This is a genomic window from Agathobaculum butyriciproducens (assembly GCA_003096535.1).
Taxonomy (GTDB): domain Bacteria; phylum Bacillota; class Clostridia; order Oscillospirales; family Butyricicoccaceae; genus Agathobaculum; species Agathobaculum butyriciproducens.
Genome location: QEKJ01000009.1, coordinates 1 through 56,860, shown reverse-complemented (window position 1 = coordinate 56,860; position 56,860 = coordinate 1). Strand labels below are relative to the sequence as shown.

General features: G+C 56.9%; 60 protein-coding genes, 1 tRNA gene, 1 riboswitch and 1 other annotated feature (1 of these 63 cut by a window edge). Of the genes, 14 read left to right on the top strand and 47 right to left on the bottom strand.

Going from position 1 to position 56,860, the window contains the following annotated elements; translation table 11 throughout:
* The 15 genes from C7386_RS08260 to C7386_RS08190 form a co-directional block, all read right to left on the bottom strand.
* On the bottom strand, positions 1-206 hold the 5' end (the start) of the coding sequence (locus tag C7386_RS08260; protein WP_207655862.1) for a hypothetical protein. It extends 379 nt beyond the left edge of the window; only the first 206 of its 585 coding nucleotides appear in the window; the start codon lies at positions 204-206; its stop codon lies beyond the left edge, outside the window.
* Between the two features lie 861 nt (positions 207-1,067).
* Positions 1,068-1,952, bottom strand: a complete 885-nt coding sequence (locus C7386_RS08255; RefSeq protein WP_110436707.1) for a polyprenyl synthetase family protein — start codon at positions 1,950-1,952, stop codon at positions 1,068-1,070.
* Positions 1,949-2,185, bottom strand: coding sequence for an exodeoxyribonuclease VII small subunit (gene xseB, locus C7386_RS08250; protein WP_110436706.1), 237 nt, complete (start codon positions 2,183-2,185; stop codon positions 1,949-1,951). Before xseB ends, C7386_RS08255 begins: the two co-directional genes overlap by 4 nt.
* A gap of 1 nt (position 2,186) precedes the next feature.
* On the bottom strand, positions 2,187-3,461 hold the full coding sequence (xseA, locus tag C7386_RS08245; RefSeq protein WP_110436705.1) for an exodeoxyribonuclease VII large subunit: 1,275 nt from the start codon (positions 3,459-3,461) through the stop codon (positions 2,187-2,189).
* 98 nt (positions 3,462-3,559) lie between these two features.
* Positions 3,560-4,489 carry a tRNA (adenosine(37)-N6)-threonylcarbamoyltransferase complex transferase subunit TsaD gene (locus C7386_RS08240; RefSeq protein WP_110436704.1) on the bottom strand — a complete coding sequence of 310 codons (930 nt, stop codon included), beginning with the start codon at positions 4,487-4,489 and terminating at the stop codon, positions 3,560-3,562.
* Positions 4,482-4,961, bottom strand: coding sequence for a transcription antitermination factor NusB (gene nusB, locus C7386_RS08235; RefSeq protein WP_110436703.1), 480 nt, complete (start codon positions 4,959-4,961; stop codon positions 4,482-4,484). Before nusB ends, C7386_RS08240 begins: the two co-directional genes overlap by 8 nt.
* Before the next feature lie 156 nt (positions 4,962-5,117).
* Entirely contained in the window at positions 5,118-5,564 is a 447-nt protein-coding gene (locus C7386_RS08230) for an Asp23/Gls24 family envelope stress response protein (RefSeq protein WP_110436702.1), read from the bottom strand.
* A gap of 103 nt (positions 5,565-5,667) precedes the next feature.
* Positions 5,668-6,198: a SpoIIIAH-like family protein gene (locus tag C7386_RS08225; RefSeq protein WP_116705263.1), complete on the bottom strand. Its 531-nt coding sequence runs from the start codon at positions 6,196-6,198 to the stop codon at positions 5,668-5,670.
* Positions 6,199-6,228: 30 nt separating this feature from the next.
* On the bottom strand, positions 6,229-6,774 hold the full coding sequence (locus C7386_RS08220) for a SpoIIIAG-related protein (RefSeq protein ID WP_116705262.1): 546 nt from the start codon (positions 6,772-6,774) through the stop codon (positions 6,229-6,231).
* On the bottom strand, positions 6,771-7,235 hold the full coding sequence (locus C7386_RS08215) for a ubiquitin family protein (protein ID WP_165815509.1): 465 nt from the start codon (positions 7,233-7,235) through the stop codon (positions 6,771-6,773). The genes C7386_RS08220 and C7386_RS08215 overlap by 4 nt, the downstream gene beginning before the upstream one ends.
* 8 nt (positions 7,236-7,243) lie before the next feature.
* Positions 7,244-8,356, bottom strand: a complete 1,113-nt coding sequence (locus C7386_RS08210; RefSeq protein WP_110436698.1) for a stage III sporulation protein AE — start codon at positions 8,354-8,356, stop codon at positions 7,244-7,246.
* A complete protein-coding gene (locus tag C7386_RS08205; protein ID WP_116705260.1) occupies positions 8,353-8,739 on the bottom strand; it encodes a SpoIIIAC/SpoIIIAD family protein in 387 nt (128 codons plus the stop codon). Before C7386_RS08205 ends, C7386_RS08210 begins: the two co-directional genes overlap by 4 nt.
* A gap of 2 nt (positions 8,740-8,741) precedes the next feature.
* Entirely contained in the window at positions 8,742-8,936 is a 195-nt protein-coding gene (gene spoIIIAC / locus C7386_RS08200; protein ID WP_110436696.1) for a stage III sporulation protein AC, read from the bottom strand.
* Positions 8,937-8,949: 13 nt separating this feature from the next.
* Positions 8,950-9,468: a stage III sporulation protein AB gene (locus C7386_RS08195; protein ID WP_165815507.1), complete on the bottom strand. Its 519-nt coding sequence runs from the start codon at positions 9,466-9,468 to the stop codon at positions 8,950-8,952.
* Complete coding sequence (locus C7386_RS08190) at positions 9,462-10,358, bottom strand: AAA ATPase domain-containing protein (RefSeq protein ID WP_116705258.1); 897 nt, start codon at positions 10,356-10,358, stop codon at positions 9,462-9,464. Before C7386_RS08190 ends, C7386_RS08195 begins: the two co-directional genes overlap by 7 nt.
* A gap of 430 nt (positions 10,359-10,788) precedes the next feature.
* Positions 10,789-11,039: a binding site (T-box leader), on the top strand.
* Between the two features lie 78 nt (positions 11,040-11,117).
* Here C7386_RS08190 and aroF point away from each other — a divergent pair.
* From aroF to C7386_RS08155, 7 genes are all read left to right on the top strand, one after another.
* Positions 11,118-12,134, top strand: a complete 1,017-nt coding sequence (gene aroF / locus C7386_RS08185; RefSeq protein ID WP_110436693.1) for a 3-deoxy-7-phosphoheptulonate synthase — start codon at positions 11,118-11,120, stop codon at positions 12,132-12,134.
* A gap of 139 nt (positions 12,135-12,273) precedes the next feature.
* Entirely contained in the window at positions 12,274-13,317 is a 1,044-nt protein-coding gene (gene aroB / locus C7386_RS08180; RefSeq protein ID WP_110436692.1) for a 3-dehydroquinate synthase, read from the top strand.
* Between the two features lie 12 nt (positions 13,318-13,329).
* Entirely contained in the window at positions 13,330-14,424 is a 1,095-nt protein-coding gene (aroC, locus tag C7386_RS08175) for a chorismate synthase (protein WP_110436691.1), read from the top strand.
* Positions 14,417-15,547 carry a prephenate dehydratase gene (gene pheA, locus C7386_RS08170; protein WP_110436690.1) on the top strand — a complete coding sequence of 377 codons (1,131 nt, stop codon included), beginning with the start codon at positions 14,417-14,419 and terminating at the stop codon, positions 15,545-15,547. The genes aroC and pheA overlap by 8 nt, the downstream gene beginning before the upstream one ends.
* Before the next feature lie 15 nt (positions 15,548-15,562).
* Entirely contained in the window at positions 15,563-16,834 is a 1,272-nt protein-coding gene (gene aroA, locus C7386_RS08165; RefSeq protein ID WP_110436689.1) for a 3-phosphoshikimate 1-carboxyvinyltransferase, read from the top strand.
* 3 nt (positions 16,835-16,837) lie between these two features.
* Positions 16,838-18,223 carry a shikimate kinase gene (locus C7386_RS08160; protein ID WP_110436688.1) on the top strand — a complete coding sequence of 462 codons (1,386 nt, stop codon included), beginning with the start codon at positions 16,838-16,840 and terminating at the stop codon, positions 18,221-18,223.
* A gap of 392 nt (positions 18,224-18,615) precedes the next feature.
* On the top strand, positions 18,616-21,618 hold the full coding sequence (locus tag C7386_RS08155) for a phosphodiester glycosidase family protein (RefSeq protein WP_165815506.1): 3,003 nt from the start codon (positions 18,616-18,618) through the stop codon (positions 21,616-21,618).
* Between the two features lie 316 nt (positions 21,619-21,934).
* On the opposite strand, the gene brnQ is transcribed toward C7386_RS08155, so the two are convergent.
* The 4 genes from brnQ to C7386_RS08135 form a co-directional block, all read right to left on the bottom strand.
* A complete protein-coding gene (gene brnQ / locus C7386_RS08150; protein WP_116705257.1) occupies positions 21,935-23,218 on the bottom strand; it encodes a branched-chain amino acid transport system II carrier protein in 1,284 nt (427 codons plus the stop codon).
* A gap of 75 nt (positions 23,219-23,293) precedes the next feature.
* Positions 23,294-24,436, bottom strand: coding sequence for a tRNA guanosine(34) transglycosylase Tgt (tgt, locus tag C7386_RS08145; protein ID WP_110436685.1), 1,143 nt, complete (start codon positions 24,434-24,436; stop codon positions 23,294-23,296).
* A gap of 22 nt (positions 24,437-24,458) precedes the next feature.
* Positions 24,459-25,484 carry a tRNA preQ1(34) S-adenosylmethionine ribosyltransferase-isomerase QueA gene (queA, locus tag C7386_RS08140; RefSeq protein WP_110436684.1) on the bottom strand — a complete coding sequence of 342 codons (1,026 nt, stop codon included), beginning with the start codon at positions 25,482-25,484 and terminating at the stop codon, positions 24,459-24,461.
* Between the two features lie 82 nt (positions 25,485-25,566).
* The gene (locus C7386_RS08135) at positions 25,567-27,273 is read right to left on the bottom strand and encodes a SpoIID/LytB domain-containing protein (protein ID WP_110436683.1); all 1,707 of its coding nucleotides are present in this window, start codon (positions 27,271-27,273) and stop codon (positions 25,567-25,569) included.
* Between the two features lie 94 nt (positions 27,274-27,367).
* Positions 27,368-27,550: riboswitch (Lysine riboswitch) on the top strand.
* Between the two features lie 221 nt (positions 27,551-27,771).
* Between C7386_RS08135 and asd the strand changes: the two genes are divergently transcribed.
* Genes asd through dapB form a run of 3 tightly spaced genes read left to right on the top strand, consistent with a single transcriptional unit; the run spans position 27,772 to position 30,543 of the window.
* The gene (gene asd, locus C7386_RS08130; RefSeq protein ID WP_110436682.1) at positions 27,772-28,854 is read left to right on the top strand and encodes an aspartate-semialdehyde dehydrogenase; all 1,083 of its coding nucleotides are present in this window, start codon (positions 27,772-27,774) and stop codon (positions 28,852-28,854) included.
* 18 nt (positions 28,855-28,872) lie between these two features.
* Positions 28,873-29,763 (top strand): 4-hydroxy-tetrahydrodipicolinate synthase, encoded by an 891-nt coding sequence (gene dapA / locus C7386_RS08125; protein ID WP_110436681.1) that lies wholly within the window; start codon positions 28,873-28,875, stop codon positions 29,761-29,763.
* A 15-nt stretch (positions 29,764-29,778) separates the two neighbouring features.
* Positions 29,779-30,543, top strand: coding sequence for a 4-hydroxy-tetrahydrodipicolinate reductase (gene dapB, locus C7386_RS08120; RefSeq protein ID WP_110436680.1), 765 nt, complete (start codon positions 29,779-29,781; stop codon positions 30,541-30,543).
* Between the two features lie 79 nt (positions 30,544-30,622).
* On the opposite strand, the gene C7386_RS08115 is transcribed toward dapB, so the two are convergent.
* From C7386_RS08115 to C7386_RS08090, 6 genes are all read right to left on the bottom strand, one after another.
* Complete coding sequence (locus tag C7386_RS08115) at positions 30,623-32,401, bottom strand: Rqc2 family fibronectin-binding protein (protein ID WP_110436679.1); 1,779 nt, start codon at positions 32,399-32,401, stop codon at positions 30,623-30,625.
* Positions 32,402-32,413: 12 nt separating this feature from the next.
* A complete protein-coding gene (locus tag C7386_RS08110) occupies positions 32,414-33,190 on the bottom strand; it encodes a Nif3-like dinuclear metal center hexameric protein (protein ID WP_116705256.1) in 777 nt (258 codons plus the stop codon).
* Positions 33,187-33,873, bottom strand: coding sequence for a tRNA (adenine(22)-N(1))-methyltransferase (locus C7386_RS08105; protein ID WP_110436677.1), 687 nt, complete (start codon positions 33,871-33,873; stop codon positions 33,187-33,189). The genes C7386_RS08110 and C7386_RS08105 overlap by 4 nt, the downstream gene beginning before the upstream one ends.
* 63 nt (positions 33,874-33,936) lie before the next feature.
* Positions 33,937-34,137: a DUF1858 domain-containing protein gene (locus tag C7386_RS08100; protein ID WP_110436676.1), complete on the bottom strand. Its 201-nt coding sequence runs from the start codon at positions 34,135-34,137 to the stop codon at positions 33,937-33,939.
* Between the two features lie 362 nt (positions 34,138-34,499).
* Entirely contained in the window at positions 34,500-36,059 is a 1,560-nt protein-coding gene (locus C7386_RS08095) for an oligosaccharide flippase family protein (RefSeq protein WP_165815505.1), read from the bottom strand.
* Between the two features lie 165 nt (positions 36,060-36,224).
* Positions 36,225-37,142, bottom strand: coding sequence for a helix-turn-helix transcriptional regulator (locus C7386_RS08090; protein WP_116705254.1), 918 nt, complete (start codon positions 37,140-37,142; stop codon positions 36,225-36,227).
* Positions 37,143-37,686: 544 nt separating this feature from the next.
* On the opposite strand from C7386_RS08090, the gene iolE reads away from it, so the two are divergent.
* The 3 genes from iolE to C7386_RS08075 all read left to right on the top strand — a co-directional run bounded on the left by iolE (position 37,687) and on the right by C7386_RS08075 (position 40,774).
* Complete coding sequence (gene iolE / locus C7386_RS08085) at positions 37,687-38,586, top strand: myo-inosose-2 dehydratase (protein ID WP_110436673.1); 900 nt, start codon at positions 37,687-37,689, stop codon at positions 38,584-38,586.
* Positions 38,587-38,711: 125 nt separating this feature from the next.
* On the top strand, positions 38,712-39,707 hold the full coding sequence (locus C7386_RS08080; RefSeq protein ID WP_116705253.1) for a sugar ABC transporter substrate-binding protein: 996 nt from the start codon (positions 38,712-38,714) through the stop codon (positions 39,705-39,707).
* Positions 39,708-39,757: 50 nt separating this feature from the next.
* On the top strand, positions 39,758-40,774 hold the full coding sequence (locus tag C7386_RS08075; protein WP_116705252.1) for a Gfo/Idh/MocA family oxidoreductase: 1,017 nt from the start codon (positions 39,758-39,760) through the stop codon (positions 40,772-40,774).
* 135 nt (positions 40,775-40,909) lie between these two features.
* Here the strand turns inward: C7386_RS08075 and C7386_RS08070 are convergent, their stop codons facing one another.
* The 14 genes from C7386_RS08070 to C7386_RS08005 form a co-directional block, all read right to left on the bottom strand.
* Positions 40,910-41,710: a Cof-type HAD-IIB family hydrolase gene (locus tag C7386_RS08070; protein WP_116705251.1), complete on the bottom strand. Its 801-nt coding sequence runs from the start codon at positions 41,708-41,710 to the stop codon at positions 40,910-40,912.
* Positions 41,711-41,713: 3 nt separating this feature from the next.
* Positions 41,714-42,424 carry a YoaK family protein gene (locus C7386_RS08065; RefSeq protein ID WP_116705250.1) on the bottom strand — a complete coding sequence of 237 codons (711 nt, stop codon included), beginning with the start codon at positions 42,422-42,424 and terminating at the stop codon, positions 41,714-41,716.
* 162 nt (positions 42,425-42,586) lie between these two features.
* A complete protein-coding gene (gene atpC / locus C7386_RS08060; RefSeq protein ID WP_110436669.1) occupies positions 42,587-42,988 on the bottom strand; it encodes an ATP synthase F1 subunit epsilon in 402 nt (133 codons plus the stop codon).
* A 1-nt stretch (position 42,989) separates the two neighbouring features.
* Positions 42,990-44,387, bottom strand: coding sequence for a F0F1 ATP synthase subunit beta (gene atpD / locus C7386_RS08055; RefSeq protein ID WP_110436668.1), 1,398 nt, complete (start codon positions 44,385-44,387; stop codon positions 42,990-42,992).
* 99 nt (positions 44,388-44,486) lie between these two features.
* Positions 44,487-45,350 carry an ATP synthase F1 subunit gamma gene (atpG, locus tag C7386_RS08050; protein ID WP_110436667.1) on the bottom strand — a complete coding sequence of 288 codons (864 nt, stop codon included), beginning with the start codon at positions 45,348-45,350 and terminating at the stop codon, positions 44,487-44,489.
* Between the two features lie 21 nt (positions 45,351-45,371).
* Entirely contained in the window at positions 45,372-46,877 is a 1,506-nt protein-coding gene (gene atpA, locus C7386_RS08045; RefSeq protein ID WP_110436666.1) for a F0F1 ATP synthase subunit alpha, read from the bottom strand.
* Positions 46,878-46,882: 5 nt separating this feature from the next.
* Positions 46,883-47,431: an ATP synthase F1 subunit delta gene (gene atpH / locus C7386_RS08040; protein ID WP_110436665.1), complete on the bottom strand. Its 549-nt coding sequence runs from the start codon at positions 47,429-47,431 to the stop codon at positions 46,883-46,885.
* A 6-nt stretch (positions 47,432-47,437) separates the two neighbouring features.
* Positions 47,438-47,941 carry a F0F1 ATP synthase subunit B gene (atpF, locus tag C7386_RS08035; protein WP_110436664.1) on the bottom strand — a complete coding sequence of 168 codons (504 nt, stop codon included), beginning with the start codon at positions 47,939-47,941 and terminating at the stop codon, positions 47,438-47,440.
* A 132-nt stretch (positions 47,942-48,073) separates the two neighbouring features.
* On the bottom strand, positions 48,074-48,331 hold the full coding sequence (gene atpE / locus C7386_RS08030; RefSeq protein ID WP_110436663.1) for an ATP synthase F0 subunit C: 258 nt from the start codon (positions 48,329-48,331) through the stop codon (positions 48,074-48,076).
* A 54-nt stretch (positions 48,332-48,385) separates the two neighbouring features.
* The gene (locus C7386_RS08025; protein WP_227599872.1) at positions 48,386-49,108 is read right to left on the bottom strand and encodes a F0F1 ATP synthase subunit A; all 723 of its coding nucleotides are present in this window, start codon (positions 49,106-49,108) and stop codon (positions 48,386-48,388) included.
* Positions 49,109-49,112: 4 nt separating this feature from the next.
* Entirely contained in the window at positions 49,113-49,487 is a 375-nt protein-coding gene (locus C7386_RS08020; RefSeq protein ID WP_110436662.1) for an ATP synthase subunit I, read from the bottom strand.
* Between the two features lie 5 nt (positions 49,488-49,492).
* Positions 49,493-49,750, bottom strand: a complete 258-nt coding sequence (locus tag C7386_RS08015; RefSeq protein WP_158557226.1) for an AtpZ/AtpI family protein — start codon at positions 49,748-49,750, stop codon at positions 49,493-49,495.
* 342 nt (positions 49,751-50,092) lie between these two features.
* Entirely contained in the window at positions 50,093-50,503 is a 411-nt protein-coding gene (locus tag C7386_RS08010; RefSeq protein ID WP_110436660.1) for a hypothetical protein, read from the bottom strand.
* A 147-nt stretch (positions 50,504-50,650) separates the two neighbouring features.
* Complete coding sequence (locus C7386_RS08005) at positions 50,651-51,796, bottom strand: D-alanyl-D-alanine carboxypeptidase family protein (RefSeq protein WP_133241588.1); 1,146 nt, start codon at positions 51,794-51,796, stop codon at positions 50,651-50,653.
* A 118-nt stretch (positions 51,797-51,914) separates the two neighbouring features.
* On the opposite strand from C7386_RS08005, the gene C7386_RS08000 reads away from it, so the two are divergent.
* Positions 51,915-52,151: a hypothetical protein gene (locus C7386_RS08000; protein ID WP_133241587.1), complete on the top strand. Its 237-nt coding sequence runs from the start codon at positions 51,915-51,917 to the stop codon at positions 52,149-52,151.
* 125 nt (positions 52,152-52,276) lie between these two features.
* Here C7386_RS08000 and C7386_RS07995 read toward each other — a convergent pair whose 3' ends face one another.
* The 8 genes from C7386_RS07995 to C7386_RS07960 all read right to left on the bottom strand — a co-directional run bounded on the left by C7386_RS07995 (position 52,277) and on the right by C7386_RS07960 (position 56,841).
* Positions 52,277-52,639 carry a CPCC family cysteine-rich protein gene (locus C7386_RS07995; RefSeq protein ID WP_110436657.1) on the bottom strand — a complete coding sequence of 121 codons (363 nt, stop codon included), beginning with the start codon at positions 52,637-52,639 and terminating at the stop codon, positions 52,277-52,279.
* Entirely contained in the window at positions 52,632-53,387 is a 756-nt protein-coding gene (locus tag C7386_RS07990) for an exodeoxyribonuclease III (protein ID WP_116705249.1), read from the bottom strand. The genes C7386_RS07995 and C7386_RS07990 overlap by 8 nt, the downstream gene beginning before the upstream one ends.
* A gap of 12 nt (positions 53,388-53,399) precedes the next feature.
* Positions 53,400-53,783, bottom strand: coding sequence for a VOC family protein (locus C7386_RS07985; RefSeq protein WP_110436655.1), 384 nt, complete (start codon positions 53,781-53,783; stop codon positions 53,400-53,402).
* A 9-nt stretch (positions 53,784-53,792) separates the two neighbouring features.
* Complete coding sequence (locus tag C7386_RS07980; RefSeq protein ID WP_116705248.1) at positions 53,793-54,959, bottom strand: aminotransferase class I/II-fold pyridoxal phosphate-dependent enzyme; 1,167 nt, start codon at positions 54,957-54,959, stop codon at positions 53,793-53,795.
* Positions 54,960-54,964: 5 nt separating this feature from the next.
* On the bottom strand, positions 54,965-55,687 hold the full coding sequence (locus tag C7386_RS07975) for an alpha/beta fold hydrolase (protein WP_158578100.1): 723 nt from the start codon (positions 55,685-55,687) through the stop codon (positions 54,965-54,967).
* A gap of 2 nt (positions 55,688-55,689) precedes the next feature.
* Complete coding sequence (locus C7386_RS07970; protein WP_116705275.1) at positions 55,690-56,160, bottom strand: VOC family protein; 471 nt, start codon at positions 56,158-56,160, stop codon at positions 55,690-55,692.
* Positions 56,161-56,317: 157 nt separating this feature from the next.
* Positions 56,318-56,563, bottom strand: a complete 246-nt coding sequence (locus C7386_RS07965) for a hypothetical protein (protein ID WP_116705247.1) — start codon at positions 56,561-56,563, stop codon at positions 56,318-56,320.
* 202 nt (positions 56,564-56,765) lie between these two features.
* A tRNA-Lys gene (locus tag C7386_RS07960) sits at positions 56,766-56,841 on the bottom strand.
* Positions 56,842-56,860: the final 19 nt, after the last annotated feature.

Below are 56,860 nucleotides of genomic sequence, written 5' to 3'. Positions count from 1 at the left end.
ATGTCAAACACAATGCCGAGTGCAATGAAGAGCAGCAGCACCGCAAAGGACAGAATCGTACCCGCACTGGCCAGCGCTTCGTTTGAAATGTAGGACATGACCACGCTCAGCGCAAAGCTGATGACGGTGATCAAGCTGACCCATGCGGTATTAACAGCCTTGGGCTTTTGCGGCGATTTTTTCTTTTGTTTGTCGGTCGTATCCACTGAAGATAACTCCTTCACCGATTTTTGCCCCGGATTTATTCCATAATAGCAGAAAATTGCGGCAAACCGCAAATTCCGCCGCCGAAGCGTATAGACAATACCACATAGCGGTGTTGCCTTTATAACCGCTTTCACAGTTTCTTTATTAAAGTAAGTGACGGCAGACCGAGTAAATCTTGCGGCTTGAGGTTCGGTTGGTTTTCCCCGCGGACTGCCTCGCGTCGCCGTCAAGGGGGTTTCCCATTAAAGTCCGTGCCGAGATGTTACCATGTTCGGGACCGAATTGCCACTGAGTCCGCACTGCAATCCACGGTCTGCCTCGTTTGAATAGCCTAGGTGATTTCCACTACAGTCAAAACGATTCTTAGCCTCTTTTGCAGACATGGTTTCAAAAGTCAATTCCCGCGGCATTCCTGGCCGGGAAACCGCAGGCGGATACCTTATTCACCATGGCCACTCAAGGCAGGCTACACTGCACACAGCACTTTGGTCCTTACGTCGGTGATCAATCCTTTGTAACTTCCGCTGCACCGCATTGCAGGTTTCATCCCGTGCCGTTGGACGTCCATCAATCTCTTGTGAAATGCTATAGGCATCCGACAGTCACGGGTCTCCACGGCAAGAGGGTCGGTACTTCATGCCATTGAAGCGCGCCCTCAAGCCTTAACCTCCAGCATCCACCCCAAACTGGGCGTAAGAAGCAAACACCAGAGACTTCATCGATATGCCCGTCTACGGATTTTTAGGCCCGTCTTGGGAATCGCATGAACTGACTAGGATACTACGTCACTTATCTGTTATATTAACACAGAACGCATAAATATTCAAGAAATGTGTGTAAATTTTATGTGAATGTGCGTCTTACTTGGTACGTCCGGTCAGGCTGCGCGCCAGTTCGACGAGGAACGCATGACCGTCCAGCGGTTTTACCGCGTCCACCGCTTCCTCGGTCAGCTTTGCCGCAAGCTCTCGGCATTCCTCCAGACCGAGCAGAGACGGAAACGTGGATTTCTCGCTTGCCGCATCCTTGCCGATGGATTTTCCGAGTGTTGCGGCATCTCCCTCGATATCGAGGATATCGTCCTCAATCTGGAACGCCAGACCCAGCTTTTCGCCGTAAGCGCGTGCCCGAGCGAGGGTGTCCTCGTCGGTCGCACCGGCCGCCGCACAGCCGAGTTCACACGCGGCGCGGAGCAGGCACCCGGTCTTCAGCTTCTGCAGCAGGCGCAGCTCGTCGAGCGAGATTTTGCGATGCTCGGCGCCCATATCGAGCACCTGACCGCCGATCATGCCGTTCATGCCCGCGTTTTCGCCCAGAATACGAATACAGCGCACGATGGTCTCCGCCGGAACATCCTTTGCCGCCGAAGCCGTCTCAAAAGCCGCCGTCAGCAGTCCGTCACCCGCGAGGACCGCCGTTGCTTCATCGAAAGCCTTGTGGCAGGTCGGTCTGCCGCGGCGCAAGTCGTCGTTATCCATGCACGGAAGGTCATCATGGATGAGCGAGTAGGTATGGATCATCTCAAGCGCACACGCGAACGGCAGCGTCTTCTCAATATCGCCGCCGCACAGGCGGCAGAATTCCAGCACGATTACCGGACGCAGGCGCTTGCCGCCTGCCATCGCGGAGTACTTTGCAGCCTCGAAAATGCGGTCGTAACCCTCGCCGGTCTCCCGCGAGAGGTATTTCTCCAGTGCAGGTTCAATGAGCGCAATATCTGCCTTTAACTGCTCGGAAAACGTCATTTTGCTTCCTCCTCTGCCACAAACGGCTGCTCTACGAGTTCACCCTGCATGTTCTCCTGCATGACGGTGACCTTCTGCTCGGCCTTGTCCAGCAGCTTGCCGAGGGACGCGGACAGCTTGGTGCCCTCCTCAAACAGCTTCATGCTTTCGTTCAGCGGCGCTTCACCGCGCTCGAGCATCCGCACGATCTCTTCCAGACGTGCCATCTGGCTTTCAAATGTTCTTTCCGCCATGTTACTTGTCCTCCTCGATATCGGTCACGCGGCAGTCAGCCGCACCTTTTGCGAATTGAATATGCAGAGTGTCTCCCTGCTTGAGCGCCGCTGCATCGGTTACGACCGTGTGCTTGACACCCTTGGTCGCTACCGCGTAGCCGCGTCCCAGAACGCGCAGCGGGCTCATTGCGTCGAGTGTCGCTACGGTCTGTGCAAACCGCAGTTTACGGCGATGCAGGCCGCTTTGTCCTGCCGCGAGCAGGCGCTGCTGCAGTCCGTTCAGTCGGTTGCGCTCGGTCTCCAGTCGTACCGGAACCGCCGAAAACAGGCGTTCCTCGGTCTGGGTCAGCAGCAGGCGTTTTTCCTCGATGTATTTCATCGGTGTGCGGTTCGACAGCCGCTCCTGCAGACCGTCCAGCAGCTTTCTCTGCTGCTCTGCCCTGCGGCGCGCCGCCGTGTGCAGACGTGCATCCAGTGTGCGTAAGTTCAGCGCGTACTCGGCTCTGTCAGGCACGGCAAGCTCCGCCGCACCGGACGGCGTAGGCGCACGAAGATCGGCAACAAAGTCCGCAATCGTGAAATCCGGCTCGTGACCGACCGCGGAAATCACCGGAAGCTCGGAGGCAAAAATCGCCCGGGCAGTCACTTCCTCATTGAACGCCCACAAATCCTCCATCGAGCCGCCGCCTCGGCCGCACAGAATGACATCTGCTTCGCCGATGGCGTTCGCCAGAGCGATCGCGCGTGCAATGCTCTCCGCCGCGCCCTGTCCCTGCACCTGCGCCGGATAGAGCACAACCTTGGCCAGTGGCCAACGCCTGCCGAGAATGCGGATCATGTCGCGCACCGCCGCGCCGGTCGGCGAGGTCACGAGCGCGATACTGTCCGGACAGGACGGAATGGGCTTCTTGTACCGCTCGGAGAACAGGCCTTCCGCCTGCAATTTAGCCTTGAGCTGCTCAAACGCAAGGTTGAGCGCACCTGCACCGTCCGGAATGATTTCAGACACATAAAGCTGCACCGCGCCTGTGCGCGGGAACGAGCTGACACGCGCCTTGACGATGACCTTCATGCCGTTCTGCAGACGGAATTTCAGCCGCATCGCATCTGAACGGAACATGACCGCATTGATGGCCGCGTTTTCGTCCTTGAGCGTCATGTAGTGGTGCCCGGACGAATGCGCCTTGTAGTTCGAGATTTCGCCCTGCACCATTAATCCGCGGTAGCCGGGAACCGCATCGAGCAAGTCCTTTATTTCATTGTTTAATTGAGATACTGTGTAGATCGTTGCCATTCCAACAAGTTAGGAGTGAGGAGGAAGGAGTGAGGAGTTTGGTTCATTTTCCATCCTCCATTTTCAATTTTCCATTCCTGCCTCCTAACTCCTACCTCCTATCTGTTACAGAGTTTTGCCGCCAGCACTGCCACGCCCACTGCGTTATCTCCAGAGAGCGTTGGCTCCGCAAAGGAGACCTCCCCGCCGAACCGCTTATTCATGCGGGCACGGATGATTTGGCTGGCCATGACGCCGCCGGCGCATAAAATCGGACAATGATACTGCTCGCGCGCCTGCTCGGTCGCCTTGATGACGGCATTTGCCACGGTCTCGAGTGCAAAACGCGCCATCTGCTTTGGCTCGGCGGTCTTGAATTTATTCTCTACCTGATTCTGCATACCGGAGAGCGAGAATTTACACTCGTTTACCTTGGGTTTGAAACCCTTTTCCGGCTCGGCGGTAAGCGCCAGCGCGTCCAGTGCGCCGCCGGACGGGAACGGCAGACCGAGCAGATTTCCCGCGCGATCGAGCAGCTGACCGGCTGCAAGGTCGGTCGTGCCGCCGATGCAGGTGCAATCCGGCAGGCCGTCCGCGCCGCACTTCACATGCAGCAGCTCACTCGTGCCGCCGGACAGGTGCCACGCCAGAAATTCGCCGTCAAGCAAATCCAGCTTGCCAGCCGACAGCGCTGCCGCCGCGATATGTCCCTGCTGATGAGACACGGTAAAAAGCGGCACGGAAAGCAAATGCGCCGCGCTCCGCGCGACGCTCTCTCCTGCCAGAAAACACGGCATATACGAGCCTTCCACCGCGCGGGGACGGGTGCTGACGCCGATGGCGCGCACCTCTCCCTGCGGCAGAGCCTCGATTTTTTCATGCAGACGCACGGTATGCTGGAACAGCGCATCCGACTGGCGCAGACCGATCGCGCCTTCCGGCACGGTCAGCAGTCCGCCGCGGTTGACCCACTCACCGGTCTCGGCGTTGTAAATCGCCGCTGACGTGCGATAGTTGGACGTATCAATTCCCAAAAAGCGCTCAGGCATTGCTGCTCTCCTGCTTTCCCTGTGGGAACTCTGCACGGGCGGCAGAGCCGAGCACGCCGTTGATGAAGGAAGCGGCATCCTCGGTGTCGTACTTCTTCGCCAGCTCAACGGCCTCGTTGATGGCTACGCCGACCGGAACGTCGTCTACATCGCGCATCTCAAAGAGCGCCAGACGCAATACCGCGATCGTCATGTGGGACAGACGGTTGAGCGACCAGCCCTTGGAATTGGCCTCGATAATGGTATCGAGCACCGGCAGGTCGTTTGCCACGCCCTTTACCACTGCGCGGATATACGCGGTCTGTTCCTCACTCAGCTTGCCCGCATACAGTGCGATATCTCCGCTGATGGACTTCATGATTTCCTCATCCAGTCGCTCGTTCAGGTTTTCTTCTTCAAACTGCTGGAACCCCATCTCAAAGATCAGGTGCAGCGCAATTTCTCTTGCTTTTGTTCTGCTCATCACACTCATGCAGCAGGACCTCCTATATTTACGCAAATTTCGCCTATTATTCAGTATAACTATTTTATCCTATTTTCGGGCAAAACGCAAGGCGGTATTCCATATTTCATAAAACCGGGCAACAGAAAAACAGGCACAGCCGCAGCCATGCCTGTTTTGCTCATGTTACTCAGCGTCTGCCGTCTCCGCCGGAGTTTCGGTCTCGGACGGTGCCGGCTCGGCCTTTTCCTCAGCCGAAGCGGACGGCTTGAAGGTCACGCCGCCGACATGCACGTTGATCTCGACAACGCGCAGACCGGTCATGGACTCGATCGAGGACTTGACGTTCTCCTGCACTTCCTTTGCCACATCACAAATGTTGTAGCCGAACAGTGCGAGGAAGCCGATCTCTACCTTAACGGTATCATCGTCGCCGAGTTCGATACGGACGCCCTTGGACAAATTCTTTTTACTGATAAAGCCGACAATGTCGCTCGTCAGGCTGGAATACAAACCGCTGACACCCTTGGTTTCCGAGGCCGACAGTGCTGCGATAGACGCAACAACGTCCTCAGAGATACGGATAGAGCCTTGATCGCTTTCGGTGGACCAGTACTCCTTGTGATCTGCCATAGTGCTCACTCTCCTTTTTTGAGACAATCCCATCATCCGGCATTGTCTAAGAGCATTATAGCACAGTTTGTGTAAAAAGCAAAGTAAAAATACACGCTGTCTATTAAGACGCTTCCACAATTTTGATCTGCCCTGCCGTCATGCCGGTCTCCGAGATAACGATATCGCGGATAACAGCTACGTCCTCGGCCTGCAGACCGCCGTCCGGCGGCGCTACTACGATATTCGCGCTGCTGTCACCGAGCATCACAACTGCGTCCTCATAGCCTTTGGCGCGAATCAGGCTCTCGATATTGGCTTCGGCCACCGTGTCGTCTGCCAGTGCGGAAATCTGTGCCGCCGCATCGTCTTTCGCACTCTGGTCTGCGGTGTCGCTCTCACTGAGCTCCTTGAGCGTGCTCACCGCTTCGTCTCTCGCCTGCGTGCGCGTCAGCCGTGAGGATGCAAAATAATCGCCCTCACCGGCGGTGCTGTCCGCCGAGGCATCGGTCTGCGTATCCGCCTGCGTGTCGGTCTGCTGCGCCGCAAGAAGGTCCTCCGGCGTGTCAACGTAGCTCCAGTTCAGATAAGCCGCTGCGCACAGCAGCAGCGCGATCACACCGTAGACCGCTCCGCGTTTTTTGATCTTCTTCATCTGCCTGCCCTCCTAACGAATTGCTATACCTTATGTATCGGATTGCATTTTCAGAACCGTAACTTTGTCTGCGCCGATGCCGCACACCGTGCTCACCGCCTGTGTGACGGACAGCCGAACGGATGCGTCATCCGCGCCATCGCACAGCACGACCGCACCGCGGAATACCGGCAGAACGCGCTTGACCGTCACGGGCGTTTCGCCGCAGCTGCCGTTCGAGACCACGCTCACATCGCTTTCCCGGCTGCGGCTGTCACTCCCGCTTGTCTGGCGGGTGTTGACCGCGTAGACCGATTCCTCGGTCTGGTCGAGCGACAGCATGAGCTCCACACGTCCGGCGCCGGAAATTGCGGCAAGCCGCGCCTGCAGTTCCTGTTGGAAGTCGTTCAGATCGAATGACTGTGAAACCGTTGTGTCCGCACTTGCGGTCTGCACCTGCTCCGTGTTTCCGCTGTGCCCCGAGCTGAGCAGCAGCACGCCCGCGAGCAATACCGCCAGCACGGCCCGGTATTTCTTCAAAACCGGCAGGATTTTCTCCCTGACGGCAGTTAAGTTTTCGTTATCCGGCAGTTTCATCTTGCGATCAGCTCCTGTCGTTCTGCGGGTACGCCGCATTCCTTGGTCAGCAGACTTTGCAGCTCGGACAGGCGATTCGCCGCTGTACTGTCGTAGTACACGGTCACTTTATCGACCTGCAGCAGTCCGTCCGCATCATTCGCCATCTCCACATTCACCGTGCACGGAATACCGGCTTCCTCCGCACGCTGCTGCACCGCCTTCGCAATGCTCGCCGCGACCGTGCTCATTGTGGTCTGCATGTTGCGCGCCTGCATTTCGTCTATGTCGCTCTGCGAGACGCTCCCCTGCCAGTTCCACGACAGCACATGCAGTCCGGCCAGCGGCTGCAGGAGCGCCAGCAGCATGAGCAGACCGGCGGCTGTCCGCACAACCTCTTTTAAGGCCCCGCCGCCCGCCAGTTTGAGCGCCATCGCGGACACGGCTCCCGCGATCGTCACGCGCAGTAATATCGTTTGCATTAATTCAGTCATATTGGTTTCACCATCGCCACCATATACACGAGTTCGAGGAATAAAATCATACAGCAGGTGCTCAGCATGCCGAGCAGCAGACCAAAGCCGGTGCCTACGTTTTCGAGGAACCGCTTCATGCCGTCCGAGCACAGCGGCGAGAGTACGGCAGCCCCCGCCTTGTAGCACAAATAGCTTGCTCCCGCTCGAACAAACGGCACAAAGCAGATAGCCGCTACACACAGCATCCCGAAAATGCCGATCGAGCCGCGCAGCAGAGCTGCACCGGACAGCATGGTTTCGGTCGCGTCCGAAATCACACCGCCGACCACCGGAACCGCACCGGACACGGCAAGTTTCGCAGTCTTTAGCGTCATGCGGTCCACGTTGCCGGAAACACCGCCCGCTATCGCAAGATATGCGGTGAACAGCGTTAAAATGAGTTTAAGTACACCCGAGGTCAGGGATTTTATGCCGTCTGCGATGCCGCGCAGCATGCCGTTGCCTGCCGCGGCATCCACCGCCGTGATGGCAAGATAGGCGCACGCCGCCGGAACAAGCAGGGCGTTCACCAGCCGTATCACCAGGTCGAACACTACCATGGTTGCCGCCTGCAGAACGGTTGCGGTCGCCGTGTTGCCGCCGGTCGCAAGTACGGTGGCGAGCACCGGCTGAAGTGTGCCCGAAAACACGCTGATCTGGTCGAGCGTGTCGCGGCAGAGCGACAGCACACCCGTGAAATCCCGCAGGAGCACTGCCGCACAGCCAAGTGCCGCCGCCATGTCGATCCAGTCGTTGGCCTCGCCGCCCGCCGCCGCAGAAAAGCCGCGCGCCGCCGAGGCCAGCAGCACAATCACGGCTACGCGCAATAGTCCGCCCAGTGCAGTCCGAATCGCACTTTGGCTGTCCGAGGTCATGTTTTCCAGCACGCGGGAGACCGAATCCGACAGCGTGTCCGCGTTTTCCGGCGATACACCGTCAAGGTATTGCCGCGCACTGTTCGGCATAGCGTCAGTCAGACTGCTGCCGCCGACTGACTGCACCTGTTCCTCACTCACAGCCGCATGCGCGAACGGCAGGAACAGCAGGAGCACGAGAATGGCATTCAGCGCCAGTTTGCATTTGCTCATACTGCCCACTCCGTAATAAGGTCGAGCACCTGCTCGAAAAGCGGTAGGCACACAGAAAGCGTCAGGACAGCGCCTGCAATCTCCACCTTGGCGGCAAGCGCGGACTGACCGGCATCCCGGCAAAGCGCAGCTGTAATCCGCACCACGACCGCCACACCGACTGCCTTGCACACCGGCAGATACAGCGCGGAATCCAAGCCGCACTGCGAGAGCAGACCAGAAAAACGCTGCGCCGCACTTCCGGCCGCGCTGAACACCCGCAAAAGTAAAATCACCCCTGCCGTCAGCACCAGCAGAAACGCGATAGCGGGCGCGTCCTTTTTCAGCACCAGCGACAGCGTGAGCGCCGCAAGGACAATGCCGCAAATCAAGCCTAATTCCATCGTCAAAACCCGAATACATTTTTCATCATGGTGAACAGGCGGTCGATTTCCTGAACAATCAGCATCAAAACGACAATTAAACCCGCGAGTGTCGTCATCAGCGCCTGCTCCTCCCTGCCCGAGCGGGAGAGCAGCTGTCCGAGCACCGCCACTAAAATTCCTACCGCCGCAATGCGGAAAATCAGATCAACATCCATCGTTTTCCTCCGCTTAGATCAGCACCAGAATCACCAGCAGACCGAGCGCGATGCCGCAGGTACGGTACAGATTTCCCCGATTTGCCAAATCCTCCTGCGCCGCCTCCCGCGAGGCCGCCAGCCGCCGCTCCACCTGCGACAGTCCGGTCAGCTGCTCGTCCGCGTCGTAGCGGCCTAAGTAGTTTGCGGCGTCGCACAGAATGTCGCATTCCTGCGTGCCCAGTCCGACCTGTGCACGGCAGTCCCGCAAGGTGCTGCGCCACAGGTAGCCGAGCGACAGACCGTTCTGCTCCCGCAGGCGGCGCTGCAGCGTGCGAAAGATTTTGCGGACGATCGGCTGCTCGTTTTCCGTCAGCAGGCCGACAATTTCCGGCATGGGTGTCCGTCTTCCGGAAATCTCGCTGCGGATAAGACCGAGCGCAAGCAGCATGGCGTCTGCCGCCGCCACTCTGCGCCGCAGATTTTGCCGCGCGGACAGTCCGAGCGCCGCACATGAGCCGAACACCATCACCGAACCGATCAGCTTTAACATTTCGTCTCCTCCCATCGTTCCATGCGGTAGACCCGCTGTCCGTCCTGTTTTTCGATAATAACCGCCTGATGAAATGCGCCGAGCGCGAGCAGCTCACGGTAGATCGGCCGCTGCCGCAGATCATCCAGTCCGGCCGCGTGTGCACACGCAATCACTGCCGTTCCGCAGTGCGTGCAGAGCGATACCGCCTTTGCGTCCTCAGGCGCAGTAATTTCATCAAGAGCGAGCAGGGCAGGCGACATGGTTTTGAGCAGCATGACCGCCGCCTGCCATTTTGAGCAGCCTTCCATCACATCCGTGCAGCGTCCAACTGCAAGCTGCGGTACGCCGTCCGCGAGAGCGGCAATCTCGCTGCGCTCGTCCGCAATCGCAGCAGTGAAACCGCGGTCGGAGAAGTAGCGCACCCACTCTCTCAGCAAAGTTGTCTTGCCATATCCCGGCGGTGACAGGAGCAAGGCAGACTGTGGCTCGTCCGTTCCTATCCAGCGGGCGATCTGCGCCTGTAAATCCTCAGCTTGATGTGCAATACGCAGGTTGATTGAACTCAGGCCGCGCACACCCAGAACGCGGCCGTCCTCTTCGGCGGCTGTGCCGCAGATGCCCAGTCGATGCCCGCCGGATAACGTCAGGAAGCCGTGCCGCAGACTGTCTGTATAACTATGCACGGAATACTGCGCGGCGCGGCTGAGCATCTCGCGCAGCTCCGCCGATGTGACCGCCTCAAGCGGGAGCGGCCGCTCTCCGACGGCGGTTCTCGCCGCAGGCGGCTGTCCCGCGCGAAAGCGTAATTCCTCGATGTCCTCCGGCCTGTCCAGCTGCTCCAGCTGTGCCCGCCGTATCGGCGGCAGGCACGAAATCGCCTGCCGGAAGGCCGCTTTTCGTTTGTCCATTTTCATCACCACTATAACCTATGCAGGAGCAGAACGGAGTAGAAGGAGTAATTGAAAATTGAGAATGGATGTTGTGATTGACCATTATTCTTCATTTCCAATCTATATTGCAGGGCGGGATGACCTCATCCCGCTGTTTCCCAAACAAACCACCGGATTATAGATAAAATTTACATGGTATCAAAAATTGCAATCACCGGCATATTGCATAACCGTAGGGGCGCACAGTGTGCGCCCAATACACATTAAACTTAGCGTTGTGCGGGAGCACACTGTGCTCCCCTACGAGATAAGATTACACATCCGCTTGACGTGCGGAAGGCCAGGGACTTGTCAGAATATATGAAAATTTATGCATTTTTCCATCGAACCATGTCAAATTAGTCATTGACAACTCGCCCGTCCAGCGATATAATAAACACAAATATTGCACAAAGCGATGACAGAGGAAAGTAATCGTTCCAAGTGCGGCTTTCAGGGAGTGTCCGGCATGACTGGAAACGGACGCAGACGCCGGTACGATGAAGTTCCCTCCTGAGCTGCGGCGCTGAACCCTATCGAATTAGGCGCTGACGGATTTCCTCCGTTACAGGGATAGGATATATTTGTATCCGAAAAAGTGCGGCATTATGATGCCGAATGTGGGTGGTACCGCGGAACCGTTTGTCTTTCGTCCCTCTTTGTGGATGAAGGGCTTTTTTTATACCCATTCCGCCGTGACAAACAGCAAATACCACCTATATAAAGGAGATACACAACATGATCATCATTATGAAGCAGGGCACGACCCATGAGCACGTTGAGGAGCTGTCCCAGCACATCGAGCGCTGGAACGTAAAGGCAAACCCGATCTACGGCGAGGACACCATCGTTATCGGTCTGGTCGGCGACACCGGCGCTGTTGACAAGGACGCACTCATGCTTGACCCGCAGGTCGAGAACATCATCAAGGTGCAGGAGCCGTTCAAGCTGGCAAACCGCAAGTTCCATCCGGACAACTCTGTCGTTGAGATTGCACCGGGCGTTGTTGTCGGCGGCAAGAAGCTGGTTGTAATGGCAGGTCCGTGCTCGGTCGAGAGCGAGGAGCAGATCATCGACGTTGCTAAGCACGTTCAGGCGGACGGCGCGACCGTTCTCCGCGGCGGCGCGTGGAAGCCGCGCTCTTCCCCGTACTCTTTCCAGGGCCTGAAGGCCGAGGGTCTGGAGCTGCTGCACAAGGCACACGAAGCAACCGCTCTGCCGGTCGTTACCGAGATCACCAATCCGGCGCATATCGACATCTTCATGGACAAGTGCGACTGCTTCCAGGTCGGCGCACGCAATATGCAGAACTTCGAGCTGCTGAAGGAGCTCGGCCAGACCCGCAAGCCCATCCTGCTCAAGCGCGGCTTCGCGAACACCATGGAGGAGTTTCTGATGAGCGCCGAGTATATCATGGCGGGCGGCAACGAGAACGTTATCCTCTGCGAGCGCGGCATCCGCACCTACGAGAAGTACACCCGCAACACACTCGATATTTCCGCTGTTCCGGTACTCAAGCGCATGAGCCATCTGCCGGTCGTCGTTGACCCGTCCCATGCAGGCGGCATTTACTGGATGGTCGAGCCGCTGGCAAAGGCTGCTGTTGCAGCCGGTGCGGACGGTCTGATGATCGAGGTTCACAACGATCCTGCACACGCTCTGTCTGACGGTGCACAGTCGCTGACCTACGATTCGTTCCACCACACCATGAACGCACTGCGCGCAGTTGCAGCGGCAGTTGACAGAGAAATCTGATACATATTATAATGTAACATAGCCGGAGGTCGGTGTTCCACCGACCTCTTTCGCAAATATACGGGAATCAGTAATCCGGTTTCGCACCGACTAATTACGAATTCCTCATTACTAATTCAACCAAAAGGGTGTTGTAAAAATGGCAGAAACGCTGAGTCTGACGGGCGCGAACGGCGTGTCCGAAATTCATATCGAAACCGGATTGCTGGACCGTGCAGGCGCGGTAATCCTCGAAACCTTTTCGCCTAGCCGCGTGCATATCGTATCGGATTCAACGGTAGCGCCGCTGTATCTCGAAAAGCTGGAAAAGCAGTTCTCCCTGCCGGTGACGCACACGGTCATTCCCGCCGGTGAGGAGCACAAGCAGCTTTCCACGGTCGAAGGTATTTACCATGATCTGCTGGCCGCCGGCATGACCCGCAAGGATTTGATCATCGCGCTCGGCGGCGGTGTTGTCGGCGACATCACCGGCTTTGCCGCGGCGACCTTCCTACGCGGCGTGTCGCTGTGTCAGATCCCGACCACGCTGCTCGCGCAAGTAGATTCCTCGGTTGGCGGCAAGACCGGCGTGGATCTGCCCGAGGGCAAAAACCTCGTTGGCGCGTTCTATCAGCCGCGGCTCGTGCTCATCGACCCGAATGTGCTCGCTTCCCTGCCGGACAGCACCTTTGCGGACGGCATGGCCGAGGTCGTTAAGTACGGCTACATTTCCAACCGGGAAATCCTGACGATGGTTTCTCAGCCGGACTACAAGTCCAACATTGAGAATATTATTTACGAGTGCGTTAAGATCAAACGCGATGTAGTTGCCATCGACGAGCACGACACCGGACTTCGCATGATCCTGAACTTCGGCCACACCATCGGCCATGCAGCAGAGAAGCTCGGAAACTACACCGACCTCACCCACGGTCAGGCCGTCGCCATCGGCATGGTGGCCGCGATGCGCCTCTCTGCCCTGCTGGGCAACGAGGATTTGACCGCGCCGCTCATCGACATTCTGAAGCACATCGGTCTGCCGACCGAGCTGAACTACGACCGCGAAGCCATCTTTAATGCTCTGCTGTCGGACAAAAAGAAATTCGGCGCAACGGTCAACTTTATTCTCGTGCGCGAAGCCGGTCGGGCAGAAATTACCCCGATTGATGCAGAAAAGCTGCACGAATACGTTCTGAAGCTGTAAGGAGGGAGAAGCATGGGTTCTACCTGGGGCAATACAATCAAAATTTCCATTTTCGGTGAATCGCACGGCACAGGCATCGGCGTTGTGATCGACGGATTCCCGTCCGGTGTTATGTATGACGAGGCGTTTGTCCTGCGCGAGATGGAGCGCCGTGCACCGGGCCGCAACAAGCAGTCCACCGCGCGCAAGGAGCCGGACAGGCCGGAAATTCAGTCCGGCATCTACAACGGCAAAACGACCGGCACGCCTATCTGTGCCGTCATCCGCAACACCAATCAGCGCTCGAACGACTACGCCGAGCTGGCGGCGCAGCCGCGTCCCGGCCACGCAGACTACACGGGTATGCTGCGCTACGATTCCTGCAACGACCCGCGCGGCGGCGGCCATTTCTCCGGCCGACTGACAGCTCCGCTGGTGTTTGCCGGTGCGCTGTGCAAGCTGTGGCTCAAGGAGCAGGGTGTGACGGTCGGTTCGCACATCCAGTCCATCGCCCAGATTCAGGATATGCCGTTTGATGATGTAGAAGTCACCGCCGAGCAGCTGGATGCGCTGCGGAACGCCGAATACCCGGTGAACAATCCGCGTGCGCTCGAGGCCATGCTGGCCGCTATCGAGGAAGCGCGTGAGGAGCAGGATTCGGTCGGCGGTGTCATCGAGTGCGCCGCTGTCGGCCTGCCGGCCGGTATCGGCAGCCCGATGCTCGACAGCGTGGAAAGCCGCCTGTCCTCCATCCTGTTCGGCGTGCCCGCTGTCAAGGGCGTGGAGTTCGGCGCAGGCTTTGCCTTCGCTGCTCTGCGCGGCTCGCACGCAAACGACCCGTTTTATGAGGAAAACGGGGTTATCAAGACCGAAACCAACAACAACGGCGGCATCCTCGGCGGCATCACGAGCGGTATGCCGCTCATCGTGCGCGCGTGTATCAAGCCCACGCCATCCATCGGCATGGTGCAGGATACGCTCAACATCCGCACCGGCAAGGTCGAGCCGCTGTCCATCCACGGCCGCCACGACCCGTGCATCGTCACCCGCGCCGCGCCGGTGGTCGAGGCCGCCTGTGCCGTTGCATTGGCAGATCTTCTGAGGGAGGCGAAGGGTTATCATGCGTGAACTTCCCGAAATCCGTCAGGATATCAACCGCGTTGACTCCGCTATCCGAGAGCTGTTCCTGCTGCGTATGTCGCTGGCGCTCGAGGTCGCAAAGACCAAGGCCCAGTCGGACGATAAAATCTACAAGCCGGACCGCGAAGCGGAAATCGTTGAGAAGCGCTCCGCCGGTATGGAGGAGGAGCTGCAGCTCAAGTACGTTTCCCTTCTGCAGAGCATGATCCGCGCGAGCCGCGAGTACCAGTACAGCGAAATCCTCCGTCAGACGCCGGAAAAGTTCCCGTTCTATCCCGCAGAAACGCTTGCAAAGCCGAAAACCGTGTTCTATCAGGGGGTCCCGGGTGCGTATCAGGAGCTGGCCGCGCGTGCGCTGTTCCCGAGCTGCGAACCGCAGAACGTACCCACCTGGGAGCAGGTTTTCCAGTCCGTCCGCGACGGCAAGGCCGATATCGGCGTTGTGCCGGTCGAGAACACAACCGCAGGCACGGTCAGCGAAGTCTATGACCTCCTGCTCGACTACGACCTGTACATCAACCGCTCGTACATCAAGAAAATCTCGCACTGTCTGGCGGCGGTGCCCGGCACAAAGCTCGAGGATGTCAAGCGCGTCTGCTCGCATCCGCATGCGCTGCCGCAGTGCCACAGCTTCATTTCCGCGCACGATCTGGAGGCCATCGAGGTGGCGAACACCGCCATCGCGGCCCAGAACGTGCAGAAAAAGGGCGACAAGAGCCTTGCTGCCATCTGCTCGCAGGAGGCGGCTGTGCGCTACGGTCTCGATATTCTCGCCGAGGGCATCAACGACATGCAGCACAACGAAACACGCTTTATCGCCGTCAGCAGAACGCTGACCTGCCAGCCCGAGGATAACCGCATCGAGATCGCATTCCACATCCCCAATGCGTCCGGTACGCTCATCACCGTGCTGGACACCATCGCGCACTACGGCATCGACATGACCGAAATCCACTCGCGTCCGCTTAAGGACAGCCCGTGGTGCTATGTGTTCTATGTGGATTTCACCGGCAATATGCGCGACCATGCGGTGCAGTCCCTGCTGTATCAGCTTCATGAGGAGCTTCCCTATATCAAAGTAATCGGCAGCTATTGCGTGCCTAACGAATAAAAGGAGTACAAACCCATGCAAATTCAACCCTGCGGCCCTTTGCGCGGTGAAATTACCGTGCCGGGCGACAAATCCATCTCGCACCGTGCCGTTATGCTCGGCGCACTTGCCAACGGCACCACCCATATCACCGGCTTTCTGATGGGCGAGGACTGCCTGTCCACCATTGACTGCTTCCGCAAGATGGGTGTCGAGATCAACATCACCGACGACGAGGTTATCGTGGAAGGCGTTGGTCTGCACGGTCTCGAAGCGCCGTCAGAAGCGCTGTACACCGGCAACTCCGGCACGACCACCCGCCTGCTGTGCGGCATTCTGGCCGGTCAGCCGTTCACCGTTACCATGAGCGGCGACCCGTCCATCCAGAAGCGCCCGATGGGCCGCGTGATGAAGCCGCTGCGTGAAATGGGCGCGTCCATTGAGGGCAAGAACGACAATTTCTGCCCGCTGACCCTGTTCCCGAGTGAGCTGCACGGTATTGAATACCGTCTGCCGGTAGCATCCGCTCAGCTGAAAAGCGCCATCCTGCTGGCAGGTCTGTACGCCGAGGGTCAGACAACCGTTATCGAGCCGGCTCCCTCCCGCGACCACACCGAGCGCATGTTCCGCGCACTCGGCGTTGAGATTGAGACCAACGGCAGCACCATTACGCTCGACCCGCCGGAGGATCTCCATGCGGTCGATATTGCGGTTCCGGGCGATATCTCGTCCGCGGCGTTCTTCCTCGTTGCGGGCGCTATCGTACCGGGCAGCGAGCTGACGATTAAAAACGTGGGCGTCAATCCGACCCGCACGGGCGTTCTGGACGTTCTGCGCGACATGGGTGTGGACATCACCGAGTCGAACTTCCGCGATGAGGCCGAGCCGATGTGCGACCTGACCGTCAAGTACAGCAAGCTGCACGGCGTGGAAATCGGCGGCGCTATCATCCCGCGCCTGATCGACGAGCTGCCGGTTATCGCGGTAGCCGCTGCATTCGCTGAGGGCGAAACCGTTATCCGCGACGCGCAGGAGCTCAAGGTCAAGGAGTCCAACCGCATTGCCGCTATGGTCGCAGAGCTGACCAAGGCCGGCGTAGATGTCGAGGAGACCGACGACGGCATGATCGTGCACGGCGGTGCAAAGCCGCACGGCGCATCGTTCGAGACCTATAAGGACCACCGCATTGCGATGAGCCTTGCCGTACTCGGTCTGGCAGCCGAGGGCGCAAGCCGCATTGACGAGCCGGAGGTCGTTGCCATCTCCTACCCCGATTTCTTCAACACCCTCGAACGTCTGGGGGACTGAGTTATGCTGCTTTCCATGGACGAATTTCGCGCTTTCGAGCCGAAAAAGACCACCTATGCCCTGTTTGGCTGGCCGCTCGGTCATACCATGAGCCCGGAGCTGCACGCGCAGCTGTTCGAGGCCTCCGGTCAGGATGCGGACTACATCGGCGTTGCCGTTCCGCCGGAGGATTTACCCGAAGCGTTCGAGCTGGCCAAGCGCAAGCTCGGCGGCATCAACTGCACGATTCCGCACAAAAAGGCTGTCATCCCCCTGCTCGATGAGATTGATACTGCTGCCCGCGATCTGCACTCGGTCAACACGGTCCGCTTTGCGGACGGCAAGGCGACCGGCTTCAACACGGACATCCTCGGCTTTGCGGAGTCGCTGAACCGTGACGGCGTATCGCTTCAGGGTAAAAAGGTGCTGCTACTCGGCTATGGCGGCGCGGCTTCCGTGATGGCATACCACTGCGTGACGCAGGGCGCGTACCTGACCATCACGGGACGCAATCTCGAGAAGGCGGAGGCACTGCAGAAGCAGCTGACCGATGCCGTTCCGGGCGCACGCATTTCCGTGTTCAGCCGCCGGCACATTCCGCGCGATATTCATATCGTGCTCAATTCCACGCCGGTGGGCATGTACCCGAAGGAAAACGCGGCTCCGCTGCATTATCTGCCGCACAAGACCGAGTATGTGTTCGATGCGATCTACAATCCGCCGGTGACCTCGACCATGAAGCTCGCCAATCCGCGCAAGACCAAAACACGCGACGGACTGTTCATGCTGGTCATGCAGGCGGCGCACGCGCAGACCATCTGGACCGGCGTGACCTTTGAGCCGCAAGCGTGCGAAACCATTCTGCGCCGCACCTACGGCAAAATGGCGGTCAAGCGTCTGCACGAGAAGCATGGCAAGAAAAATCTGGTGCTGTGCGGCTTTATGGGCAGCGGCAAGACCACCATCGGCCGTAAGCTGGCGCGTCTGACCGGACTGGAATTTATTGATGCGGACATCTACCTTGAGGCGAAAGAAGGCAAGAAAATCTCCGAGATTTTCGCTGAAAAGGGCGAAACCTACTTCCGTGACCGCGAGACCGCGTATATTAAAGAACTGGCGCAGAAAGACGGCATCGTGCTTGCGCTCGGCGGCGGTTCTGTCCTCCGTCCGGAGAATGTGGCGGCTGTCAAGGAGACCGGTCTGCTCATCTTGCTCGACACGCCGTTCTACCGCATTATGAAGAACCTTTCCTACTCCACGAATCGCCCGTTGCTCGATAAGCCGGACAAGCAGGCAGAAACACGCCGCCTGTACAATGCACGCAAGGTGCTCTACCATCGAGTGGCCGATATCGCGGTGCGCAGTCCCAGGCTGTCCGAGGTTCTGGAAAAAGTAGTAAAGAGCGTGTAAGGCACTGGACAAATCCACCAAATGCGTTTACAATTAGGGACATACTGAAAAGTATGTCCCTTAGCTTGTCGAAAAAGCAATATTTGATTTTTATGCTTCGTGCGGCAGCACGCATTCAATCGAATTTGCTTTGCAAATTCATAAATTCCGGGAGCATGGCCCAGGCCACCCTCTCTTGCCGCTATGCGGCAATTCACCTTGTGTATCTCGGAATTTATACAAGGGAAGAAAAAATGTGTCCGCAGGACGCGGTTTTTCTTCGAGATTCGCTCGAAAGCATGGTTTCGAGCGAGAGGCTGTTCGGAAAACGAAGTTTTTCGACAGCCTCAGGGACATACCGAAAAGTATGTCCCTTTTTCACACCCGCAATAAAAGGAGGAACTCAAAGGATTATGAGAACATCAGTCAAACGTCCCTGCCGCCTGATTGCAGCCGCGCTTGCCGCTCTGCAGCTATGTGCAGGTGCTGCCGGAGCCGTTTTCGATAACAGCTTCAGCTACACCTACTCTCTCGGCAGCGGCCTGCAATACAGCCGCACTGAGGGCAAAAACAGCGCCGGTCTACAGCGCGCGAACGTACTGACATACTCGCCGAACACCGGTGTAACGCCCATCATGGTCTACGCCGATGAGCAGCTGTACGGCAGCAAGGCCACTATCACAAACGCGGTGAAATATCTGCAGAATCAGGGTAAAACCGTGCTTGGCGGCACGAATGCAGACTTTTTCGTTATGTCCACCGGCATCCCGATCGGTCTGGTCATCGACAGCGGCGAGCTCATTTCGTCCGATGCCTGGCAGTATGCGGTCGGCTTCAAGAAGGACGGCACAGCTGTCCTCGGCCGCCCGACTATGGGCATCCGCGTGAGCGGCAAGAGCGGCACGGTCAACGTATCCTACTTCAACAAGACGCGTACGACGGCTGGCGCGTACCTGCTCGATCACAACTACGATGACTCGACGCACTTTGCAGCCAAGGGCACGAGCATTATTCTCGAGCGCGTGGATGATACACCGGTCAAGGTCAACGGCTCGGTCAAGCTCAAGGTCGTAAACAAGGGCACGGGCAGCAGTCCCATTACGATCACAAAAAACCAGATGGTGCTCACCAAGTCGGACGGCGCAAATGTGCCCTCGTGGGTGGATTTCGAGGTTGGCGAGGAAGTCACGCTGTCCATCGCATCGAATGACAGCAGCTGGAGCGACGTGCAGTACGCAGTCGGCGGCAAGCTGCTGATGGACAACAGTACGATCACGACCGACGGCATCGACGCAGGCTCGACCCGCAGAGCACGCAGCGCAGTCGGTGTGAAGGCGGACGGCACGGTTGTTCTGTATGAAATCGACGGCAATCAGTCCTCGTACAGCATCGGTCTGACGGCGGCAGAACTCGGTCAGGAGCTGAAGGATCTCGGCTGTGTCCGCGCCATCTGTCTGGATGGCGGCGGCTCCTCCGCGATGGCGGTCCGCAATCCCGGCGAGAGCACCGCAGCATTGATCTCCCAGCCGTCGGACGGCTCGCAGCGCGCGTGCGCCAACTACATTTTCTTTGTGAACAACATCGCGTCGGACGGCGTGACGGCTCATGCTGTGCTCACGCCCAGCCACCGCTATGTGCTCCCGGGCGGAAGTACCTGGTTCTCGGTCAAGGGTGCAGATGCGTCTTACGCCTCGGCGGACGCACCGACCGACCTCAGCTACACGGTGAATGATGAGCTGGGCACGGTCTCCGGCCAAACCTTCACCGCAGGCAGCAAGGCCGGTCGCGCGATCATTACCGGCTCAAACGGCGCGGTTTCCGGCTCGATGAACGTGTGCATCACCACCGGTGTGGACTCGATCGCACTGCAGAGCGGCGGCAAAGCGCTCAGCTCTATCTCGGTCAAACCGGGCCAGAGCATCAACGTAGATGCGCTCGCGTATCACCTCGGTCATACGATGGGCGCTGCGGATTCCTGCTTCAAGTGGAGCGTGTCCGGCGATGTCGGTGCGGTAAATGCGGACGGCGTGTTCACTGCGGGCAGCCGGATGGCCTCCGGCACGCTCACCTGCTCGTATGGCGGCGTAAGCAAGTCCATTTCGGTCAATGTCGGCATGGGCGACGCGCAGAGCGCTCATACCGTTGCGGATTTTGAAAGCGGTCTGAACAATCTGACCGCATCGGACGGCGTGACGCTCTCGCGGGTGACGGATTACACCTCGGTGGCACGCGGCACCGGTTCGCTCCAGGCGATGTGGAACGGCACCGGTACGGATGGCTTTACGATTTCCGTTCCGGCGGCCGATGCTTCGAGCATGAAGCACCTGACACTGTGGGCGCACAGCAGGAACACGGCAGGCACGCTCACAGTGGTGTTTGCCGACGCGGAAGGCAATGAGCTGACCGCTCCCCTGTCCGCTGCAACCGGCAACAGCTGGAAGCAGCTGACGGCAAGCGTACCGGACGGCGCACAGCAGTTCACCGGTCTGCGGTTTGACAAATCCGGCGCAGGCTCCGGCGGCTCGGCGCTGTACCTCGACCAGATCGTACTGAGCGCAGATCATGCGGTGACGAATACGGATGCGCCGTCGGTCAAGCTGAATACGACCTCGGCAACGGTCAGCATCGGCACAAATGCCGCGCTTTCCGGCACTGCCACCATGGAAAACGGCAAATATCCGGTCCGCGCAAGCAATATTGCGGTCAAGGTGGACGGCAAAGCCGTTCCCGGTGCAGCTGTGATGAGCGGCTCGACCATGACCATTACAACCGGCACGCTGTCTGCCGGTACGCATACCGTGACTGCCGACGTGTCCGATGATGCAGGCAACCGCACGCGCGTTTGTGCGACCGTAACCGCCGGTTCGGCATCCAACGTGTTCGCGGACACCGCGTCGCATTGGGCAAACGGCTATGCTTCCCTGCTGAGCACACGCGGCATCATGAAGGGCGAAACCGCAAACGGCAGCACCTATTTCCGCCCGAACCGCAACCTGACCCGTCAGGAGTTCGCGGTGACGATGGCGCGTCTGCTGAATCTGGATACCTCCAGCACCTCCGGCACGCTCGGCTTCGCCGATGAGGACAGTATTCCGAGCTGGGCGCGCGGCGCAGTTGCCGCAGTTTCGCGTGCGAACATTATGAACGGCTCGGGCAGCAACGGTAAGCTGTACTTCAACCCGCAGGCCACCATGACGCGTACTGAGGTTATGACGGTCATCGGCCGCTGCCTGCCGCGCGGCTATGCGGCGGTCAGCCTGAATTATACGGACGCGTCCGTGATTCCGTCGTGGGCGACCGAGCAAGTCAAGACCTGCGTTTCCGCCGGTGTCATCGGCGGTTACTCGGATGGTACCATCCGACCGAACGGCAATATCACCCGCAGTGAGATTGCGAAAATTCTGGCTCTGTTCTGATAGCTGTCGCGAAACCGCAGTTTTACAACAAAAACACCCGTCAAGAAAAATCTTGACGGGTGTTGAGACTGTCGAAAAACTTCGTTTTTCCGACAATCTGTGTTTTGACTTCGCAAAACACGGACGTCCGAAAGTTCCCGTGCGGAAACTTTCTCCCTCTTAAAGTATCAAAACCGAGGTACACGCCCCCGGTTTTGATATATTTGCTTCTCAAATATTATTTCATGCGCGCTGCCGCGCGGCAACGTCAACATCACGAAAACGAACTTTATTGACCGACTGAACACCCGTCAAGAAAATCTTGACGGGTGTTTTCTTATGCCTTTTCAGTTTTCTTCGGAAGCAGCAAGCCAATCAGCAGACCGACCGCAGCCGGCATCAGCCAGCCGAAGCCGAATGCGTTCAGCGGCAGTGCCCGCAGCAGCGGCGACAAGACCGGAATCGGGAATGCCGCGGCAATGCTCTGCACCGCAGTAAAGGCAATACAGAGGCGGTAAACCGCACCGTGTTTCTCCGGCTTCGGGAGAAACGACAGCACGATCAGCACGATAGCGACCGGATAAATCGCGTTCAGCACCGGCGTGGACAGACGAATAATACCCGCCAGACCGATATTCGAAATAATCATGCTGGCCGCAGCAAAAAACGCCGCAATGGCCGGATACGGAATACGCGGCAGCAGCTCATGGAAATACTGACCGACGCAGGCAATCAGGCCGACACAGGTATTGAAGCATGCAATGACGAAAATTGCGGCAAGCAGCACCTGCCCGACCGGGCCAAACAGACCTCTGGCAATATTGCTCAGCGTGTCCGCGCCAGTCGAGCCGCCCGGCCATGCCGCTCCGGACAGTGCGCCAACGTGCGTCAGCATCGCGTAAACCAGAAGCAGCATTGCGCCTGCAATCCAGCCTGCACGGATGGTGCTGCGGCGCACCTGCTGTTCGTCCTCGATACCGTAATCCCGAATATTCAGCGCGATAACCGCGCCAAAATTAAGTGCCGCCAGCGTATCCATTGTCTGGTAGCCATTCAGAATGCCCGTCAGGCCCGGCAGCGAAGCGTAGGCTGCGGTCGGCACGCCGTAATGCTCTGCCACCGGATGAAACAGGCAGCCGAAAAACAGCACGAAAATCAGTACGATCAGCGTCGGACACAGAATGCGTCCGAGCCAGCTTGTCAGCTTCTCCGGGTGCAGTGCAACGAAAAACGCTGCCGCAAAGAACACGATAGAGTAAATCAGCTGCCGCATTGCATCTCCGCCAATGAGCGGCGCGAGCATTTGGAACGATGTGCTCGCCGTGCGCGGGATGGCCAGACACGGACCGATCGACAGGTAGACCAGCAGCGCAAATATCTGCGCAAATCGCGGATGCACACGCCCGGCCAGCTCGGACAGCCCGCCTGCACGCGCGACAGCGATCACGCCAATAACCGGCAGACCGATCGCGCTGACCGCAAATCCGACAAAGGCCAGCCACGCGTCAGCGCCCGCCTGTGCGCCGAGATACGGCGGGAAAATCAGGTTTCCGGCGCCAAAAAACATGGAAAACAGCGTAAAGCCTACCAGAAGCAGGCTCCTTCGGTTTAACTTTTGCATAGCAGTTCTCCCCTTCCTTATGAATAGTGAAAGCGCCATTATCGCGGGACAATGGCGCTCGGGTTTGCATCCGAGTCAGATGCGTTTGCTCATTTTTTCGCTGTATTCTGCGCGATAAGCCTCGAATGTGCCGTTATCGAGTGCGTCGCGGATTTCCTGCATGAGGTGGTTGTAGAACCACAGATTGTGCATGACGAGCAGCCGCTGAGACAGCATTTCACCGCTCTTGAGCAAGTGGCGCAGATAAGCGCGGCTGAACCGCTGACAGGTCGGGCACTGACAGCCTTCTTCAATCGGGCGGTCATCGGTCTGGTACTTGGCATTCATAATGTTCAGGATGCCGTTATGCGTGAACAGATGACCGTGACGCGCGTTGCGGGTCGGCATAACGCAGTCGAAGAAATCAATGCCGCGAGCGACACCTTCAATAATGTTGCTCGGCGTGCCGACACCCATCAGGTAGCGCGGCTTATGCTCGGGCGCATGCGGCAGAACAACATCGAGAATATGGTACATGACCTCGGTGCTTTCACCGACGGCAAGACCGCCGATGGCATAACCCGGCAGATCCAGCTCCGCAATTGCCTGCATATGCTCGATACGCAGGTCGTCATAAGTGCCGCCCTGATTGATGCCGAACAGCAGCTGGTGCGGGTTTACCGTATCCGGAAGCGTGTTCAGACGGTCAAGCTCGGTTTTACAGCGTTTGAGCCAGCGCGTGGTACGGTCAATGGAGTTTTTAACATACTCACGCGGCGCAGGGTTCTCGATACACTCGTCGAACGCCATCGCAATGTCCGAGCCGAGGTTGGACTGGATGCGCATGCTCTCCTCCGGTCCCATGAAAATCTTGCGGCCGTCAACGTGCGAGTGAAAGGTTACGCCTTCCTCCTTGATCTTGCGCAGGGTCGCCAGCGAAAATACCTGAAAGCCGCCGGAGTCGGTCAGCATCGGACCGTCCCAGCGCATGAATTTGTGCAGACCGCCCATTTGCTTGACGATCTGGTCGCCCGGACGGACGTGCAGATGATAGGTGTTCGACAGCTCAATCTGGCAGCCAAGCTCCTTGAGATCGAACGCGTCAACCGCACCCTTGATGGCACCCGCTGTGCCGACATTCTGGAATACCGGCGTCTGTACCACGCCATGTGCCGTGCAGAACTCGCCGCGGCGGGCGCGGCCCTCGGTTTTGATTAGGTTAAATTTTCCGATTTCCATAATTCCCTCTTATCCTGTTTCATTAGTACAAAAGCATCGAATCGCCGAACGAGAAGAAACGATATTCTTCCTTAATGGCTTCCTGATACGCGTTCATGACCATTTCTCGTGTTGCAAATGCCGAAATCAGCATCATCAGTGTGCTCTCCGGCAGATGGAAGTTGGTCACAAGATGATCGACTGCCTTGAACTTATAGCCCGGATAGATGAAAATATCCGTCCAGCCGGACTGTGCGCGCACGGTCCCGTCGTCAGCCGCGATGGTCTCCAGCGTGCGGGTAGCTGTTGTGCCGACCGCCCAGATCTTGCCGCCTGCGGCACGCGTATCGTTGATGATCCCCGCGGTCTCTTCGTCCATGATATAATACTCGGAGTGCATGATGTGGTCGGTGATCTCATCCTCCTTGACCGGGCGGAACGTACCCAGACCGACATGCAGCGTCACGAACGCCAGTTTTACTCCCTTGGCTTTCAGCGCGTCAAGCAGCTCGGTCGTGAAGTGCAGGCCGGCGGTCGGTGCAGCTGCAGAGCCCGGTGTTTTGGAGTAAACCGTCTGGTAGCGTTCGGGATCATCCAGCTTTTCCTTAATATACGGCGGCAGCGGCATGGTGCCGAGCTTGTCGAGGATTTCCAGGAAAATGCCCTCATAGTGGAAACGGATCAGGCGGTTGCCGTCCGGCTGAACCGCCTCGACGGTTGCGGTCAGCAGGCCGTCACCGAAGGTCAGCTCTACGCCGGTGCGGGTCTTTTTGCCCGGACGCGTCAGGCATTCCCACAGGCCGTCGCCTTTGTCGGTCAGCAGCAGCACCTCGATCGGCGTAACATGGCCGACAGCGTGACCCATCAGCCGCGCCGGAATGACACGGGAATTGTTGAACACCATGCAGTCGCCCGGCTGAACGTACTCCAGCAGATCGCGGAAATGACGGTGTGTCACCGAGCCGTCCCTGCGGTCGAGCACCATCAGGCGGGACGCGTCGCGCTGCTCCAGCGGATGCTGGGCAATCAGGCGTTCGGGTAAATCAAAATAAAAATCGCTTTTCTTCATCACAAAGGCAAGGACGCGTTTAAGACAATATCGCCTTGAGCGCCCCTGCCGTTTTTCCTCCCTTGCGTGTTGATTTTACAGATTACTCGGCAATCTCAATGCCGGTAAAGTAGAATTTCAGAATCTGGTCATAGGTGAAGCCCTTCTGCGCCATTGCGTAAGCGCCCCACTGACTCATGCCGACGCTGTGTCCCCAGCCGGAGCCGTTGAACGTATAGCCGGTCGGATTGGTAACGGTCGGCGTGGTATTCGAGCCGGTATTGCCCGAATTACCACTGTTTGCATCCTCGTCATCGCCGGAATAGTCACTTGTGGTTTTGACAAGCACAGTGCTGCTTGCGTTGTCAAAATCAACATCGAAGCCGATCGCCTTGCCGATATCGCGCAGCTTGTAGTAGTTGTTGCCGTTGATGATGTAGCCGTCCAGTGCGATCTCCTCGCCGTCGAGCACGATCGTCGAGGTGGATTTGCCGATTTTCTCCACCGCCGTGGACGAATCCGCAAGCTCACCGCCAACGGTCTCATACGCCGTGCCGGAGGTCAGCAGAATGCGTTCATTCTCCTTATCCCAACGGACGTTGAACTGACCTTTGGTGCCGCTCAGCAGATAGGCAATATCGCGCAGTTTGAAGTAATTGTTGCCGTACTGCGTGCCGTTTACAATGTAATAGCCCTGCGGAGATACGGTTTTGCCGTTGACCTTGACGTTATGCGTCGAAGCCTTGACCTGCAGACTGGTCTTGTTGCCCGAGCCGCCGACCGGCGTGATCGTGTAGCGAATGCTCTTGAGACCGAACACTGTGCGGACGCTGCTCCTGGAAATCGTAACCGACTTGCCGCTCGTATCCGTCACGGTGACTTCGTTTACATTATCGGTCGCGGTGCGCTTTGTGACCTGCACATTTGCTACCTTGCCGATGGAGTAGCCTGCGGCATTCACCTTCTGCTGAATCTCATCTGCGGTGAGCGTCACCGTCCACTTGTCCTTGTTCGGGTCCTCATACGGGTCAGCCTTGCCCTTGAGATACGCGTAATCGCCGCCCCAGACGTTCGCTGCGTCCTCGGTTGCGCCGCCGTCCGACGAATAAAAGTAACCGATGACCGAGCTGCCGTTGTACGACAGCGTTTCACCCTTGGTGGCGTTCACTGCGGCATCCGAGGCCTCGGTCGCACGGTTGGCGCCCAGATACACCTGACAGTTCGTGGTGTTGCACAGATCGTAATCACTGCCGTGCTTGTGTGTGCCGAGTGCAAACGAACGAGCACACACTGCCTGCGCCTTCTGTGCTTCGACAGGCCAGTCCGGGTCGATCTCATACGGCAGCACGCCCTTCACATAATCCTCCACACCCACATAGTTTATAACAGTGATGCTGCCGTTCGATGCACGGCGGTACACAAAATCGCCGTACCACTTGTAGCCCTTGAACCACGTCAGCGTGCTGTTCGGACGAATGGCGATATGGTCTGCACCCGCTGCGGACGTATACAGCACTGAGCCGCTGTCGGTATCGCTGACCTGAAAGGCATCATTCACCAGCTTGACGGTCAGCGCACTGCTCGTGATCGACTTGCTGCCGGAGAACGCGGTGCCGCTGACGGTGCCGACCGTGTAGCCGGTTTTGTAGCCGCTGACATTTTCAAGCTGCGGTGCAGCAAAGGTGGAAGCGCCGCTGATCGTCAGACCGACACGCAGGCGTGTATCGCTGCTCGCTGCATGTGCCGGAACAGCACCGATGCAGGTGACCGTCATCACGGCGCAAAGCAGCATGGATAACAGCTTTTTCATTTTTATCAACTCCTGTTTTATTTTTTATCCTTGTTTCGCCTTGTTCTTATTGACAAACTCAAGGGTATATTCTAAAATAAAAAGCGAAAGTATCAATACAGATAGAGGTGCGGTTTTCATCAGTACCGGTTGGAAGGGTCCGCAGACCCGATAATCACCCGGGAAAGGGACCTCCGCCGAAGCCGGTGCTTGTTGCGGAAAGGCCGTGCTGGACGCCGTCGGAAAATATCCCAGCGTCTGTCATCAGCGGAAACGCCGGTGGAGAGCTATTCTGTTTAGAGCGCAGCGGTTTGTTCCGCTCCCTCTATTATAGTATAGATCATACCGGTTTTTCAACCGGTATTTTTCTTTTGAGGTAACTCTGTACAATTCGTCTGCGGCACTTTGCGGAAAATTGCTCTTGCCGAATCATCTGAAGTCGCCTCTGGATATTCTTTCTGTATGTTTTTCATCACATAATTTCTTTGTTAGAATACCTTTTGGAAGGATTTGATAAACATGAAGCAGTACAAAGTAGGCATCGTCGGCGCGACCGGTATGGTCGGTCAGCGCTTCACCCTGCTGCTGGAAAACCACCCGTGGTTCGACGTTGTAGCACTCGCTGCATCCGGCCGAAACAAGGGCAAGACCTATGCCGAGGCTTGTGAGGGCCGCTGGAAGATGACCGTTCCGATGCCCGACAAGTACAAGGACATGGTTATGTACGACGCAACTGCCGACGCAGAGGAGATCGCCTCCAAGGTTGATTTCATCTTCTGCGCAGTAGATATGAAGAAGGACGAGATCCGCGCCCTTGAGGAGAAGTACGCAAAGCTCGAGTGCCCGGTTTGCTCCAACAACTCCGCTCACCGTGGTACCCCGGACGTTCCGATGATCATCCCGGAGATCAACGCGGACCATGCCGAGATCATTCCGGCACAGCGCAAGCGCCTGGGCACCAAGCGCGGCTTTATCGCCGTTAAGTCCAACTGCTCGATCCAGTCCTACGTTCCGGCGCTGTCCGCTCTGATGGACTTCGAGCCGACCGAGGTTTCCGTCTGCACCTATCAGGCAATCTCCGGTGCCGGCAAGACCTTTGAGACCTGGCCCGAGATGGTAGACAACGTTATTCCGTACATCGGCGGCGAGGAAGAGAAGAGCGAGAAGGAGCCGATGAAGATCTGGGGCCACATCGAGGGCGACCACATCGAGTCTGCGACCACTCCGGTTATTTCCGCACAGTGCCTGCGCGTTGCATGCTCTGACGGTCACATGGCTGCCGCTTCGGTCAAGTTCAAGAACAAGCCGAGCAAGGAAGTTATGATTGAGCGCTGGAACAGCTTCAAGGGCCGCGCACAGGAGCTGAACCTGCCGTCCGCTCCGGAGCACTACCTTACTTACTTCGAAGAGGATAACCGTCCGCAGACCAAGCTGGACCGTAACCTCGAGAATGGTATGGGTGTTTCCATCGGTCGTCTGCGTGAAGATACCATCTTTGATTACAAGTTTGTCAGCCTGTCGCACAACACTCTGCGCGGCGCAGCAGGCGGCGCTGTTCTGATGGCAGAGCTGCTTTGCGCCGAGGGCTATATGGACCGTTAAGGAGGTCACCGTTTTATTATGAAGAAGCCTGTTTTTACCGGTGCTGCGGTTGCTATTATTACGCCGTTCAAGTCCACCGGTGAGGTCGATTATGAGGAATTCGGCAAGATTATCGACCACCAGATCGCACACGGCACGGATGCCATCGTTGTCTGCGGCACCACCGGCGAGGCATCTGCCCTGCACGATAAGGAGCACCGCGAAGCACTGGCATGGTGCTGCGAGTATGTCAACCACCGTGTACCGGTCGTTGCCGGCACGGGTTCCAACGACACCGCATACGCCATTGAGCTGACCAAGTTTGCAGCTGAATGCGGCGCAGATGCCGGTCTGTCGGTTACGCCGTACTATAACAAGACTACGCAGCGCGGCCTGATCGCACACTACACCGCAATCGCAGACTGCTCCGATCTTCCGATCGTTCTGTACAACGTACCGAGCCGTACCGGCGTTTCCTTCACCGCCGATACCCTGTATGAGCTGTCTAAGCACCCGAATATCAACGGCCTCAAGGCTGCTTCCGGCAACTTCTCGCTGCTGGCTGAAACCATGGCGAAGTGCGGCGACAACCTGAACGTATGGTCCGGCAACGACGACCAGATCGTCCCGCTGATGTCTCTCGGCGGCAAGGGTGTTATCTCGGTGCTGTCCAACGTAGCACCGCAGGTTGCACACGACATTACCCAGCTGTGCTTTGACAACCGTTATCCGGAGGCTGCTAAGCTGCAGCTGCAGTATCACGATCTGATCGATGCACTGTTCTGCGAAGTCAACCCGATTCCGGTCAAGAAGGCTATGGAGCTGCTCGGCTGGAAGGTCGGCGGTCTGCGTCTGCCGCTGGTTGAGCCGAGCGAGGAGCACATCGCGTACATCAAGCGCGAGCTGGAAAACGCCGGCTGCAAGATCTAAAGGAGCTATAAAAAGATGTTGAAAATTGCACTTTCCGGCTGCTGCGGCCGCATGGGCCATGTCATCAACGACATTGTCAGCGGCAGAGAAGGTATGGAGATCGTTGCGGGATTTGATATCAATACGGTGCAGTATGCAGATTTCCCGATTTTTGCCGATCCGTTTGAGTTTACCGGCGAATGCGATGTAATCATCGACTTCTCCAACGCCGCTTCTACCGAGCGCCTGCTCGATTACTGCGAGCAGCACGGCACGCCGGTCGTTATCTGCACCACGGGTCACTCTGCGGCGCAGTTGGACCGCATCCGTGCGGCTTCTGCAAAGATCGCGGTGTTCCGTTCGGGCAATATGTCCCTCGGCATTAACCTGATGAGCGAGCTGCTCAAGCAGTCCGCCGCTGTTCTGGGCGACAAGTACGACGTGGAGATCATCGAGAAGCACCACAACCAGAAGCTGGATGCTCCTTCGGGCACGGCTCTGATGCTGGCTGACGCAGTTGCGAGCGCACTCCCCTATGATGCGGAGTACGTTTACGACCGTCACGAGCGCCGCGAAAAGCGTCCGGCACACGAGATCGGTATCTCCGCGATCCGCGGCGGCACCATCGTTGGTGAGCACAGCGTGCTGTTCTGCGGCCGCGATGAGATCATCGAGATTAAGCACACCGCTCTGTCCCGCGAGGTTTTCGCAGTCGGTGCGGTTGATGCAGCCGCTTTCATGGCCGAGCGCACCCAGCCGGGCATATACGACATGAGCGACGTTATCGCATCCCACAAGTAAAACAAAAGGGATTCTGTTTCTGACAGAATCCCTTTTTTCGTGTAAAAACCGCTCTCAAAAGTTCGAGAGCGGTTTATTTTTATTCCACGCGGAGCTTTTCTACTTCGGCTTCGTCCGGCGTGACATACGCGGTCTGGTACACATGGTAGATGACCATGCCCGGCTTCGCACCCGCAGGCTTTTTCACCTGGCGAACCGGCGTATAGTCCACCGGCACCAGAGAGGACGAGCGTCCTCGCGAATGATACGCTGCGATCATGGCGGCCTCGGTCATGGCCTCATCAGTCGGCTCCCTGCCGTCCGTCACGAGGATAACGTGCGAGCCGTGAATCTTCTGCGTGTGGAACCAGATATCGCTCTTGAACGCAGTCTTGAGTGTCAGCAGGTCGTTTTGCAGGTTGTTTTTGCCTGCAAATACGTCAAATCCGTCGCTCGTGCGGTAATGGAACGGCTTTGCCTGCGCCGGCTTGCCGCGCAGCTTCTTGTTGCGCGTCTGCTTGGCAGAAAGCACACCGGACTGCGTGAGCTCCTCGCGCAGCTGTGCAAGGTCGCGCTCGTTTTCGGCTTCGCTGAGAGCAGCGAGGACACTTTCCAGATAATCCAGCTCGGCTGTGCCCTGCTCGATCTGCTGTGTGAGCACTTCCTCGGCGGTCTTGGCCTTGTTGTACAGCTTGAAATACTTCTGTGCGTTCTGCTGCGGCGTCAGCCGCACATCTAACGTAATTTCAACCTCCGGACAGTTTTCTGCGTAGTAATCGACCACTTTCGCCTTGTTCATGCCCTTTTCCAACTGGTACAGGTTCGCGGTGATGAGTTCACCGGTGCGCTTGTACTGCTCACGGTTGTGCGTAGCCGCGAGTTCCTTTTTCTGCGCCGCCAGCTTGCGGGCCACGCGGTCGCGGGCATTCGTGACCGTTTTGTGCAGGTCGCCGGTGCGGCGCTGCATCCGCTCAGCCTTACCTTTTTTCTCAAAGAAGGCTGCAAGCAGTGCACTGAAGCTGTCCGCCTGCGTGACGTTCATCAGACCCTCGTACTGCGTCACCGGAAGGAAGGTGAAGTCGAACACCGCACCGTCCTCGACCTTGGTCAGCAGGAAAGGCTTGGCTCGGTTATCCTCGACATACGACATGAAATCGTCGTACACCTTGCCGAGCTGCTGACGGTTCTCATCCGTCATGCGTGCGATGGGCTTGGCTGCGTCACCGGTCGCGCGGAAGGACAGTTCGCGGCAGAGCAGCGGCGAAAAACCCAGAAGCTGACTGAGCAGCCAGCGGTCGAGCGTCTGCCCTTCTTCCGCCTGCGATGCGGCGGCGGCAAGTCCTGTGCCGGAAACCGTGAACGGGTCGTGCTTGTCCTGTGCAGGCGGCATGCGGTAAAACAGACCGGGCAGAACCTGCCTCTTGCCGGACAGGTCGCCGTCTACACGGCGCAGAGCGTCAATAATGCGGTTGTCCTCGCCGCACAGGATGACGTTGGAGTGCTTGCCCATCAGCTCGCAGATGAGGTGCTTTTTGCAGGGTACACCCATTTCATCCGTCGTATCCAGTTCGATGGTGAGCATACGCTCGACCGCCGGCTGGCTCACTGCCGCAATCTTTGCGCCCTGCACATGCTTGCGCAGCAGCATGCAGAACATCGGCGGCGCCGCCGGATTCTCTCGAGCCGCGTCAATGAAATGCACGCGCGGCGAGCCTGCCGCGATCGACAGCAGCAGTCGGCGCGGACCGCCCTGACCGCCGCGTGTCTGCAGCACGATTTCATCGCGGTCCGGCTGATAGACCTTCTCTACACGACAGCCTGCCAGTACGTTATTGAGTTCATTTGTCACTGCCCGCAGGCAGATCGCATCTAATGGCATATAAATTCTTCCTTAAACAAATTGGATACAGTCCGCGTGCCGCTCGGAAACCTCGGTGAGAACCTGCGGGAATGCGGCTGTGATTTTATCGGCGAACACGGCCGCAACCGGATTCTCGGTCGGGAAGTGTCCTGCATCCACCAGAGACAGACCGATGGCCTGCGCACGCTGCATGAGATCGTAGCTGCAGTCGCCGATAACGAACGCCTGTGCGCCGCCTGCGACTGCATAGTCCATCAGCTTGCCGCAGGCACCGCCGCCGACCGCTACGCGCGTGATCGGCTTGCCGCCGTCGCAGAAGCGCACACCGCCCGCACGCAGGCACTCCTTAACATAGAGTGCAAATTCGCGCGGCTGCATTTCACGCGGCAGATCGCCCACACGACCGAGCATGCCGTTCTCGCCGGCCTCCATGCTCACCACGTTGGTGAGGAACAGCGCGGACGCGAGTGCGTCATTGACACCGCCCTCCGCACAGTCTGCGTTGGTATGCATGCAGATAATAGAAATATCGTGCTTGATCGCGTAACGCAGCACTCGACCGGTCGTATCGTCCGATGTCACGCGGCTGACTGAGGTAAAGATCGCCGGATGGTGTGCGACAACAAGCTGCGCACCGCGCTCAGCCGCTTCCTGCACGACCGTTTCTGTCACATCGAGCGCACAAAGCACGCTCGTGACCTCCTGCGCACGATCGCCGCACAGCAGGCCGACATTGTCCCAGCTTTCCGCCAGCTCGTAAGGAGCAAGGCCCTCCATAAATGTCAAAATATCCTGAACCGTCGTCATTTCAGTTCCTCCCTTGCAGATTGGATGCACTGCACCAGCGCACGCTGGTACGCGAGACGCTTGTTCTCCGATGCGCCCTGTTCCATGCCGTCCAGTGCCTTTTTCTCCCGCAGGTAGAGCTGCTCAAGATAATCGGCAGCCCCCTCTGCACGCAGCAAGGCCGGAGAAACCGCACATTCGCTCAGCGGTATTTCCCGCTTCGGTGCACCGCCGCGTACGCTGAGAACGACGTAACGCCGTCTGTCCTCGCGGCACAGCGTTTCACGCTCGACGGCGTAGCCGTGCGCGTACAGCCACCGGCGCAGCTCTGCAATCATGGTCATCGGCTGGAGCAGCAGCAGGTGGTCACCTTGGGCGGTCCACGGTGCGGCAGTCAAAATCTCTGCGATGGTCTGGCCGCCCATGCCTGCGATCGTTACGGTGTCGCATTCCTCCGCCCGCACGGCCTCCAGTCCCGGCGCAAGCCGCAGAGACAGGGATACATTATGCTCTTTCGCATTGCGCTCCGCATGCGCCAGCGGTCCCGAACGGATATCCGAGCCGATAGCCGATGCAATATGCCCATCCAGCAGCAGTGAGATCGGCAGCTTGCCGTGATCCGTTCCGATATCCGCCAATCGAGCATTCGGCGGCACCAGAGCCGCCATACAGGCCAGCCGCGGTGTTAAAATCATACTTTCCATGTAAAACTCCAAAAAAACAGAGCCGGCAAACAATGCCAGCTCTAATTTTCTTACTCACTCGACTTATTCGCCCAGAAAAGCGTTGAGCTTGGCAACCAGTTCATCTGCATTGGTGCCGTGTACCATGCAGGCCTCCTCGATGCTCTCGCCCTGAGATGCCGGGCAGCCGAGGCAGTGCATGCCGATTTCCATAAAGAAACGAGCGGTCTCGATGTTCATATTCAGAACCTCACCAATGGTGGACTTCTTCGTAATAGCAGCCATGATAGTAGCCTCCTGTTGCTTTTTATTTGTTTATAGTATACCGCAAAAATCCGTACTATTCAAGCAGTAAATAGTATTCCCTGTGAAATCGGTCGGAAAACTGCGTAAAACAGACCGTTTCACTGCTGTGAAGCGCCCTGTTTTCATTTTTATTCCTGCAACAAAAAAGCCGGCGCCTGCAAAATGCAGGCGCCGACCTCATACATATCTGACACTTTTCCGCTGACGATTGTCGTAAATTTAACGATAAACCCCTAATCGAGCATATGTATTATTATAGGAGCATCCTTGTTGGCCGCCCGCACAGCGGTAACCCGTTCCCCTTTCTCCAATCTTCACGCTGATAGCACTTCTCTATTTTCCTACCACAAGAATACTGGAAGGACTGCCGGATTTTCCACGCGATGTGCCAGATACCGCCCGAGACGGATGCCAAGCAGCCTCAGCACGAGCAAATACAATATGATAGCTGACACGAGCGCTGCCGCGAGGGCGGTCACGGTGTTATCAAACCGGCAGACGAATGTCTGCGCGAAAAAGCGAGTCCACAGGTAAACCGCAGTGCCGCAGAGCAGCGGCACGCCGAACCGCCGGAAGGGTTTCAGGCGGAACGCTGTTCGCCGGTGCAGGATGGCAAGGTTGACCGCAGCGGCGCTCACTCCGGTTAAAAACATGGCAAGTAAATAGCCGTAAATGCCGAGCGTTGGCCTTGCACACCAGCGGTACAGCAGCGCAAGCTGGCACAGCTCCGCAGAGATGGCGGTTGCCACGTTCCACCTTTGCAGGCCGAGCGCATTGAGCAGGCTGCCGGTCGCCATCTGGTAATAGGCCGCCACGGCTGCCGCGCCGAGCAGCGCGGCATAGCCGCCGGTGAGCGGCTGGCGGAAAAACAGCTCGCTCAGCTGCGGTGCCAGCGGCACGAGAACGGCAGTTGCCGGTATGCCGATGAGACCCACAGTCGTAACGGCTCGGCCGGTCAAAACACGCACGCGTGCCTGCTCACCGACTGCCTGCGCTGCCGTGACGGCGGGCAGCAGCGCCGTGCAGACCGAGCTGACGAACGCGACCGGAAACAGCAGCAGCGGCATGGCCATGCCCGAGATCACGCCGAGCGCGGACAGCGCCTGCTCATAGTCCAGACCGGCCGCCATCAGACGCTGCGGCAGCAGGACGGCGCCTGCCGAGCCGAGCATATTGCCGATCAGCGCCGAGGCCGATAATGGCGCGGCAATGCCGAAAAACTGACCGTAAAGTTCCTTATCCGGCCTTGTAAAGCGAATATGCCGCATATTTCGTCGGAACAGCCGCGTGAGGAAAAGCGCGCTGAAAATCTCGCTGCACACCATGCCCGCGAAGATGAGCATGGCGATTCTGCCATAGTCGCCGCTGCCATATTCGTACAGCAGAAAGCTGACCGCGAAGATGCGGATAAGCTGCTCCCCGACCTCAGAGCAGGCTGTGTACTGTACCCTTTCCAGGCCGATAAACAGCGATTTGAAAATATTTTCTACGCCGGTGAGCGTCAGGCACAGCAGCATGTACGGAAACGCGCGCGCACAGCGTCCGTCACCGAGCAGATTTGCCGCGATACTGCCGCCGCACAGCAGAACCACCGCTGCGCAGGCCGCACTCAGAGCAAAAAAGGCGCGGAACGCCAGCTGCAAAACCGCACCTAAGCGGCCGCTCTCCCCTCTTGCTTCGCACGCTGCGCTCAGCCGCGAACACGCCGTCGTCACGCCGGACAGGCAGCCTGCATGCAACACTAAATACACCGAATTGACCAGCCGGTACACGCCCAGACCTTCCGCGCCTGCAAAGCGGCTGAGCACCACGCGATAGACAAATCCGAGCACCTGCAGCAGCACATTTCCGCACGCGAGCACACCTGCCGCGTATAAAATCGTTCCTTTTCTGACCCGCACAGCATGACCCCATTTCACGAAATTCTATGCGGATTCTGCACGGAATATGCGTACAAAAACTCCCGCAGCAAACTGCCCGTTCTGTACGCGAGAATGCTTCTTTTCCCGCAGTTTTCCTCATCAAAAAAATCCCTGCACAGAATTCTCACTCTGTACAGGGATTTCTTACTTGCGTTTGCGCTTAGGCTTCTCCTCGATGCCGGTGGACACAATATAATTCTGCCGGAACTTATTCGGCGGCATGCCGACGTTTTTGGTAAACTGCAGATTGAAATAGCTCTGCGTGTCATATCCCACCATCTCCGCGATACGCGTGATGGACAGGTCGGTCGTGATCAGCAGCGTCTGTGCTTCACCGATGCGGCGGCGCAGCAGATACTGCACGGGCGAATACCCACTCATCTGCTTGAAAACATGCGATAAGTAATACGGACTGATGTGCAGCGCCTCACCCATGCTCTGCAGCGTGATCGGCTCCATATAATGTTTGTCAATATATTCCTTAATCCGTCTGCCGAGAATGTGCGGCTCCTCCAGCGGCTTTTCCGACTCCGCGCGAGGACCGGCGGTGACCGTCAGCACCGACACCAGCAGCGCGTGCATCAGCGAGCTGCAGAACATCTCAGCGTTCGGCTCACCGGCTGACAGGGTGCGGAACATCATTTCAAACAAGCAGCGCAGATCAGCGAAATACTTGCCGGTCGGAAACACATAGCCCGCATCATCCGGAATGAGCGCGTTCTCGCGCATACCGGGCATATGCAGCCCGCCGACGGCAATGCAGTAGCTGCCGACCTCCATATCCGGACCGGAAACCTCGTCGTGCACCACGCCTGCGTTGTATACGAGCAGATCACCCGGCTTGATGATGACTTTTTTATCGTGAATCAGGTATTCACTTGAACCGCTGCAAATGAGAATCAGCTCGACAAAATCCTCATGCGCGTGCATGACACGCGGATGTGCACTGGCATCCGGTCGGATTTCACTGACGTAAAGCAGCTTCGGCTGATTCTCGCCCTCAAAAATTGATTTAACTTTCTTCTCTACAAAACACTGTACGTTCAGGCTTGCCTTCGGCATAGTTTTTTGCAGCTCCTCTCTTTCTCTGACGGTGATTTTACTCTTATAAAAGTATAGCACACGGGTCCGTTGTGCGATAGCACATATTTGCTTTTGCAGACCGCCGTATATCGTGCTTTTTTGCGGTCGGGCCGAGGAAAATTATAAATTCTTGCTATTGGCAGATTCTTGTTTTTTTCCGCTTATTTATCGTATAGCCTATCCGACCGAGAATCTTCCGTATGTTTCTCTGCGGTTTTTCAGCTTTCGCAAACCGGCCGATTCGCCGGTCTCCGACCGGCAAAAAGCAGGATTTATAAAAACAAGCGCACAGCCTCAAACCCGCTCTGAAAAAATACTGTGCATTTTTTACCGCCGCTTTTACCTCTAATATATTATATATATGGGATTTTCGGGCGTCCGAAAAAAAGTTTCCGTTTTTTGAATCAAGCCAAGAATCTAAAAGAAACCGTTCGCCATATCTGCTAAACTATAAGCACAAAGAGAAAGAAAGAATCTCACGGCTCAGCTGTGAGATACAACAAGAACGAAAGGACGAAGCATTATGTTAGATCCCAAAAAGGTTAAAATCGGTATTGCCCCCATCGCCTGGACCGAGGACGACATGCCGGAGATGGGTGCTGAAAACAGCTTCCTGCAGACGATCAGTGAAATCGCTCTGACCGGTTATGTTGGCACCGAGATCGGCTGCCAGTTCCCGCGTGATCCGGCGATTCTGAATAAGGAGTTTGGCCGCCGCGGTATTTCCGCCATCACCGGCTGGATCAGCACCTACTTAAATGAACTGCCGATGTGGCAGAACGAGCGTGCATTTGTTGACCACATGAACTTCCTGAAGTCGATCGGTGCTACGATTATCAACACGTCTGATCAGTCGTTCTCCATTCAGCATCAGTGGAACACTCCTCTTTCCAACAAGAAGGTGTTGAACGACGATGAGTGGGAGGTACTGACCAAGGGTCTGGATCACCTCGGCAAGATCGCTTACGACAGCGGCATGAAGATCGTGTACCATCATCACATGACGACTACCGTACAGAAGACCGACGAAATCGACCGTATGCTCGCTATGACTGACCCGAAGTACGTCAGCATGATTTACGATACCGGTCATCTCACCTTCTCCGGCGAGGACCCGATCGAAATTCTCAAGAAGCACCACGACCGCATCGGCCATGTCCATCTCAAAAATGTCCGCAAGCCTGCAATGGACAAGTGCTACGCCGAGAACAAGAGCTTCCTCCGTTCGATTCCGGAAGGCGTATTCACCGTTCCCGGCGACCCGGAAGGCTGCGTAGACTTCCCGACCGTATTCAAGCTGCTCGACGAGTACAACTACGAGGGCTGGCTGGTCGTAGAGGCTGAGCAGGATCCGGCTATCGCAAATCCGCTCGAGTACGCCCGCATGGCCCGCGCCTACGTCAAGGAGCACACCGGACTCTAATCCGCCGTTTTGCACACGATCCCAAACTGTTAAGCTGACAACTGAATACGGATGTCTTCTTATCGGTTTACAAGAATACCGGTTCAAAAGAAGGAAACTCGGAAAAAGAAAGGAAAAGTACTCTTATGCAAAAGTTACTGGCAACCGTTCTGACTGGCACCATGTTATTCAGCCTCGCAGCATGCAGCGGCAGCAACACCCCCTCTTCTTCCGGAGATTCTGCCGATGGTAGCAAGAATCTTTCTATCAGCGTAATTCTGAAAACCACGGCTTCTGAGTACTGGCGCTATGTTGTTGCCGGTGCCGAAGCCTACGGAACCGAAAATTCCAATGTAAAGGTCGATGTCAAGGGTGCTACTTCGGAAACTGCTTACGATGAGCAGCAGAATATCATCGAAACCGACCTGAACTCCGGTGCTTACGATGCTTATGTTATCGCACCGCTGCAGTCCGATGTTGCAGCTACTCTGATCAAGGGACAGACCAAGCCGATCATCAATCTGGACACCCGCATTGATGCACCGGAGATTCTCTCCTTCGTAGGTCTCGATCAGGAAAATGCGGCCGAATTCGGCGGCGAAGCCGCTGTAAAGGCCGCCAAAGAGGCCGGCTGGACCGAACTGAAGGCAATCGCCATCTCGGGTGTACAGGGCGACAACACCGCAACCGCACGTCTAAACGGCTATCGCACCGGTATCACCAATGCAGGCGGCACCTTTCTGGATAACGAAATTCAGTACGCGGATGCTGTGGCGGATAAGGCCGCCAACTCGATGGAAGCGATTATCCAGAACCATCCAGAAGGCATTGCGATGATTGTCTGCAACAACGACGACATGGCCATGGCCGCTGCCCGCGCAGCAGAGAGCCATCCAGCTTATGCCAACACGGTCTTTGTCGGCTTTGACGGCACCAAGTCTGCCTGCGATTCTCTGCTGCAGGGCGGCGAAACGCTTTCCGTTTCCTATAACTGCTACGACCTCGGCTACAAGGCTGTAGAGGCTGCTGTTGCCGCTGCAAACGGCGAAAAGGTCGACGAAGTCATTTCCGTAGATGCAAGCATCCTGACGAAGGACAATGCACAGGAGCGTCTGGATTATCTGAACAAGCTGTTGGGTTAATCTATAATTCTATTCACATTCACTATATTTTTCAAAGGAGATCGATGATTATGAAAAAGCTGAAGATCGGTATCATCGGTGTAGGCCGTCTGGGTTATGAGCACGCCTGCAACATTGCAAACCGCGTTCCGGGCTCCGAGCTGGTAGCTATCGCAGACGCAAACTTCGACCGCGCAAAGCAGGTCGCTGAAGAACTGGGCGTAACCGCCGTTTACAACGACCCGAAGGATCTGTGCGCTGACCCGAACGTTGAGGCCGTTGCCATCATCACCAACACCGCTTCTCACGTTGAGATGATCAAGATTGCGATGGACGCAGGCAAGCACGTTTTCTGCGAAAAGCCGCTGGCTGACACGGTTGAAAAGTGCAAGGAGGCCGAGGCCATCATCGCGGCTCACCCGGAGCTGACCTTTATGCTGGGCTTCATGCGCCGCTATGACCACTCCTATCAGGTAGCCAAGAAGAAGATGGAGAACGGCGACATCGGTGATGTTATTCTGGTTCGCTGCTACTCGCAGGACCCGATCTCCATCATCGAGGGCACCCTGGAGTACGCTCCGCGCTCCGGCGGTCAGTTCATCGATATGTCCATTCACGACTTCGACCTGATTCGCTGGCTGACCGGCTCCGAGGTCAAGGAGCTGTGGGCAACCGGCGGCTGCTACGAGTTCAAGCAGTACAAGGACTGGGACGACGGCGACAACGTTTCCGGCCTGATGAAGATGGAAAACGACGCAATGGCCTTCTTCTTTGCCGGCCGCGCTGCGGCACACGGCTCTCATGTTGAGACCGAAATCGTTGGTACCCGCGGCACCCTGCGTATCGCTTCGGTTCCGACCGATTCTCTGGTCGAGGTTATGAGCCAGCACGGCGTATGCCGCGAGTGCTATCAGGACTTCATCACGCGCTGGCACGATGCATACATCACTGAGATTGAGGAATTCTGCGACTGCGTAGCAACCGGCCGCAAGGCAACTCCGGGCGTTATCGACGGCACCCAGTCCACCAAGATCGCCTTCCGCTGCAAGGAATCCTTCCTGACCGACAAAAAGCTGACCCTCGAATAATCGTTCTCGAAACCGCATTCTTATTCCACATTCAATTTATTCTCTCTTATTTATATTCAAGTCTCCAAACAGAATACAAATACAGCCTAATTCAAAAAGAAACCCGAGAATCCTTCGATTCCCGGGTTTCGCCTTTTATTCCACCGCCAGCACGCTGCGGATCGTGCGGCACACGCCGTCCTCATCATTGGACGGACAAACATGCTTTGCGACCTTCTTGAGCCGTTCATGTGCATTCGCCATCGCGTAGGACTCGCCCACCGAGCGCAGAAGCTCCACATCGTTCAGATAATCGCCGAACGCCATGCACTGCGCGGATGTGATGTGCAGATTATCGCACATAACGCCCACGGCCACGCCCTTGCTCAGCCCCAGGCGCATCAAATCCACCCAGTCCGCGCCGGAGAGCGCTACCTGCAGCTTATCGTCGAACATCTGCCGATAGTACGGCAGCACGTTGGTTTCCGCCGCATTTTTGCAGAAAAGCGCTACCTTGCACACCGGCTCCTGCTGCACGGCTTCGAGCAGATCAGGCACCTTTTTGCGCCGCGCGTAGTACATCGCCATGTTCTCCACGAACACCGGATCGTCGTCCTCGTAGGCTGCGCCGTCCCGCATGGACGCGATTGCGTGCACATTCGGCAGACCGCGCGCCAGCTCCACAGCCGCGCACACCAGCTGCTGCGGCATGGCCTCGAACGACACGATTTCGCGTCCGTCGCACACCATACCGCCGTTTTCGCTGATGTACATCAGCTCGTCCGCGATCTCGCCGAACTGCTCGTACAGGTTGTAATACTGCCGTCCGGATGCAGGTGCGAAGCGTACGCCTATCTTTTTCAGCGTGCGCACCAGCGGAAAAAAGCCCTTGGGCAGCTGCTTACGGCTGGACAGCAGCGTGCCGTCCATATCTGCGGCGATCAGTTTGATCGACATGGTTTACCGTTCCTTTCCGGCGGTCTCCTCCGCCTCGAGCGTATGTTCTTCCTCGACAAACATGACTGTAAAGACCAGACTCAGCGGGATGCAGGTCAGCAGCAGCGCTTTTTCGCCAATTCTCGCGGTCGTCAGTGCGCCAATCGCACCGCCGAGGATAAAAAACAGGATGATTGAGTAATAGTTGCGCGTTTTGCGGATCGCATTCCGGTCGCCGGTCTGCGCCCAGATTACAAGCTGCTCGGTGCCCGAACGCAGGTTGCCTGTACACATCGTGGTTGCAAATGCGCTGCCGCGCACCTTGCGGAACGACTCGACCTGCATCGCGCAGATGAACGAGATCATGATGTTGACCGTGGTGTTCATGCTCTGCGGCAGGAATGCCGCTGCAATCAGCAGCACGATCTCGACCAGCACGACAATCTGTCTCCAGTGGATGTTGATGTCGCTCTGGCGTTTTTTGTACCGCCGCTTGACAATCTCCGCCGCCACAACGCCCAGTGCGAACGCCAGAATCGGCAGGAAATATTCGGCTGCCCGCAGCCAGTTGCCCTCGGCAATATTCGCGCCGAACAGGACAATATTGCCGGTCTGCGCGTTAGCAAACACCTTGCCGCGGCAGAGATAGGTATATGCGTCAAAAAAGCCGCCGGCCATAGCCAGCATTGCGCCCAACAGCAGCGATTCCGACATCTGCCCGTGCGCTCGTTTCATGGAAATTCCCCCATTTCACTTCAGCAGAGAACTTTTCTTTGTCTTCCAGCGGCTATTATAGCACAAAAAATCCCCCGATTCAATCAAATCGAGGGATTTATATTCGGTCAATATGCCGAATTATTCAGTAATACTGATACAATTCCTCTGCAGGAAATTGTATCATTTGCTCTCCGCGATGCGAATACGGTTTACCGCCTTTTTCAGCTTGCCCTGTGCGATATCCATTTCACGGTCGCCGGCCTTTTTCTGCAGAATCGCTTTCGCACGGTCTGCGGCCTCACGGGCACGGGCCACGTCGATTTCGTCGGCCCACTCGCAGGTACGCGCCAGCACGACCGTCTGCTCTGCCGAAACATCCACAAAACCGCCCGAAACCGCCGCTACACGGCGTTCGCCGTTCCGGATGATGGTCAGACCGCCGACGCCGAGCGCCGCAACATACGGCACATGGTTCGGCAGGATGCCCACATCGCCCTGTGAGGTGCGAACCACGATACGGTCCACTTCACCGTCGAAAAACTGCTTATCGACCGTGAGCACCTTGAGATGAAAGGTAGCCATATTATGCCCCCTTCTTAGCCTTCTCCACTACCTCGTCGATCGTGCCGGCAAACAGGAACGCCGACTCAGGCAGATCGTCATGCTTGCCCTCAAGAATCTCCTTGAAGCCGCGGATGGTCTCAGCGACCGGCACGTACTTGCCCGACATACCGGTAAACTGCTCTGCAACATGGAACGGCTGCGAGAGGAAGTTTTGGATCTTACGGGCACGGGCAACGGTCAGCTTGTCCTCGTCGGACAGCTCATCCATGCCGAGGATGGCGATGATATCCTGCAGGTCCTTGTACTTCTGGAGGATAGACTGCACCGCACGGGCAACCTCGTAGTGCTCCTTGCCGACAACGTCTGCCGACAGGATACGAGAGGACGAATCCAGCGGGTCAACCGCCGGGTAAATGCCCATCGAGGCAATGTCACGCGACAGTACGACCTTTGCATCCAGATGCGAGAACGTGGTGGCCGGAGCCGGGTCAGTCAGGTCATCGGCAGGCACATAAACAGCCTGTACGGACGTGATCGAGCCCTTCTTCGTCGAGGTGATTCGCTCCTGCAGCGCGCCCATCTCGGTTGCCAGCGTCGGCTGATAGCCTACAGCAGACGGCATACGGCCGAGCAGCGCGGATACCTCCGAGCCGGCCTGCGTGAAGCGGAAGATGTTGTCGATGAACAACAGCACGTCCTGACCCTCGACATCGCGGAAATACTCCGCCATCGTCAGACCGGAAAGTGCAACGCGCATACGCGCTCCGGGCGGCTCGTTCATCTGGCCGTAAACCAGAGCCGTCTTGTTGATAACGCCGGATTCCTGCATCTCGTTGTACAGGTCGTTGCCCTCACGAGTACGCTCGCCTACACCGGTGAATACCGAAATACCGCCGTGCTGCTTTGCGATGTTGTTGATCAGCTCCATGATGATAACGGTCTTGCCGACGCCTGCGCCGCCGAACAGACCGATCTTGCCGCCCTTGGCGAACGGCGCGATCAGGTCAACGACCTTGATGCCGGTCTCGAGGATCTCGGTCGTGGACTGCTGCTCCTCGTAGGACGGCGCCGGACGATGGATCGGCCAGCGCTCCTCGTCCTCGACCGCCGGCTTGTTGTCCACCGGCTGACCGAGCAGGTTGAAGATACGTCCGAGGTTCTTGTCGCCTACCGGCACCGTGATCGGGCTGCCGGTATCGACTGCCTTCATGCCGCGCACCAAGCCGTCGGTGGATTCCATTGCGATGCAGCGCACGGTATCCTGACCGATGTGCTGCGCAACCTCGACCGTGATGATCTGACCGTGGTTGTCGATCGTAATAGCATTCAGCAGCTTCGGAAGCGCGTCAGCGGCAAATTTAATGTCAAGCACCGGTCCGGTGATCTGGACAACGGTGCCAATATTCTGCTCACTCATTGGCAAAACTCCCTTTTGTGAAAAGAGTGAAGAGTGCAGAGTTCAGAGTGAAGAGATGAGAGGTATCTCCGCTCTCCACTCTTCTATCTCCACTCTCGATTAAGCTCCTACCTCGCCCGAGCCGGCTACGATCTCCGTAATTTCCTGCGTGATCGCTGCCTGACGCGCACGGTTGTAGGACAGATTCAGATTTTCGATCATCTCGCCCGCGTTATCCGACGCAGCCTCCATTGCCATGCGGCGCGCCGACTGCTCGGAGCAGTAGCTTTCGACTACCGCGCCGTACAGCACGCCGTACAGGTACTCCGGGATGACTGCATCGAACACGCTCTCCGGCGAGGGATCGTATTCGGTCAGAACATGAGCGCCCTTGGGCTGAGCCTCCGCCGCATCGAAGTGCGCGGGCAGCAGCTTGAGGCACTTCGGCTCCTGCTGCAGAGGAGAGATAAACTCCGTGTAGCACAGGAAAACCTCGTCCACCTTGCCCTCGCGGAACAGCTTCAGCATGTCCTCCACGATGGGATGCGTATCACTGATGCGCATGGTCTCGGCAATGCCGGGATAGTCCGCCGCCACCGTTACCGGACGCTTTGCGTAATGCTCCTGCGCCTTTTTGCCGATGGTGATGACCTGCGCCTGCTTGCCCTGCATCTCGGCAGCGGCAAGCTTGAACAGGTTGGCGTTGTAGCCGCCCGCCAGTCCGCGGTCGCCCGCAATGACGATGTACAGGCTGTTCTTGACCTCACGCGGTCTGGTATAAACCGATTCGCTGCCGCGCGTTGCACCCGCCAGATGCGTAATCGTCTGGTACAGGGCGTTGAAGTACGGTCTTGCACCGAGCGCACGCTCCTTCGCGTGGCGCATCTTGGAGGACGCGACCAGCTCCATCGCCTTGGTGATCTGCATGGTGGACTGCACCGATTTGATACGGCGCTTGATGTCCTTCATATTTCCGGAAGCCATTTTCAGTCCCTCCCTTTCGCGTTAGTGCTCGGAAAGGAACTTACTCTTGCATTCCTCGATTGCCTTTGTCAGCTTTTCCTTCACATCGTCCTCCAGCTTGCCGGTGGTGCGGATGGACTCCGGAATGTCGCTGTAAACGCTGTCCACGAAGGAGAACAGCTCCTTCTCGAACTCGCTGATCTGATTTGCCGGAATATCGAGCAGTGCGCCCGAAACAACGGCATAGATGATGATAACCTGCTTTTCGACCGGAATCGGGCTGTTCTGCGGCTGCTTGAGCACCTCTACGATGCGCGCGCCCTGTTCCAGACGCTTCTTGGTGTCCGCGTCCAAGTCGGAGCCGAACTGCGAGAACGCCTGCAGCTCACGGAACTGCGAGTACGCCAGCTTAAGCGTACCGGCAACCTTCTTCATCGCCTTGATCTGCGCGTTGCCGCCGACGCGGGATACCGAAATACCCGGGTTTACCGCCGGACGGATACCGGAGTTGAACAGCTCGGTCTCGAGGAAGATCTGACCGTCGGTAATGGAGATTACGTTGGTCGGGATATACGCTGAAACGTCGCCTGCCTGCGTCTCGATGATCGGGAGTGCGGTCAGGCTGCCGCCGTTCTGGATGTTCGCTGCACGCTCGAGCAGACGGGAGTGCAGATAGAATACGTCGCCCGGATAAGCCTCACGTCCTGGCGGACGGTGAAGCAGAAGGGAAAGTGCACGGTAAGCTACCGCGTGCTTGGACAGATCGTCGTAAATGACCAGAACGTCCTTGCCCTTGTGCATGAAGAATTCACCGATCGAGCAGCCCGCGTACGGTGCAATGTACTGCAGCGGTGCAGACTCGGATGCGGTTGCGGCGACGATGCAGGTATAATCCATCGCGCCGTTGGCAGCGAGCGTCTCTGCAACCTGTGCAACGGTCGAACGTTTCTGACCGATGGCTACATAGATACAAATAACGCCGGTGCCCTTCTGATTGATGATGGTGTCCAGACAGATCGCGGTCTTGCCGGTCTGACGGTCACCGATGATCAGCTCACGCTGACCGCGGCCGATCGGAATCATGGAGTCGATTGCCTTGATACCGGTCTGGAGCGGCACATTAACGGGTGCGCGCTCGATGATGCCCGGTGCGGGCATTTCGATCGGACGGCTCTCCTTAGTCTCGATAGCGCCCTTGCCGTCGATCGGCTTGCCGAGTGCGTCAACAACGCGGCCCAGCATCGCTTCACCGACCGGGACCTCCACGATGCGCTTGGTGCGCTTTACCGTGTCACCCTCGCGGATGTTCTGATCCGAGCCGAGGATAACCGCGCCGACCAGCTCTTCCTCGAGGTTCTGCGCCATGCCCTGCACGCCGCCCGGAAATTCGAGCAGCTCGCCTGCCATGCAGTTTTCAAGGCCATGGATATGCGCGATACCGTCACCGACGGTAACAACCGTGCCCACGTCGGTCAGCTTGATCTGGCTCTGATAATGCGTGATCTGCTCCTTGATAATGCTGCTGATCTCTTCGGAGCGCAATTCCATAAAAATCACCTGCTTTCCTGTGTACCGGTCAACCGTGCTGCAAGCTCTTCCAGACGGGTGCGCAGGCTGGTATCGAACTGCTCGTTGTTGACTTTCACAACGATGCCGCCCATGATGCTCGGATCGACCGAGCATTTCAGCTCTACCTTTTTGCCCGTAACCTGTTCCATCTTGCCGCGCAGCTTGTCGGTCAGCGCCGCACTCATCGGCACCGCCGTGACCGCCAGCACCTCTACGATGCCGTTTTCAAAATAATACTGCTCCTTATATGCCTGACACATCTCGTGGATAAGGCCGATGCGGCCCTTATCCGTTACGAGCATCAGGAAATTGAGCAGAAAAGGCTCGATACGTCCCTCGAACACGGTTTTGAGGACCTTTTGTTTGTCCTCCGCCGCGATAGAGGGCGTTGTGAGCATTTTGAGGAAATCCGGTTCGCTGTCAAACGCCGCGCACACCTCGGTCAGCTGATCGAGATACAGCTTTTCCTGCTTCTCGTCCTGCGCGACCTCGTAAAGGCTCAGTGCGTAGCGCTCGCTTACCATATCCGCCATGTTTGCTCACCCCACCTTGTCAATAAAGTCTTCGATAAAGCGTTCGTGATCCTCCGGCTTTACATCGCGCTCCACGATCTTGGAGGCGATCATCACGGACAGATCCGCAACCTCATCCTTGAGTTCCTTGTGCGCCTTGATGCGCTCCTGCTCGATAACGCGCTCGGCCTTCTTGACCATAGCGGATGCCTGCTGCGAGGACTCGCGCAGGATCTCATCGCTGCGCTCTGCGGCACGGCGGGTAGCGGAGCCGACGATCTCGGCAGCCTCCTCCTTCGCCTTGGACAGACGCTCGGTATATTCGCTGCGCATCTGCTCGGCCTCGCTCTGCGCCTTTTCGGCGGTGGAGTACATGGACTCGACCTCCTCGGTGCGGGCAGCCAGCATTTTGCGCACCGGCTTGTACAGAAACTTCTTGATGATCAGGAACGTAATGAGCGTGTTGCACATCGTCACGAGGATCTCCCACCAGCCGATGCTGACGAACGCTTCATATAATGCTTCTGTCACTGGTTTACCTCCTTCCCAAACGGAAGAATCCGTTTCGTCTTTTCATTCTCAACCACTCACTTTACAGCGAAGCGGTCGTAGAAGTGTCAATATTCCAGTCGGCATAAACGATTGGGATATTGCCGCCTCCAATTAGAACTGGCCAACGAACGGATTGGCAAACAGCAGGATCAGCGCGATAACCAGCGCGTAAATACCGGTGGACTCGGCCATTGCGATACCAAGGATCATGGTACGGGTGATATCGCCCTGCGCCTCCGGCTGACGGCCGATTGCGGAGCACGCCTGACCGGCAGCATAACCCTCGCCGATACCAGGGCCAAGGCCGGCGATCATTGCCATACCTGCACCAAGAGCGGACATACCTGCTACGAATGCTTTGGGATCCATACTTTTCTTCCTCCTAATTCAGATAACGAAATTGGAATTTGTTTTTTCTTCACGTCAGCTGTTGCGTGCGTCGCCTACATAAGCCATGGTGAGCATACTGAAGATGAACGCCTGCATGCAGGCCGTGAAGCAGTCAAAATACAGCGACAGCACACCGGGCAGACCGATCTGCAGCAGCGCGATATTATCGGGCAGGAAACCCAATACCGCATTAGACAGCACCTTGAGTGCGCCCATGATGAGCGTGGTGATAACCAGGCCGCCTGCCATGTTGCCGAAGTGACGGAACGACATGGAGACCGGCGTTGCGATCTCGCTGAGCACGTTGAGCGGCGCCATAACGAAGATCGGCTCGAGGAACCCCTTCAGGTAGCCCTTGATGCCGCCGTACTTGATCTTATTGAACGTGATCAGCACGAACGTGATGATCGCCCAGCCGAGCGTGGTGTTCAGGTCTGCCGTGGTGGAGCGCATCCAGAACAGGCTGGCCAGCGAACCGAACAGCGAGCTCATCATCAGCGTCATAATGTACGGCGAGAAAGCCTGACAGCCTTCACCCATCGTGCTTTCGACCAGACCGTCGATCATCAGCACCGCCTTTTCGGCCAGTGCCTGCTTGCCTTTTGGGATCTTCTGCATGCGGTGTGTTAAAAAGATACACAGGAACAGGATAAACGCCATGATGATCCATGAGTTTCTCATGGTCTCCGTGATCGGCAGATTGGTATTGCCGAACAAATAACCCAGTATTTTAGGACCGTTTATTTCGACGTTCAACCGTTTAACCTCCTTTCCGCTGAACTGCGTGGCGCCAGAGGAGCAGCGCCTTGGTGAAAAACAGCGGAATGACCGCTGCAGCTGCGTTCAGATACGGCAGCTTGATCGCCGCGATAACGAACACCGCCGTGAGCATGTAGCGAACTACATAGCCGCGCCGCGTAATGCGAATGCCCTGTGCCGGCGGAAAGGCGGTTGCCCTTACCGTGCTCCTGCCGATCATGTAGAACAGCAGCAGCGCGAACGCCGTACCGAGCAGAACGCTTGCGCCGGACCGAGCGATACCCTGTCCGCAAAGAGCGAACACACCGAAGGTCACCAGCGCCAGCGGGAGCATGCCGCGCAGCATGCGCTTCGTTTCCTCATAAACGATGTGCATTCCCGTCACAGCTCCTTTTCTTTCTCTGCACTTTCTCTGGCTTTGCGCTCGGTGAATCGCAGAAAATCACGCAGGCTGCAGGCTGCAACCGCGATGCCGAGCAGGATTCCGATAATCACCACACCGTTGCCCCAACCGAACCGGTTGCGGAGCCATATCGCTCCGAAGCAGCAAAGCACCGGCGGTGTGATCACTGTGAAGCCTACCTGAGAAAAATAGATCAGGTAGCGCAGCACACTAAAGCCTTCTTTCCCTCTTTGCAATCGCATTCCCCCTTCATGAACGCCATAGCAACATTGTACAAAATGCAGTGTGCTCCCTCGGCACACTATATTACTTATTATAAACAACTTACCCAAAAAGTAAAATACTTTTGCTCAGAAAATCTAAATATTTTTTGTAGATTTGTGTCGTATTATACATTCTGCACAAATTATTCTTATTAAGTATATGCAAAATGCCAGATTGTCTTTTTTATCACAAAGGGAAAAAGACGCAGCATTTCTCATTATTTTTTCTTACCAGCCCGGCTGCGGGCAAAAGAAAAAAGCAACGACTTTCATCGTTGCTTTTTTGTGCTTGCGATATGTATTTCCGTTTAAGGATTACAGGAAACGCTTCATGCCTTCGGTAGCAGACTCCGGCTCCTCGCTGAGCGAAACGGTGAAGTTTACGCTGTGCTTGGAAGAGAATGCGTCCAGAGCGACGAGGAACTCCTCAGCCTTGGCTGCGTCCTTGCCGCCGATGATCTTGTACAGACCATCGATGAAGACACGGGTGATATCGTAGTTGCCGGCATGCAGACCGCCAACAAAGCCGAGCAGGCCTGCGATGTCGCTAACCGGATAATCCGCTGCGTCGATCAGACGCGCGTCATGCGAGATATCGAAAGTCAGCTTGTTGCCGCGGGAAATGCAAACGACACTGCCCTTTTCTTCTTTTACTGCAGCGTTGACCTGATCAATAAGCTCCTTGGTCTTACCGGAACCGGTACCGCCAATAATAAGTTTTACCATAGTTTTTATCCTCCCAACCTTTGAGGTTGCTATTAGTGTACCATAGTTTAGCCAAAATCACAAGTCCGAATTGCAAACTTTCCGTCATTTTGTATGGTAAATTTCTCAGCCTTTCCAATTTTGTTCGGAAAACGCCGGATTTTGATGTTATTTTACATCTTTTACAACATTTCCTGCAAGGCCGCGCACAAAGGAAATAAGCAGCTCAGGCAGTCCGAGCGCGTCCACACCGGCTTGGGCGATGATGGGAACAGTCAAAACCGTCTCTCCGCCGGCGGATACCGTCATTTCGCCCAACCGCTGACCGGCCTGTATCGGCGCGGTGAGCGTCTCCGGCAGGTCGAACGCGGTCTGCATATCCCCTGCTCTCGTCTTTTCAATCACGAACGAATCGCTGCCCTCGAGCACCGGCTGCACGGTCTCCGCGGTGCCGAGCGTCACCGGAATGGGTGCCAGATCGTCAGCCGCAGGCATGTACGCCGTGAAGTTGGCAAAGCCGTAATTGAGCAGCGCGGTCGCGTCCGCTGTGCGGTTCTCCTTGGTGGGCGCCGCCATCACGACCGCTACAAGGCTCAGTCCGTCCCGCTCGGCACTTGCAGAAATGCAGAAGCCGGCCTCGCGGATGTAGCCGGTTTTGAGACCGGTCAGACCCTGATAGCTTTTGAGCATCTTGTTCGTGTTCGCCAGACCGAATTTGCCGCCGCGCACGGTATCCATCCAGATGCCGGTGTACTCCAGTATTTTCGGGTGACGCAGCAGCTCGCAGGAAATAAGCGCAAGGTCGCGTGCCGAGGTCAGCGTCTTTTGACCTTCGCCGTCCAGTCCGTTGGCGTTGATGAACGTTGTGTTCGTGCAGCCGAGTTCGCGTGCGCGCGTGTTCATCCGTTCGACAAAGGCGGCCTCTGTGCCCGCCAGATGCTCCGCTACCGCAACCGCACAGTCATTCGCTGAACCGACCGCAATCGCCTTGAGCATTTCATCCAGTGTCAGCTGCTCACCCGGCTCCAGCCAGATCTGCGTGCCGCCCATCGAACAGGCGTACTCACTGCCGGTTATCATGGTGTCCAGTGTCACCTCGCCGCGCTCGAGCGCCTCCATCGCCAGCAGCATGGTCATGATCTTTGTCACCGACGCAGGCTGCAGCTGCTCGTCGGCGTTATAGACGTAAAGCTCCTGCCCGTTTGCCGCATACAGTGCCGCCGATTTCGCGTAGAGCGCGCCCATTTCGGGCAGCGCCGCCGCCTGCACCGTAAGCATACCGCTGAGTAAAGCGGTACAGATTATCTTCTTCACTTCTGTTCACCCCTTTATGACAGGCTATGTGCCGGACAGATAGATTATGCAGTCAGGCAGGAGTTAGGAGTGAGGAGGTTTCCTTAATTAATAATTAGGAATTAGGAGTTAGTAATTGGTGAAATCTGGTGTGTTCTTCCAACGTTCCGGATTTCTTGGCGAGAAATCGCTATTTCTTGGCGAGAAAGTACACAGTGAACGGGATTTATCGTACGGAAAATCCACAGAGCAGAGAAGAGTACAGAAGAGTACAGAAGAGCAGAGAACAGTACAGTACAGTAGAGCAGACCAGAGCAGAGAAGAAAAGAAAAGAGTAGATATTACAGCAGAGAACAGCAGAGCAGAACAAAATTGAGAATGGAGAATGGAAAATGACTGACTGATCCTGATTTGACGGTTCTGATGGAGAGAGTGAATTTATTTCTCTGAATAAAAAATGGAGAACGCTCTCCCATCGAGTTCATTCTCCATCTTCCATTTTCAATTCTCCATTACCTTCCACGGTGCGACCGTACCGAACGAATGAAAATTCCACTGCGCCTCGGTGAGCGACAGCCCATGATTCTGGTCGCTCGGCTTATCCGGCTCGCCTTCGACATCGTAATCAATCTCCCAGCCGCACATGGGGCAGATATACCCCCACGAAGGATTCTCGGGGATCTCTGCGCCGCAGCACGGACACGGCTCGGTCGGTGTTTCCGGCATCCAGTCAAGGCTGTCCGGCTCGTCCTCCCCGGATACGGCATCCGGCCGGAAGTACGGGTCAAGTTCTTCCTCGTCCTCCTGCTCCTGCACGCCGCCGAAAAACGCCTCCGGCAGAAAGGCATACTCGTCCTTATTCAATTTCGATCAGCACCGGACAATGATCCGAACCGAACACGTCGGTCAGGATACGCGCGTCCTTGACCCGCTGGGCAAAGCGATTGGACACGAGAAAATAGTCGATACGCCAGCCTGCGTTCTTCTCTCTGGCGTGGAAACGGTAGCTCCACCACGAATACACGCCCTCGAGCGTGGGGTTAAAATGGCGGAACGTATCCGTAAAGCCTGCGGCGAGCAATTCGGTCATCTTGCCGCGCTCCTCGTCGGTGAAGCCTGCGTTCTTGCGGTTGGTCTTGGGGTTCTTGAGGTCAATTTCCTCATGCGCGACATTCATATCGCCGCACACGATGACCGGCTTCTCCGCATCCAGCTTTACCAGATACTCGCGGAAGGCATCCTCCCACGTCATGCGGTAATCCAGACGCTTGAGTTCATTCTGCGAGTTGGGCGTATACACGGTAACGAGGTAGAATTCGCCGTAGTCGGCGGTGATGACACGGCCCTCGTGGTCGTGCTCCTCAATGCCAAGACCATAGGTGACGTTCTGCGGCTCGGTTTTGGTGAACAGCGCCACACCGGAGTATCCCTTCTTCTCTGCCGAGTTCCAGTATTCGCGGTAGCCGCCCTCGAGCGGCACATCAGCCTGTCCCGGCTGCATCTTGGTCTCCTGCAGGCACAGCATATCCGGCTGCTCGGCGGCAACAAAATCAAGGAAACCCTTGCCCATGCACGCACGCAGACCGTTTACATTCCATGAGATCAGCTTCATTTGCGTTCTCCTTTACGCTACGATGCGGACGGTATTGCCGTCCGGGTCGAGCACAAAACTGCCGTAGCAGCCATCCTTGCCGACGACAGGGCCATCTGTGATCTCATAGCCCTCCGAGCGCATCTGCTCGGTCAGCGCGTCCACGTTCTCGCGGGTGCCCGCCTTGAACGACGTATGCGCCCAGCCGGTCCACAGACGCGAGTGCTCGGCGTCCTCAAACTGCGGACGGGTCACAATTTCAAGCCGTGCGCCGTCGGCAAAGGACACAAAGCACGCCTGCGTGCCGGTCTCCTCGTTCTGGTACAGCTTGCCCGCCGTACCGTCAAAATATTTGGTGTAAAATTCACACAGACGCTCTAAATCGCGTGTATACAGTGCAATATGGTCGATCTGCATAACGGAAACTCACTCCTTTACAATACCGCTCTCGTCAATGCGGCGAACCGCCTCTGCCATGCGCTCGGGCGGAACGACAAGCGCCATGCGGACGTAGCCTTCACCCTGTTCACCGAAGGCGCTGCCCGGAACCACGATAACGCCGGTCTTTTCCATCAGCTCAATGGCGAAGTCCACCGAGGACGCAAAGCGCTCCGGAATCTTCGCCCAGACGAACATGGTGCCCTGTGCATCCGGCACGTTCCAGCCGATCGAGCGCAGACCGCCGCACAGCGCGTCGCGGCGCGCCATGTAGCCGGTGCGGTTGCTCTCTACCACATCCTGCGGACCGTTGAGCGCGGCAGCCGCACCCGCCATGATCGGGTAGAACATGCCGTAGTCGATCTGCGAGCGGAACGCGCGGAAACGGCTGATAACCTCGCGGTTGCCGAGTGCGAAGGACACGCGCATGCCGGTCAGGTTGTAGGTCTTGGACAGCGAGTTGAACTCGATGCCGACCTCCTTCGCGCCCGGAATGGACAGGAAGGACAGACCCTTTTCCCCGTTCAGCATAATGTCGGAATACGCGTTATCGTGCAGAACGATGATGTTGTGCTCACGCGCCCAGAGGACCAGCTTTTCGTAGAACTTACGGTCGGCAACGGCGGTGGTCGGGTTGTTCGGATAGGAAACAACGATCGCCTTTGCACGCTCTGCCACGTCCTCCGGAATGTCGTTAAAGTCCAGCTGCCAGTTCTTCTCGGCATACAGCGGGTACAGACCGACCGTTGCGCCGGTCATCATCGGGCCGAACGAGAAGATCGGGTAGCCCGGGTCCGGTGCAAGGATCAGGTCGTTCGGGCCGGCGAAGGCAAAGCCAACGTGTGCAATGCCCTCCTGCGAGCCGCACACAGCCATGATCTCGTCGTCGGCAAGCGTGACGTCATAGCGGCGCTTGTACCAGTTTTCTACGGCGTCGAGCAGCTCGCGCGTTTCGTTCAGCGAATACTTGTACATATCCGGGTCGAGTGCAGCGCGGCTGACGGCCTCCATCACATGCTTTCCCGGCTGAAAATCCGGCGTGCCGATGGACAGATTGATGACGTCCATGCCGCCTTCGAGGAGCGACTTCTTGCGCTCGTCGAGCTTGTTGAAAATATTGCTGTCTGCGATTTCTCCCGCTTTGATGAATTTCATGCTGATTATCTCCCAAGTAAAAATTCTATAACCGTCCGGTTGAAGCGGGACGGCTGCTTTGCTGCAACAAAGTGGTCGCCGTCGCGGAAAACCTCCACTTCACAGTGGGGGATGTGCGAGGCCATCTCCTTTGTCTGCTTTTCGCGTATTGCATCGTGCTCGCCGACGATGATGAGGGTCGGCATGGTCAGCCGCTCCAGATCGTTCATCGTCACTCCGTACGGGTGCACCATCAGTCCGAGCACATCCCTTCGGCGCGCCGCCTTTTTGCTGAAACGGCTCAGCGCCGCAGCAACACCGTAGCCTGCCATAACGGGCAGCTGCACCTGCGGCTTGACGCCGCTGAACATCTCCACATTGGCCGCGTTGAGGATGAGTTTATCTATATATTCCGGGTGCGTCAGTGCGAATTTGATCGCCAGATTGCCACCGTCCGAAAAGCCGAGGAAGTGCGCTTTTTTCACGCCGAGCGTGTCCAGCACGGTTTTGAGATCCTCCGCCATCATTTCAAACGACAGGCCGTGCCCGCCGCTCCCGGAGGCGCCGTGCCCGCGGCTGTCCACCGCAATAACGCGGTAAAAGCGGGTCAGCTCGGGTATCTGGGCGTTCCAGTATGAGCTGTCCTCGCCGTTGCCGTGCAGCAGCACGAGCGGCTTTCCTCGGCCGACATCGTAATAAGCAATCCGGGCATCACCGCACACGACGAATTCCGGTTCATAACCGAACATATCTATTTCAAACCCTTTCTGCATTGCTCCACAAAATCAGTCGGGTGATGGATGAGCGCGGCGGTCTCTTCCACGGAACGGCCCTCGCCCAGCAGGCGAAGTGCGATGTGCTCCATGGACTCACCGACCTCGATCATGTGCCAGTCCGGGTCGTACAGGCGCACCACACGCTGCTGCCACGCATGCGTCATCGGCGGATGCACCAGTTCCACGTCCAGGTGTCTGCGCAGCTTTTCCGTGAACGCGTCAAAGTCGTCCACCTCAAAGTAAAGCTCCATGTTGTGCGACTGGTGCAGGATCGTGGATTTGGGCACGCCGGTCAGCCTGTCAAAATCCTGCTGCACGGCAAAGCCGCCGGAAAACGTCACGTTTCCGCCTAAATCCAGCACAACCTCCTGATCGAACAGATCATGGTAAAATTTCTTTGAAATCTCCACATCACGCACCGCCAGCAGCGGCATTCGGAACTTTATCATAGTGCAGCCTCCATCAACCCAAACCAAAAGCGGAAAATCCGCTCGGAATAGAAACTAAATTTTCTGTTTGGCTTCTATTTTATCACATTTTGATGAATCGGTAAAGTAGGCATAGAAAAAGGGAATGAATTTTACTTCATTCCCTTCTTTGCGATCAGATTGTCGCCAGAACGCTCTTTGCAAACTTCAAATCCGCACGTTTAACGTAGATTTTGTAAACGACTCTCGCCTCGGCATTCATGCCGAACGTGCCGGACGAACGCCGGTTTTCAAACAGTCCGCCGCTCATCAGATCGACCGTTTTCGTGGCCGCATCTATGCCTTTCGCTCTGAGTGCCTTAACGATTTTGTCCATCTCCGCCATGGTGAAAACTTCGGTAAGCTCTGTTTTGAACAGCATTGCATTCCCTCCCTGTGCAATTCCGTAAATGGTTATCCTGCCTTGTGCTTATCATACCCCGGAGAGTGCGGCTTGTCAATCGTCATACGACAGCCGGATTACTGCTTTTAATAAACAGGCGCGAGGAAAAGAGAGGCAACGGTGTAAAATTAAATCGAGACATAACAAAAACCCGAGCTTTCGTTAAAAAACTCGGGTTTTGTGGTACACCATCACGGGCTCGAACCGTGGACCCACTGATTAAGAGTCAGTTGCTCTACCAACTGAGCTAATGGTGCATACTTTCTTGTGTACAAG

Coding starts and splice junctions, on each gene's coding strand:
- C7386_RS08255 (WP_110436707.1), bottom strand. CDS start 1,952: ATGACGTTTTCCGAGCAGTTAAAGGCAGATATTGCGCTCATTGAACCT.
- xseB (WP_110436706.1), bottom strand. CDS start 2,185: ATGGCGGAAAGAACATTTGAAAGCCAGATGGCACGTCTGGAAGAGATC.
- xseA (WP_110436705.1), bottom strand. CDS start 3,461: ATGGCAACGATCTACACAGTATCTCAATTAAACAATGAAATAAAGGAC.
- C7386_RS08240 (WP_110436704.1), bottom strand. CDS start 4,489: ATGCCTGAGCGCTTTTTGGGAATTGATACGTCCAACTATCGCACGTCA.
- nusB (WP_110436703.1), bottom strand. CDS start 4,961: ATGAGTGTGATGAGCAGAACAAAAGCAAGAGAAATTGCGCTGCACCTG.
- C7386_RS08230 (WP_110436702.1), bottom strand. CDS start 5,564: ATGGCAGATCACAAGGAGTACTGGTCCACCGAAAGCGATCAAGGCTCT.
- C7386_RS08225 (WP_116705263.1), bottom strand. CDS start 6,198: ATGAAGAAGATCAAAAAACGCGGAGCGGTCTACGGTGTGATCGCGCTG.
- C7386_RS08220 (WP_116705262.1), bottom strand. CDS start 6,774: ATGAAACTGCCGGATAACGAAAACTTAACTGCCGTCAGGGAGAAAATC.
- C7386_RS08215 (WP_165815509.1), bottom strand. CDS start 7,235: ATGCAAACGATATTACTGCGCGTGACGATCGCGGGAGCCGTGTCCGCG.
- C7386_RS08210 (WP_110436698.1), bottom strand. CDS start 8,356: ATGAGCAAATGCAAACTGGCGCTGAATGCCATTCTCGTGCTCCTGCTG.
- C7386_RS08205 (WP_116705260.1), bottom strand. CDS start 8,739: ATGGAATTAGGCTTGATTTGCGGCATTGTCCTTGCGGCGCTCACGCTG.
- spoIIIAC (WP_110436696.1), bottom strand. CDS start 8,936: ATGGATGTTGATCTGATTTTCCGCATTGCGGCGGTAGGAATTTTAGTG.
- C7386_RS08195 (WP_165815507.1), bottom strand. CDS start 9,468: ATGTTAAAGCTGATCGGTTCGGTGATGGTGTTCGGCTCATGTGCGGCG.
- C7386_RS08190 (WP_116705258.1), bottom strand. CDS start 10,358: ATGGACAAACGAAAAGCGGCCTTCCGGCAGGCGATTTCGTGCCTGCCG.
- aroF (WP_110436693.1), top strand. CDS start 11,118: ATGATCATCATTATGAAGCAGGGCACGACCCATGAGCACGTTGAGGAG.
- aroB (WP_110436692.1), top strand. CDS start 12,274: ATGGCAGAAACGCTGAGTCTGACGGGCGCGAACGGCGTGTCCGAAATT.
- aroC (WP_110436691.1), top strand. CDS start 13,330: ATGGGTTCTACCTGGGGCAATACAATCAAAATTTCCATTTTCGGTGAA.
- pheA (WP_110436690.1), top strand. CDS start 14,417: ATGCGTGAACTTCCCGAAATCCGTCAGGATATCAACCGCGTTGACTCC.
- aroA (WP_110436689.1), top strand. CDS start 15,563: ATGCAAATTCAACCCTGCGGCCCTTTGCGCGGTGAAATTACCGTGCCG.
- C7386_RS08160 (WP_110436688.1), top strand. CDS start 16,838: ATGCTGCTTTCCATGGACGAATTTCGCGCTTTCGAGCCGAAAAAGACC.
- C7386_RS08155 (WP_165815506.1), top strand. CDS start 18,616: ATGAGAACATCAGTCAAACGTCCCTGCCGCCTGATTGCAGCCGCGCTT.
- brnQ (WP_116705257.1), bottom strand. CDS start 23,218: ATGCAAAAGTTAAACCGAAGGAGCCTGCTTCTGGTAGGCTTTACGCTG.
- tgt (WP_110436685.1), bottom strand. CDS start 24,436: ATGGAAATCGGAAAATTTAACCTAATCAAAACCGAGGGCCGCGCCCGC.
- queA (WP_110436684.1), bottom strand. CDS start 25,484: ATGAAGAAAAGCGATTTTTATTTTGATTTACCCGAACGCCTGATTGCC.
- C7386_RS08135 (WP_110436683.1), bottom strand. CDS start 27,273: ATGAAAAAGCTGTTATCCATGCTGCTTTGCGCCGTGATGACGGTCACC.
- asd (WP_110436682.1), top strand. CDS start 27,772: ATGAAGCAGTACAAAGTAGGCATCGTCGGCGCGACCGGTATGGTCGGT.
- dapA (WP_110436681.1), top strand. CDS start 28,873: ATGAAGAAGCCTGTTTTTACCGGTGCTGCGGTTGCTATTATTACGCCG.
- dapB (WP_110436680.1), top strand. CDS start 29,779: ATGTTGAAAATTGCACTTTCCGGCTGCTGCGGCCGCATGGGCCATGTC.
- C7386_RS08115 (WP_110436679.1), bottom strand. CDS start 32,401: ATGCCATTAGATGCGATCTGCCTGCGGGCAGTGACAAATGAACTCAAT.
- C7386_RS08110 (WP_116705256.1), bottom strand. CDS start 33,190: ATGACGACGGTTCAGGATATTTTGACATTTATGGAGGGCCTTGCTCCT.
- C7386_RS08105 (WP_110436677.1), bottom strand. CDS start 33,873: ATGGAAAGTATGATTTTAACACCGCGGCTGGCCTGTATGGCGGCTCTG.
- C7386_RS08100 (WP_110436676.1), bottom strand. CDS start 34,137: ATGGCTGCTATTACGAAGAAGTCCACCATTGGTGAGGTTCTGAATATG.
- C7386_RS08090 (WP_116705254.1), bottom strand. CDS start 37,142: ATGCCGAAGGCAAGCCTGAACGTACAGTGTTTTGTAGAGAAGAAAGTT.
- iolE (WP_110436673.1), top strand. CDS start 37,687: ATGTTAGATCCCAAAAAGGTTAAAATCGGTATTGCCCCCATCGCCTGG.
- C7386_RS08080 (WP_116705253.1), top strand. CDS start 38,712: ATGCAAAAGTTACTGGCAACCGTTCTGACTGGCACCATGTTATTCAGC.
- C7386_RS08075 (WP_116705252.1), top strand. CDS start 39,758: ATGAAAAAGCTGAAGATCGGTATCATCGGTGTAGGCCGTCTGGGTTAT.
- C7386_RS08070 (WP_116705251.1), bottom strand. CDS start 41,710: ATGTCGATCAAACTGATCGCCGCAGATATGGACGGCACGCTGCTGTCC.
- C7386_RS08065 (WP_116705250.1), bottom strand. CDS start 42,424: ATGAAACGAGCGCACGGGCAGATGTCGGAATCGCTGCTGTTGGGCGCA.
- atpC (WP_110436669.1), bottom strand. CDS start 42,988: ATGGCTACCTTTCATCTCAAGGTGCTCACGGTCGATAAGCAGTTTTTC.
- atpD (WP_110436668.1), bottom strand. CDS start 44,387: ATGAGTGAGCAGAATATTGGCACCGTTGTCCAGATCACCGGACCGGTG.
- atpG (WP_110436667.1), bottom strand. CDS start 45,350: ATGGCTTCCGGAAATATGAAGGACATCAAGCGCCGTATCAAATCGGTG.
- atpA (WP_110436666.1), bottom strand. CDS start 46,877: ATGGAATTGCGCTCCGAAGAGATCAGCAGCATTATCAAGGAGCAGATC.
- atpH (WP_110436665.1), bottom strand. CDS start 47,431: ATGGCGGATATGGTAAGCGAGCGCTACGCACTGAGCCTTTACGAGGTC.
- atpE (WP_110436663.1), bottom strand. CDS start 48,331: ATGGATCCCAAAGCATTCGTAGCAGGTATGTCCGCTCTTGGTGCAGGT.
- C7386_RS08020 (WP_110436662.1), bottom strand. CDS start 49,487: ATGCACATCGTTTATGAGGAAACGAAGCGCATGCTGCGCGGCATGCTC.
- C7386_RS08010 (WP_110436660.1), bottom strand. CDS start 50,503: ATGGTAAAACTTATTATTGGCGGTACCGGTTCCGGTAAGACCAAGGAG.
- C7386_RS07990 (WP_116705249.1), bottom strand. CDS start 53,387: ATGAAGCTGATCTCATGGAATGTAAACGGTCTGCGTGCGTGCATGGGC.
- C7386_RS07985 (WP_110436655.1), bottom strand. CDS start 53,783: ATGCAGATCGACCATATTGCACTGTATACACGCGATTTAGAGCGTCTG.
- C7386_RS07980 (WP_116705248.1), bottom strand. CDS start 54,959: ATGAAATTCATCAAAGCGGGAGAAATCGCAGACAGCAATATTTTCAAC.
- C7386_RS07975 (WP_158578100.1), bottom strand. CDS start 55,687: ATGTTCGGTTATGAACCGGAATTCGTCGTGTGCGGTGATGCCCGGATT.
- C7386_RS07965 (WP_116705247.1), bottom strand. CDS start 56,563: ATGCTGTTCAAAACAGAGCTTACCGAAGTTTTCACCATGGCGGAGATG.